The following is a 56,007-nucleotide window of genomic DNA, read 5'->3' as shown; positions in this document are numbered from 1 at the left end:
CGAACTCGACCTGTCGGACGCGTCGGCCGTCGCGACCTGGCTCGCCGGCGACACGCTGCGCCGCTTCGTCGACGGCGCGTCGATCGTGCTGCTCTTCAACAACGCGGGCATCGTCGATCCGATCGGGCCGCTCGACGCACAGGATCCGGCGCTCGTCGCGCGCGCGGTCGGCCTGAACGTCGCGGCGCCGCTGATGCTGTCGGCCGCGCTCGTGCAGGCGGCAGCGGCGCCGACCGAATGCCGGATCCTGCACGTGTCGAGCGGCGCCGCGCGCAACGCGTACGCGGGCTGGAGCGTCTACTGCGCGACCAAGGCCGCGCTCGATCATCACGCGCGCGCCGTCGCGCTCGATGCGAACCGCGCGCTGCGGATCTGCAGCGTCGCGCCGGGCGTCGTCGATACGGGCATGCAGGCGACGATCCGCTCGACCAGCGAAGCGAACTTCCCGATGCGCGAGAAATTCGACGAACTGAAGTCGAGCGGCGCGCTGTCGACACCCGAGGCTGCCGCGCGGCAGCTGATCGGCTATGCGCTGAGCGATGCGTTCGGCACCGAGCCGACGGCCGACGTGCGGAACCTGCCGGCGAGGTAGGCCGCGCGCGGCGCCTCACCCTTCGAGCCGCTTCGTCCAGTCTTCGACCTGGCGCGCCGTGCGGCGCTTGTCGAGCATCGTGCGCCAGCCGGGCGGCAACACCGGGACGTCGCACAGCGCGTCGAGCGCGGCGATGTCGAGCGTGCGCCGGTACAGCACGTCGAGCACCGTCGACAGCGGCCACTGCGGATAGCGGCGCTCGTGCAGCGCCAGCACATCGCCCGGCGCCACCCAGCCTTCGTGCAATGCGCGGTAATACCAGCCGGTGCGGCCGCTATGCTGCACGAGCGCCGCCATGCGCGGATGCTCGAAGCGCGCATTGAGCTTCCAGCACGGCTGCCGCGACTGCGACACCTGCAGCACGGCACCGCCCAGCGTGAACACGTCGCCGAGACACACGTCGTGCTCGGTGATGCCGTGCGTCGACAGGTTCTCGCCGAACGCGCCCGGCTCCGCGAGCACGTCGCGCGCGCCGATCTGCGCAATCCACCACGCATAGTGATCGTGCGCGTAGTGATGGACCGCCTTGTCGGGGCCGCCGTGATGCCGCGCATCGGCCTGCTCGTCGCCTGCGAAGCCGCGCGCGCCGAGCCACAGACGCCCGTCGGCCGGCTGCTTGCCGATCGCACTCACGTGCGGCGTGCCGGCCAGCGGCCGGCGCGTGCCGACCCGCACCGCGGCGATGGCGGCCGCGAGCACCGGCCGGGCGTCGCCGCTCATGCCGGCACACCGTCCGGCAGTGCCGCAAGCAGGCGTTCGAGTTCGCGCGTGCGCGCGTCGCCGAGCGGCAGCAGCGGCCTTCTCGGCTCGCCGGCATCGAAGCCGCGCAGCCGCATCCCGGCCTTCACGGTCACCGGCAGCCCGCCGTCGACGATGAATTGCAGCAGCGGCAACTGCGCATGAAACACCGCCCTCGCACGCGCCAGGTCGCCCGCGCGCACCGCGCCGATCAGCGCAAGCGGCAGCGCGGCGTTCAGGTTCGGTGCGGCCGTGCACCATCCGGCCGCGCCCGCGGCCAGCGCGGCAAGCGCCATCGGGTTGCTGCCGTTGTAGAACGGGATCGTCCCGTCGCTCAGCTGCGCGAGCCGGTGCATCCGCCCGATGTCGCCGGTGCTCTCCTTGACCATCGTCACGTTGTCGACGGCCCTGCAGATCGTCGCGATCAGCTCGGGCGACATGTCGACGCCGCTCGTTGCCGGGTTGTTGTACAGCATGATCGGGATGCCGATGGCGTCGCCGACCGCGCGGTAGTGCGTGACTATCTCGTCGTTGCCGAGCTTCCAGTACGACACGGGCAGCACCATCACCGCATCGGCGCCGGCCTGTTCGGCGAAGCGCGCGCGCCGCACCGCGCCGGCCGTCGTGAGATCGGAGATGCCGACGACGGTCGGCACGCGCCGGCGCACCGCGCGCATCGATGCCGTGGCGACCGATTCCCATTCGGCGTCGGACAGATACGCGCTCTCGCCGGTACTGCCGAGCGGCGCGATTGCATGGACGCCGTCGGCGATCAGCCGCTCGATCAGCGCATCGAGCGCGTTCAGGTCGACACTGCCGTCGGCGGAGAACGGCGTAACCGGGTAGGCAATCACGCCTTGCAACAGAATGGACACGATATGGATTCCTCAATGATGAATGAAAACGGCGGAAACGACGCGCCGGCTCAAGCGATGCAATCTCGATGCGTGCGCAATGCGCGCCGTGCGTAGTAGTCGAACGTCACGGCGTCGCGCTTCGGCTTCGAGATCCAGTCGTGCGCTTCGCGCGCCAGCGCCGGTGGAACGGGCTTGATCTCGCCGGCCGACATCGCCAGCAGCTGCAGCTTCGCGGCCCGCTCGATCAGCAGCGCGAGGATGCAGGCCTCCTCGATCGTTGTGCCGACGACGAGCTGGCCGTGATGCGACAGCAGGATCGCGCGCTTGCTGCCAAGCGCCCTCGAAATGATCTCGCCTTCCTCGTTGCCGACCGGCACGCCGGGCCAGTCCTTCAGGAACGCGCAATCGTCGTACAGCGGGCACGTATCCATGTGCGACACGACGAGCGGCTGCTCGAGCATCGACAGCGCCGCGACGTGCGCCGGATGCGTATGGATGATGCAGTTCACGTCCGGACGCTCGCGATAGATCCACGTATGGAACCGGTTGGCCGGATTCGGAATGCCTTCGCCGTCGACGACGTCGAGATCCTCGTTGACGCGCAGCAGGTTCGCGGCCGAGATCTCGTCGAAGCCGAGCCCGAGCCGCTGCGTGTAATACGTGCCGGCCTCGTCCGCGCGGCAGGTGATCTGCCCGGCCAGCCCCGAATCGTGACCGGCATCGAACAGGATGCGGCACGTGAGCGCGAGTTTTTGCCGCGCGGACCAGCCGCTGTCGCCCACCTCGTTGTCCAGACGCCGCTCCGCCAGCGCGACCAGCGCCTCCTTCGTCAGATTCAGCGTTTCCGCCATGATCGCCTCCTGAATGGGCCGGGTCTGCCGCGCCGTCCGCGGCCGTTTCCCCGGCGCCGTGAGACACACGATACACCATAGGACACTTTGTGTCATGCGTTACAATCGGTTTTTCGAAGGACACCTGGCGCCCCATGACGATTCGCCTGAAGCTGCTCAGAAAACAGAAGGGCTGGACGCTCGACGTGCTGGCCGACGAAACCGGCCTGACCAAGAGCTATCTGTCGAAAGTCGAGCGCGGCCTGAGCGTGCCGTCGATCGCGGTCGCGCTGAAGCTGTCGAAGGCGCTGAGCGTCGACGTCGAGCAGCTGTTCTCGGAAAGCCACAACCGCGAGCTGATCACGGTCACGCGGGCCGGCGAACGCACGCCGATGGGCACGGCGGCCGACGGTCACGCGCACGGCTTCGAGAGCATCGCGGCCGGCGTCGCACCGAAGAAGATGCTGCCATTCGTCGTGCATCCGCCGCACGAATTCGTCGCGTCGACGTTCCGCGAGCACGAAGGCGAGGAATTCCTGTTCGTGCACAAGGGGCGCGTCGAAATCGAATTTCCAAACGAGACGGTGCAACTCAAGACTGGCGATTCAGTCTATTTCAACGCAATCATTCCACACCGCACGCGCAGCCTCGGCACCGCGCAGGCGGAAATCCTGGTCATCGTCAGCCACGACGACTAGATTCGTCACTTTTCGCGCAAGGATCCCCGATGGTCACGAAGACCACCGCACCGTTCCAGCAGATCAAGACACTCGTTCGCCAGAACGTCGATGCGGGCGACTGGCGCCCGGGGGACCGCATTCCGTCCGAACTCGATCTCGCCGCGCAATTCGGCGTCGCGCGCATGACGGTCAACCGCGCGCTGCGCGAGCTGACCGAGGAAGGCGTGCTGAAGCGCATCGCGGGCGTCGGCACCTTCGTCGCCGAGGTGAAGCCGCAGTCGAACCTGCTGATGATCGCGCACATCCGCGACGAGATCCGCGCGCGCGGCCACGAGTATCGCTGCCGCGTGCTCAGCCAGTCGCGCGAGCCCGCGTCGTTCGACGTCGCGGCCGCGTTCGGGCTGGCGGTCAACACGCCGGTGTTTCACGTGGTGTGCGTGCACGAGGAAAACGGCCGCCCGATCCAGCTCGAGGATCGCTACGTGAACCCGGCCGCCGCGCCCGAATTCATCGATCAGGATTTCCAGGCCGAGCCACCGTCCGAATACCTGTTCAACAACGTGTCGCACTACGAACTGGAGATCGAGCACGTCGTCGACGCGTCGCTGCCGTCCGGTGAACAGGCGCGGCTGCTCGACATGCGCGCCGACGAGCCGTGCCTCACGCTCACGCGCCGCACCTGGACGAACGGGCTGCCCGTCACGTTCGTGCACTTCCTGCATCCGGGCAACCGCTACCGGCTCGGCTCGCGCTTCAAGCCGGGCGCCGGACGTCACCAGACCTGAACCTTCTTCAGCGCGGGTAAGAGACCACGCGCGGCGCGCCGCTTCGCGAAGCAACGGCCACCGCGCGCATGGCGTCGCTGAAGGTCGCTTGCCGTCGCTCGATGTCGCTCGATGTCGCGCGATGTCGTCGATCCGCGCCGCTCAGATCGCCCCGACCTGCCCCGCGCCGCGCGACCACACGACCGGAAACAGCGCATGCTCGAGCGGCGCGCCGTCGGGCAGTTCGTCGGCCAGTCCCGGGAAATCGGGCGACGTCTTCCAGCGGCGCGGCGCGTGACGGATATCGTCGCCGACGAAGCGGATCGAGAACGCGCGCCGGCGGTTCTGCGTCCCGCCCGACGCATGCAGCGTCAGCATCCGGAAGCACACCATGTCGCCCGGCTCGAGCGCCCAGTGACGGATCGGGAACGCCGCGCGGTCGGCTTCGATGTCGGGCAGGTCGGCGAGGCTGCCTTCCGGGAACCACTTCGCCTCCTTGTCCATGAACGTGCGCGGCATCAGCCACGGCCCCTGGTGCGAACCCGCGACGAATTCGAGCGTCGATTCGAGCGGCACCGGATCGACCGGAATCCACATGCTGACGTTGTCGTCGCCTTCGATGTTGTAGTACGGCTGGTCCTGGTGCCACGGCGTGCGCTGCCGCGTGCCGGGCTCCTTCACGAGCAGGTGGTCGTGATGCAGCCGCACCGTCTGCGTGCCCATCAGCGCCGCGGCCACCGACGGCGCGGGCGACCGCACGATGAAGTCGCGATACGCGTCGTTGTGCTGCCAGTTGCAGAAGTCCTCGAAGAACCAGCCCGGATCGTCGGGCCGGCTCGCGACCTTCGCGCGCGCGCTCGGCTGCGCGAGGTTCGCGTCGATGCCGGCACGCAGCGCGGCCACTTCGTCGGGCGAGAAGATGCCCTTGATGCATACCGCGCCTTCGTCGCGGAAGGCGGCGATCAGTTCGGGCGTCACGGCTTTCGCGACGCGTTCCTGGATACTCGTCATGGGTTGCCTGTCGATTGATTGAGCCACGGGGTCATGGAATTGCAGGGTCACGGGTTCACGGCGCGGAAGTCAGCTGCTGCTTAGCGCCGTAGATGTCGAAGTCGAAATATTTCGCGGCGATCTTCTGGTACGTGCCGTTCGCGCGGATCGCGACGATCGCGTCGTTCAGCCGCTTCTTCATCTCGGCGTCGCCTTTGCGCACGCCCATCGCGACGCCGTAGCCGGTGATGCGCACGTCGGTCACGTCCGGGCCCGCGAACGCGTAGCCCTTGCCGCGCGGCGTCTTCAGGAACGAATAGCCGGCCTGCGTCTTGTCCTGGAAGGTCGCGTCGAGACGGCCGTTCACCAGATCCTGATACACCTGGTCCTGGTTCTGGTACGACACGATCGTCACGCCCTTGGTCGCCCATTCGGCCTTCGCGTAGGCCTCCTGCGTCGTGCCCTGGTCGATCCCGACGCGCTTGCCCGCGAGCGACGCCGCGGTCGGCAGCAGCTTCGAGCCGGCCGGTGCGACGAGCGCGCCCGGCGACGCATACAGCTTGTTCGAAAAGTCGATCTGCTTGAGCCGCTCGTCGGTGGCCGTCATCGCGGACATGATCACGTCGAACTTGCGCGCGCGCAGCGCCGGAATCATCCCGTCGAAACCCTGCTCGACCCACACGCATTTCGCGCGCAGCTGCTCGCAGATCGCATTGCGCAGGTCGATGTCGAAGCCGGCGAGCGAGCCGTCGGGCTGCTTCGCCTCGAACGGCGGATAGGTGGGATCGATGCCCCAGCGGATCGTCGCCGTGTCCTGCGCGAACGAGACGAGCGGCGCGAACGCCAGCGCGGAAGCGAGAAGCCTTGCAGTGCGGTTCATGGTGTGTCCTTTTGGTCTCGACGTGGCGGGGGAAGGCGCCGGGCGTCCGTTGGGGAGCGTCGTGCCGGCTGGCCCGGCGCGGTACGCGAAAGACGGGGACTTCGATGAAGCTGCAATGCAGTCTAGACCGCTTGATCTTCGAGCGCAAGCGGAAGGAATGGATGTGGGGCGGATTGAGGGAGTCGGGGAAATTAAATCGGGGCAAGGAGCAGGATAGATGAGCAAAAAATGGACATTTACACGATTTTCTCCATATTTTGAGCGTTTACCCGGGGTGATGCTTGACTGCCACAGAACGAGTTTTCACGGATTTCCGTCGAGCGAGTATGTCTATACAGCGTGACCGATCGCCGTCTCTCGCAACATTTTCTTCGCTTGAATAGACCATCCATCCTATACCGCACCCGCGTCCATGCGTGACAATGCATACCATCGAGATGTAAGATATAACTTACATTTTCGTGCGGTGAACCTGCGTCGGGAGGTGAACATGCAACTCTATGAAATCGGTCAGGCCGTTGCCAAACGGCGGGCGGAACTCGATCTCACACAGGCCCAGCTTGCAAAACTCGCCGGATTGTCTCGTCTCACGGTGAACCAGCTCGAAACCGGCAAGGTCAAGGATCTTGGAATCAACAAGCTCATCCCGTTGCTCAGCGTGCTCGGCATCGAACTCCTGGCGCAGCCGCGATCGGCCCAAAGCGGCCTCTACAAGGCCGTCGTGAGCTCGAACGTCAGCTATAAGGGTGAATTGACCGAGCGACTGCTGGCGGACGCGCTGACCACGGGACAAATTCCGGCAGGGTACGAATCGCAGATCTCCGTCATCCTCGACGAGGTACCGTTGCCGGTGGTGGTGAAGGCCGCCGAAGAAGCGGCCGCACGCTCCGGCACGCCGCTTCGCGCCATCTGGAAAAACCTGGCCGCATGGTCGAAGGATCTTCATCTGTACCGGGAGGTATGGGCATGACTGCACCGGCCGAATTGCCCGACGGCCCGTGGCAGGGGCTTTTCCGCAAAACGCTGACGCTAATCGACGAGATACGCCAGTACGGCACATCCGTTCTGGACATTTGGCGGCGGCACCGTCCTCATGCTGCGTCACGGACATCGTGTCAGCAAGGACATCGATATCTTCGTACCCGACCCGCAGTACCTCGGGTACGTGAACCCACGCATCAGCGACGCCGCATCCGACATCACGACCGAGTACGAGGAACACGCCGGTTTCGTGAAACTGGTGTTGCCCGACGGTGAAATCGACTTCGTGGTCTCCCGAAACCTGATGTCTCCCGGTTACGACGAATGGATGCTGATGGACCACATCGTCAAGGTCGAGACTTCAGCGGAAATCGTGGCCAAGAAAATGTGGCATCGCGGAGATCGTCCCACCGCGCGAGACCTGTTCGATCTCTGCCTGGTCATCGAGCGGGAGCCGGAGAGCCTGATGGAGGCAAGCGCATTTCTCGTTCGCCATCGAGATACCTTCCTGCATCTGCTCGACGAACGTCGCACGTTCGTTCAGTCTCGCTTCAACGATATCTCGACACTCGGTTACACGCCGTCGTTCGACTACTGCGTGAATCTGGCCGGCGAGTTCCTCCGCCAGCTTCCCGACACCGGCACCGCGCGCAAATCGCATCCCCGCTGACGCCACTGCCCTTTCGCTGCCCCCGAAATCCGCTCGATCTTCGTATACCTCGGCTGCGCGCATGCCACAGCGGTGTCTCGCCGTTCGAATCGGCCAGGTTCACGTCCGCCTTCGCATCCACCAGCAACTGCACGATCCGCACATGGCGCTCGCCGCCGTCGCCGAGCGCAATCGCTTCCAGCAGCGCGGCCGCGCCGAGCCGGTTCACGTGATCGACCTTCACGCCCGTGTCGATCAACGTGCGCACCGTGTCGCCGTGGCCACGCTCGGCCGCCCCTTCGAGCGCGCCACCGTCGGCGGCGGCACTCGTGAGCTTCATCAACACAAACGCGCCGATGATCGCCATCCGTTTGAAAAACCCCCGGTGCCTCCTTGCAAGTCCGCCCGCACAGCCGCGCCGGGTCCGGCGAAACCGCGATTGCCCGCGGTCTCGGGCCATGTTAAAAGTCGTCGCACGCATTTGAAAATGAAATGCTCGAATCCGCAAAAGTGCAGAAATGAATAGACCTTTGTTCGACCTCGACCTGTTGCGCGCGCTCGTGATGGTCGCCGACTGCGGCAGCTTCACGACCGCGTCCGCGCGCCTGCATTCGACGCAGTCGACGGTCAGCCAGAAGGTGCGGCGGCTGGAGGAGATCGCCGGGCATCGCCTGCTCGATCGCGGTACGCGCGACGTGCGGCCGACCGACGCCGGCGTGACGGTGCTCAGCTACGCGCGGCGCATGATCGCGCTGAACGACGAGATGCTGGAAGCGCTGTCGGGCGCAACCGTCGCACTGACGATCCGGCTCGGCGTGCCCGACGACTTCGCGGCGGGCCGCACGACCCACGCGCTCGCCGCGTTCAAGCGCGATCATCCGCAGGTGAAGCTCGAGGTGACGTGCGGGCTGAGCCGCGACATCTGCGCGGCCTACGATCGCGGCGAGCTCGATCTCGTGCTGATCAAGCAGCGGCGCGACAGCCGCGAGGCGGTGGTGCGCTGGCCGGAGAAACTGCGCTGGATCGACAGCGCGCAGCATCCGACGATCGACCTCGACCCGGTGCCGATCGTCGTGTTCCCGCCGCGCGGGCTTTATCGCGACGACATGATCAAGGCGATCGAGGAACGCGGCCGCCGCTGGCGGATCAGCTTCACGACGTCGAGCCTGAGCGGGATCCAGGCAGCCGTCGCGGACGGGCTTGGCATCAGCGTGCTGCCCGCGCGCGTGGTGACCGACGACCACGTCGTGCTGACCGACGCGCACGGCGGCTTCGCGCCGATCGAGCACATGGACATCGCGATCCTGCATCGGCCGACCGCCGATCCGATGGTCAGCGAACTGACGAAGGCGCTCGCAACGATGCTGGAGCACGAGCAGGAATGAGCGCAGCGATGCGGGCCGGCATCGACCGGGCGGCGGCGCATGTCGAGAAAACCGACCGTCAGAACATCGTGTTCCCGTTCGCCGCCTGCTCCGGCACCGGCTGGTTCACGTCCCAGTGTTCGACGATCTTGCCGTGTTCGAGCCGGAAGATGTCCACGATCGCGCTGCCGCGCGTGCCGGGTTCGCGCACCGCGTGCACGTGCAGGATCACGTAGTCGCCGTCGACGAACGAGCGCTTGATCTCGCTGTGCGACTGCGGATACTTGTCGCGCAGGAACGCGACGAACTTGCGGAAACCGTCGCGGCCGTCGGCCGCGTTCGGGTTGTGCTGCACGTACCGGTCGCCGACGTACGCGAGGGCGGCATTCGCATCCTTCTCGTTCAGGCCTTTCTCGTAGAACGCGAGCACCGTGCGGCGATTCGCTTCCTGCTGCGCGCTGTCCGCGCCCGCCGCCATCGCCTGCGCGGCCGCCGTCGCGAACGTCGCCGCGGCGATCCATCCTGCGGCCCGTGCGGCCATCGTGCGTGTGCGTCGCATCGTCGTCTCCCGGAAGATCAGGCTGAAGGAAGCCCGATCATAACCGGCACGATGCGGCGCCCGGTTCAGACCAGCGCGCCGTCGCGCGCAACGATCTTCCCCGACGACACGACGAGCCGCCGCGTCGGCCGCGCGACGACGGCCTCGGCGAACGTCAGCGCATCGACCAGCACGACGTCCGCGCGCTTGCCTGCTTCCAGGCCATAGTCGGCGAAGCCGCAACCGCGTGCCGCGCCGTGCGTCACGCAGTCGAGCGCGACTTCGAGCGCGTCGTCGCGGCGGAAATCGTTGCGCATGCCGATCAGCATCGCGCGTTCGAGCATGTCGGGCGAGCCGTACGGCGTCCACGTGTCGCGCACGCCGTCGTTGCCGCCGATCACGGTCACGCCGGCCGCGCGGCACGCAACGACCGACGGCACCGGCACCGCGGCCGGCGCGGTCGTGACGATCGCGACGCCGAGCTCGGCCATCCGCGCGAGCAGCGCGTCGCGCTCGCGCTCGGCGATGTCGCCGAGGCAGAAGCCGTGGCTGATCGTGACCTTGCCCTGCATGCCGAGCGCGGCCGTGCGCTGCAGGATCAGATCGAGCGAATACGCGCCCATCGATCCGCGTTCGTGCAGATGCAGGTCGAGGCCGCGGCCATGACGCTCGGCGATCCCGAACAGCACGTCGACCGCTTCGACCGGATCGCCTTCGATCGCGCACGGGTCGAGACCGCCGAGCAGGTCGGCGCCCGCGCCGAGCGCGTCGGACAGCAGCGCGGCCGTGCCGGGCCGCTTGAGCACGCCCGACTGCGGAAACGCGACGATCTGGATCTCCACCTGGCCGCGCAGCGTCTCGCGCGTCGCGAGCACGCCGTGCAGATGCCGCAGCCCGGCTTCGGTGTCGACGTCGACGTGCGTGCGGATGCGCGTCGTGCCGGCCGCGAGGAACGCGCGCGACAGCGCGAGCGACGCGGCGCCCGCGTCATGGCCGCTCGTCGCGCGGTAATTGCGCTCGTTCTCGATGCGGTCGACGAGACGCGGCCCCACCGCGTTGCGATACCACGGCATCCCCCAGTGGGTCTTGTCGAGATGCGTGTGGCCTTCGACGAGGCCGGGCAGCGCGAGCGCGCCCGCGCCGTCCTCGATCGCGCAGCCGGCGGGCGCGTCGAGCGACGGGCCGACGCGCGCGATGCGCTCGCCGTCGATCAGGATGTCGAGCGCTTCGTCGGCGTGCGTGCGGACGTTGCGGATCAGCAGGTTCGTCATGTCGGTTCCGGTGTGGTCGGTCAATCGTTCAGTCGGTCAGTCAGTGCGAAGCAGCCGCGATGCACGCACCGCGACAGCGGTCGGGTCGTCAGCGCGTGAAACGCAGCGCCGGCGCGAACGGCGCGCCGGTGTCGCTTTCGCCGCGCCGGAACACCCAGCGTTCGGCCGGCACGCCGGCGACGGCGGCCGCCGCATTCGGCGCGCGCACCGCGACGAAGCTCGCGTCGCAGCCGACCGCGATGCCGTAGTGCGCGAGGCCGAGCGCGCGCGCGCCGGCGTGCGTCGCCATGTCGAGCGCGACGCCGAGCGCTTCGTCGGTATGGAAGCCCGAGCGGTAGCCGACCATCATCGCGCGCTGCAGCATGTCGCCGTTGCCGTACGGCCACCACGCGTCGCGAATGTTGTCGTTGCCGGCGAACACGTGGACGCCCGCGTTGCGCAGCTGCTGAACCGGCGGGAATGCGCAGTCGCCCGGCGCGTTGGTCAGGATCGACACGCCGGCGTCGGCGAGTGCGGCGGCCGCACGCTCGACGTCGCCATGTTCGACCTGGCCGAGCGCATACGCGTGGCTCACGTTCACGCGGCCGCCGAGGCCGGCCGCGCGCGTGCGCGCCGCGATCCGCAGCAGTTGCGCGATGCCGGTCTCGCCCGGTTCGTGCAGGTGGATGTCGATCTTCGCGCCGCGCTTCTCGGCAATGCCGAACACGATGTCGAGCTGGCCGTCCGCGTCGCCGTCGAGCGTCGTCGGGTCGATCCCGCCGACCACGTCCGCGCCTTCGCGCACGGCCGCATCAAGGAGCGCGGCAGTGCCCGGGCACGTCGCCACGCCGGCCTGCGGAAACGCGACCAGTTCGATGTCGACGATTCCGCGCCACTGTTCGCGCGCGGCCATCACGGCGTGCAGGTTCGACAGGCCGGTCGTCGCGTCGACGTCGACGTGGCTGCGCATCGCGATCGTGCCGAACGCGGCGGCCTGCGCGATCAGCGCATTCGCGCGCTCGACGATCGGCGGCGCGGCCGCGAGCTGGCGCTTCTCGACCACGAGCCGCTCGCGCAGCGAGTCGACCGATTGGTGCGGCACCCAGCGGTCGCCGACGAAACTCTTGTCGAGATGGATGTGGCCGTCGACGAAGCCGGGCAGCACGACGCGGCCGCCGAGGTCGATCGTTTCGGCGCCGGGTGCGGCAGTGCAATCGGTGCCGATCGCGACGAAGCGGCCGTCATGGACGACGAGGTTGACGGGCCGGCCGCCGGCATCGACGGCGTTGGTGAAGAAGCGATCGGTCATGAGTCGGAATGAGTGGGGCGGCCGCTGCGCGACGCCGACACGGACAGGGGAAGGCGCCGCAGCCGGCACGGCGCGACCGTTGGCAGGGATGTGCGGTCACGATATCGGACGGGGCGGCCAGTGGCCAATTAAATGTCGCGATGCCGCGCATTCGATTTCGCGATGTGCGGGCGAGCTGCCCGTCGGGCGTGGCGCGAAGATGGGGTGTGATCACCGGGCGGGCGCCCGCGGGTGCCGATCGTCGCACAATCGGCGCCCTCACGCGGCTGCCGGACGGCGAACCGCATCGTCGAATCTCGGCCGCGCCGCACCGCGATTTGCGCGGCAACAGACTTTACACGTTGTTACCCGGCCGCACCGGACGCGCATCCGCCCTTTCCTTATACTCACGCCGAGTTCGCCACCCGTCCCGGAATTCGTCGGCGAACACGTTGCCGATGCAGGAAACATCATGATGCGCATGCCTTCCACGAAGACCGTTCTGTTCGCCACGCTCGTCGCCGTGGCGGCGCTTCCGCTGACCGCCTGTGTCGCGCCGGGCTACTACGGCGCGCAACCGGGCTATCCGCAGCAACAGTACGCGACGCCCGGCTACGCGCAACCCGCGTATTCGCAACCGGGTTACGTGCAGCCGCAGCAGCCGGCCTATCCGAACCAGGCGCCGCAGTACGACCAGTACGGCAACCCGCAGCCTTACGGCGGCCAGTACGGCAACGGCTACGGCACGCAATACGGCACCGTCGCGAACATCCAGCCGATCAACGGCTCGGTCGGCACGTCGGGCGTCGCCGGCACCGTCGTCGGTGCGCTGGTCGGCGGCCTGGTGGGCAACCAGTTCGGCCGCGGCCACGGCCGCGATGCGGCCACCGTGATCGGCGCGCTCGGCGGCGCCGTCGCCGGCAACCAGATCGGTCAGCAGATGGGCGCGGCCCAACCGCCGAGCAGCTACCGGATCGACGTGCGGGTGAGCGACGGCTCGACGCGCTCGTTCGACGTGCAGTCGCCGGGCGACCTGCGCCCGGGCGATCGCGTGCAGATCAACGGCAATCAGCTGTCGCGGTATTGAGGCGGATCGCATGCGCCTGAGCTGATCGGGCGCATCACATATATCGCGGCCCCCTCACGTCGCGGACGTATTTCGCGTGTCCGGCGGCGCTTCGGCGCAATGGCCGGCACGCGCTTCACTTCATCCCTCTTCCACGAGTCGGCGCGGCATGCCTGTCGCGCACGGCACTGCGTCGTCACGTCCCTCACGTCGCGCGCCACATGCAGTCGCGTTCGCGTCCAACGCAACGGCAGGTGCGTTCGCATCCGGCTCGTTTCCACGCGCATGCGTTCGGCGCCCCGAGCACGATTGCCTGCGGACTTCGCGAACGCGCAGCGATGCTCCACGCGTCATCCCGACCATCACTCGCGCCTCGGTAGCGCGCTTCACGCCTGTCGATGCGGCGTGCCGATCGCACCGGCAAATGCGTGTGTTTTCGATTAGCATCGGTCGATGCCTTGCCGCGCACCGCGCCGCAGATTCCGACCTTCCGGCACACCAACGACAACACCGACCGATGATCACGATCCGCCTGCTCGACGCCGCCGACGCGGCGCAATTCCAGTCCGTCCGCCTGCGCGCGGTCGACTCGTCGCCGACTTCGTTCCTGCCGACCCGCGACGAGGAAGCCGGCGTCCCGGTCGACGAATTCGCGACGCGCATCACGCCCACCCACGAGCGCGCCGTGTTCGGCGCATTCGACGATGCATCGCTCGTCGGCATCACGGGTGTGCGCCGCGACGCGCGCGCCAAGGTCGCGCACAAGGCAACGATCTGGGGCGTGTTCGTCGACCCCGCGTATCGTGGCCGCGGCATTGCGCAATCGCTGCTCGACGGCGCGACCGCGCATGCGGCGCATGCGTGGCAGTGCAGGCAACTGATCCTGTGCGTGAACGAGATCAACGGCACCGCGGAACGCTTGTATGTGTCTCAAGGGTTCGTCCGGTTCGGCACGGAACCGCGTTCGCTGTTCGTCGACGGCCGCTTCTACGATGAACATCACATGGTCAAGACGCTGGCATGACGCGTCGCGTTCGCGCGCATCGGCCGGCCGCACGCGAACGCCCCTCCACCCCGTTGCGCCACCGCTTGCCGGTGCTCGTCGCGTTGCTGCCTGCCCGGCGATCGTCACGTTCGTCAGCGTCATCGCGCTCACGTTGAATGCATGGATCGCCCCCGGCGATGTGACCATCGGCATGCCCGATACACCGGCGTGCCGAAGTCGTAGTTGCCGATCGTCACGCCGGAAATCGGCTGCACGGCGGGCAGCGGCGGCGTGCCGTTGTAGTCGAACGCAACCGGCCCCTGCACGACGATCGCCTGGAAACACGACGCAGTCACGCCGCTCAACGTCACGTCCGAGATCGCCACGTTCCGCGCGACCGGCGGCCGCGTGTGTACCGCATCGTCCGCAGGCCGATCGTCGCGGTCGAACGCGCCCCATTCATATGTCGTCGTACTATACTGTGCAGCCTTTACGCGATCGAGACTAGGGATGAATTGGTTGTTTACTCCGTTTACATTGGTCTAATGCCGTAAATGTGAGTACACACTCACATCTAATTTCGCGCCCCTAGAGATAGGTTGTCGTATGTTTATGCGCAAAAACTTCGACTGAAAGGCCCCGCCCGATACGTCCGACGGGGCCACGGCCTTACTCGCCGACTGCGGAAACCCGCTCCACCGCCGGCTCGCGTCCAGCCGACGCGGCCGGTTCGAACACCAGCACGACACTGGCCGGATTACGGCCGACAGTCGGCTGCCCGGTTCCGCGCACGTCCTGCACGTGCGCGCTGATCTTCACGTCATGAGTTTCGTCGTAGCCGTCGAAACCGTCGTGTCCGCGCTTCGCCAGCCGGACCGGCCGGCCGGCGCCAGGCACCATGCCCCGGTTGCCCGCGTTGTCCGTCAGACCGACCTTCACATCGGCCAGGCCGTCAACGCCGCTCGGCGAACCGGACGGCCGCAACAGTACGACGTTGATATCGGGATTCGTCGCGCGCACGCGAATCGGCAACGTTGCGCCGACGGTCTGCTGCGCGCCGCCCGTCGCGTTCAGTTCGACCACATCGCCCAACGCCGAGTTGTCCGGCCTCGAAACGAACAGACTGTCGCCGATGTTCGCGGTCAGCGTGATCTTCTTGACGACCGCCTGCGGCGATGTCGGCCCGGCGTACGTCAGGCCGGTCAATGCGCAGCAAGCGGCGAGCGCGGCGAGTTGATGGTGGATCTTCATTGTGAGGTCCCGCTTTCAGGATGGTTGAAACCCGGTTGCCGAAATAGCCGGCCCGTTTCGAGCGCCCAATCACCATCGCATGAAAAATCGGCATTCCGTTATCCCGAAATTGGCCTGCAATGCGAGGTGGAATTCGCTTCGCTCAGCCGTATGCGTGTGCGATCGAAGCACCCGCCAGCCATTGCGATCGTGCGTCGGATACGCTGCACAGCCAGCAACGATGGCATCCGGCAGATCGCATGCGCCACGGCTTACCACCACGATAGGTCGCGAAACCTCATACCAGAATCCATGAAAACCTTCATGTTTCTGCCGGGTTTCGATTTACCTGTGCAATCTCGAAATCAAACAGGAATTCGCCGCGAACATGCCGTACTCACTTGCGCATCGGTGTCGGTAATTCTGCGTCTGTTCAGCCCCCGCCCGCCGCGCTATCGTTGCTCCACCTTCACAGCCCAGGAGTTGCCTTTGCCTTCCCGCCACGGAGTCGACCTCATCCGCGCCCGCGCGCTGTTCGATCGCGAGCGCCGTGCATTCACCGAAGCCATGCCGATCTCCCGCGCGTTGTCCGCGGAAGCGTCCGAGCATTTGCTGTTCGGCGTGCCGCTGCACTGGATGCAGGACTGGTCGACCCCGTTCTCGCTGGTCGTGAAGGAGGCGCGCGGCGCGACCTTCACCGACGTCGACGGTCATCGTTACGCGGACTTCTGTCTCGGCGACACGGGCGCGATGTTCGGCCATGCGCCCGCGCCGGTCGCACGCGCGCTCGCCGAACAGGCGACGCGCGGCTACACGACGATGCTGCCGAGCGAGGACGCCGCCTGGGTGTCGCGCGAACTCGCGCGCCGCTTCAGGCTGCCGGTCTGGCAGTTCGCGCTGAGCGCGAGCGACGCGAATCGCTTCGTGCTGCGCTGGGCGCGCGCGGCCACCGGCCGCAACACGATCGTCGTGTTCAACGGCTGCTATCACGGCACGGTCGACGACGTGTTCGTCGATCTCGTCGACGGCCGCCCGGTGCAGCGCGACAGCCTGCTCGGGCAGTCCTACGACCTGCTGGCGAACACGCGCGTGGTCGAGTTCAACGATCTGGCCGCGCTCGAGGCGGCGCTGAAGGATGGCGACGTCGCATGCGTGCTCGCCGAGCCGGCGATGACGAATATCGGCATGGTGCTGCCCGAGCCGGGCTTCTGGGAGGCGGCGCGCGAACTCACGCGCCGCTACGGCACGCTGCTCGTGATCGACGAAACCCACACGATCAGCAGCGGCCCGGGTGGCTACGCGGCCGCGCACGGTCTCGAACCGGACGCGCTGGTGGTCGGCAAGCCGATCGCGGGCGGCGTGCCGTGCGCGGTGTACGGGTTCAGCGCCGAATTCGCGGAACGCGCGAAACAGGCGAAGCTGAGCGCACCGCCCGGCCATTCCGGGATCGGTACGACGCTCACCGCGAACATGCTCGCGATGCATGCGATGCGCGCGACGCTCGCCGACGTCGCGACCGATGCCGCGTATGCGCATATGTTCGAACTGGCCGCGCGGCTTGCGACCGGGCTCGAACAGGCGATCGCGAAGCATCGGCTGCCGTGGTGCGTGACGCGCATCGGCGCACGCACCGAGTTCCAGTTCACGCCGGTGCCGCCACGCAACGGCACGATCGCCGGCGAGCAGCTCGACAGCGAACTCGAGCACATCGTGCATCTGTATCTGCTGAACCGCGGGGTGCTGATCACGCCGTTCCACAACATGATGCTCGTGTGTCCGCAGACGACGGCCGACGATGTCGACACGCTCGTCGCGCAGTTCGACGCGTGCCTGGGTGAACTGGTGTGATGTGAGACACGCGGTGTGTCCGGCCCGCCTGCATCGGGCCGACCGGACACAGGCCAGACGCTGCTTCGGCAGATCCGTCGAATCGACCTGCGCGCCGGGCACGCCCACGGAGCACGCACTCACTTCCCGCTCCACACGCAGCGCCGCACACGTATCGACGCGCCTACTTCGGCAGATCCGTCGGATCGAGCTGCGTGCCGGGCACGCCTGCGGTGCGCGCACTCACTTCGAGTTCGTCGCGCAGCGCCGCAAGCGTATCGCCGGCGCCGCCGCCCTGCCCCGACGCCGCACCGCCATCGAGCGCCGGCAGGATGTAGCCGTTCACCATCCGCCGGAACAGCTTCACGTTCTCCGCGTCGCGCAGGCCGCCGTCCACCGGCAGCACGCCCGTCATCACGATCACCGTATTGCGCTTCGGCAACACCGTGATGAATTGCCCCTTGAAGCCCATCGCGTCGAATTCCGGCTCGCTGTCGACGATGTTGTTGATCCACCAGTAGTAGCCGAAGTGCTGCGACACGCGCGGCGCCGTCATCTGCGCGATCCACGCCCGCGGCACCACCTGCCGCCCCTGCCAGCGCCCGCCGTCGAGCACGAGCATGCCGATCTTCGCCATGTCGACGGCGCGCAGCCGCAGCCCCCAGCCGGCCGACACGAGCCCGGTGCGATCCGCGCGCTCCCATGCCGCGCGCTTCATGTCGAGCGGGCCGAACAGGTGCGTGCGCGCATAGCGCTCGACGGGCTCGCCGGCCGCCGCGCTCAACATCGCCGACGCGAGGATCGGGTTCACGTCGGTGTACTCGAACGCGGTGCCCGGCGCGACCTTCGGCGCGGCCGACGCGGCGAGCTTCAGCCGGTCCGGCGCGGTGTAGTAGATCGGATCGTCCTTCGGGCTGAAGTCGTAATGCAGGCCGCTCGACATCGACAGCACGTGCTTCAATTCGATGCCGCGCTTGTCCGCGAGCGCGCCCCCGAGCTCGGGGCGCCACGCGGCAAGCCGCGCGGCCACCGGCTCGTCGAGCTGCACGGCGCCCTGCTCGACCAGGATGCCCGCGACGAGCGACGTCACGGCCTTCGTCACCGAGTACAGCTCGTAGGTCGAGTCGCGCGACGCGTTCGCGCCGTAGCGCTCGAAGATCAGCTTGCCGTCCTTCACGACGAGCAGGCTGTACACGTCGAGCTTCTGCTCGCGGATCCAGCGCGACAGCGCGACGAGCCTGCGCGAATCGACGCCGACGTCTTCGGGTGCGGCCGCCGCGATGCCGGTTTCATGCAGCGGCAACGCGTCGGCCGCGTGCGCCACGGACAGCATCGGTGCCGATGCCGAGGCCAGCGCCCCGCCGCCGATCAGCAACGCGGCAACCCGTGCGAGCAGCCGGCGCATGAACGGCGCAGCGGGCCGCCGTGCATCGGAACGCCACACGGACGAATGGTCACTGAAATTCGCAATCCTCATCAAATCTCCGGTGCATCGTTGAACGCGGTGGCGGTACCGGGCACCCCCTTCGTCTGCCGGCTGCGCTCGAGTTCGTCGCGCAGCGCCTGCGTGGCTGCCGCGCTTTCGACCGGCGGCCGCGCGGGCGTGAGCGCCGGCAGGATGTAGTCGCCGACCATCCGCCGATAGAGGTTCAGGTAGGTCGCGTCGCGCAACCCGCCGTCGGTCGGCAGCAGGCTCGTCATCACGACGACCGCGCGCTGCGCGGGCAGCACCGTGATGAACTGCCCCTTGAAGCCCATCGCGCCGAATTCCGGCGTGCCGCGCTCGACGACATGGCCGATCCAGCAGTAGTAGCCGTAGTCGGCCGCGGCCGGCGATGGCGTCGTCATCTGCCGGACCCAGCCGGCCGGCACGACCTGCTTGCCGTTCCAGCGGCCATTGTCGAGCAGCAGCATGCCGATCTTCGCCATGTCGACGGCGCGCAGCCGCAGGCCCCAGCCACCCGCCACCGCGCCGGTGCCGTCGGCGCCGCTCCAGCGGTAGTGCGCGAAGCCGAGCGGCTCGAACAGCCGCTCGCGCGCGAAGTCGTCCTCGCGCTCGCCCGCGGCGATCGACACGGCCGTACCGACCAGCACCGGGTTCACGTCGATGTAGTCGAAATGCGTGCCGGGCGGCTGCGCGGCACGGCTCGTCACGGCAACCTGCAGCCGGTCGGGCGCGTCGTAGTACAGCGGATCGGTGCCTTCGCGCGTCGTGTAGCGCAACCCGCTCGACATCGACATCAGGTGCCGCAGCTCGATATCCTGCTTGTCCGCGAGTTCGCCCGCGAGATCGGGCCGCGCGGCCGCGATCAGCGGCGCGACCTTCGTCGACGGGCCGAGCTTGCCCTCGCCGTCGAGAATGCCGGCGAGCAGCGCGGTGATCGTCTTCGTCACCGAATACAGCTCGTAGTTGTTGTCGCGCGTGAGGCCGTCGCCGTAGCGCTCGAACACGATCTTGCCGTCCTTCACGACGACCAGGCTGCGCACGTCCATCCGGTCGCGGCGCAGCCATTCGGACAGCCGCACGAGCGGCGCCGAATCGACGCCGGCCGCTTCGGGCACGACGCTCGGCGGGTCCTGCGGCGCGCCGCCGGCAGCCAGCGCCGGGCCGCCGCCGCATGACCCGGCGACGATCGCCGCGGCCGCGAGGCCGCGCATTGCGAGGGAAACGCTCATCGTAGCTCCTGTTGAAACGGCGCCCGCCGCGTCGCGCGGGCGCTCACATCGCAATCGCATCGCGCGACATCAGTCGAGGCACGGCTTGCCGGCCGGCAGGAACTGCCCGCGCCCCGGCTCCGCCGCGACCAGCCGGCCGTCCTCGACGAGCAGCTCGCCGCGCGACAGGCAATGACGCGGCCAGCCCGTCACCTCGATCCCTTCATAAGGCGTGTAGTCGACCGCATGATGCAGCGACGCATTCGCGATCCGCACGCGCTTGTCCGGATCCCACACGACGATATCCGCGTCGGCGCCGACCGCGATCGTCCCCTTGCGCGGATACAGCCCGTACAGCTTCGCGGGGCGCAGCGACGTCAGCTCGACGAACTGGTGCAGCGACAGGCGCCCGTTGCGCACGCCGTCGAACAGCAGCGGCAGGCGCGTCTCCAGCCCCGGAATGCCGTTCGGGATATGGTCGAACGAGACGGCCTGCCCGCCCGGATGCTTGCCGCACGGATCGTCGTAGTTGAACGGCGCGTGATCGGACGAGAATACCGAGAACACGCCCTGCTTCAGCGCCTTCCACACCGCCTGCTGGTTCGCCGGATCGCGCGGCGGCGGGCTGCATACGCATTTCGCGCCTTCGTAGCCGTCGTGACCGTGATGACCGAGATCGGCGGCCGTCAGATACAGGTACTGCGGGCAGGTTTCAGCGAGAATTGGCAGCCCACGCGACTGCCCCCAGCGAATCTGCTCGATCGCCTCGGCGCCCGATACATGCACGATCAGGATCGGCACGTCGACGAGTTCCGCGAACGCGATCGCGCGATGCGTCGCCTCGCGCTCGACCACGGCCGGCCGCGCGTGCGCATGAAAATGCGGCGCGACGTGGCCGTCGCCGAGCAGCCGCTCGGTCAGCCAGCCGATGCAGTCCGAATTCTCCGCATGCACCATCACGAGCGCGCCGTGCTCGCGCGCGACCGACAGCACGTCGAGCATCTGCCGGTCGTTCAGCTTCAGGTCGTCGTAGGTCATGTACACCTTGAACGACGTGTAGCCGTTCGCGATCAGCCGCGGCAGCTCGTCGGCCAGCACGTGCGGCGTCGGATCGGCGACGATCAGGTGAAAACCGTAGTCGATCAGCGCGCGCCCTTCCGCGCGCCGGTGATAGTCGTCGACGGCCGCCTGCAGCGACTGCCCCTTCGCCTGCGCGGCGAACGGCACGACGGTGGTCGTGCCGCCGCACAGCGCGGAGCGCGTGCCGGACAGGAAATCGTCGGCCATCTTCAGCCCGTCGGGCATCGGCTGGTCGAGGTGGCAGTGCGCATCGACGCCGCCCGGCATCACGAGCATGCCGCTCGCATCGAGCTCGCGCGGCGCGCGCGGCAGCCCGTGGCCGAGCATGGCCACGCGCCCCGCGCGGATGCCGATGTCGCACGAGAACCGGTCCGCCGCCGTCACGACGTCCGCGTGACGGATCACGAAATCGAGATCGTTCGACATGACGCGCGCCTCAGATCACGTCGCTGAAGAGACGCCCCCAGCCCTTCACCTGCCGCGTGTCGTAGTCGGCGAGCTGCAGCGACTTCCACACGACGGTCGAGATCGTGTCGTAGATCGGAATGCCCGTCTCTTCCTCAAGCGCCGGAACCAGGTGCGCGGCGTTCAGGTTCGTGCAGAAGATCGAGATCGCGCGCGGGCCGGCCTTCGCCACTTCGCGCACCATCCCGCCGATCTGGTCGCCCGTCACTTCGGAGAACGAGAAATTGACCTTCAGGTTCAGATGGCGCTCGGCGATGCAGTTCAGCCCCGAGCGGCGATAGTTGTCGACGATCTTCGTCTGCACGTCGTCGAGATACGGCGTGACGAGGCCGAACTCGTGCGCGTTCGTCTTCTTCAGGATCTCGTTGAGCGCGAGCACCGAGGTCGTGGCGGGGATCCCGGTCGCTTCGGTGATGCGCTGGCACAGCCGCTCGTCGGCCTCGAAGCCGAGCCAGCCGGACGACGTGCCGTTCCATGCGATCACGTCGACCTTCGCGTCCGCGAGCAGCATCGCGGCCTGGATGATCTTGTCGTCGTCGAACTGGCCGAGCGCCTGGCCCGTCAGCGAGATTTCGGTGACGGGAAAGCGCGCGAAGTGCGCGGACACGCCCGGCAGGCCGGCGACCATCGCGCTCGTCAGCGGTTCGAGCGACGTGTTGGACGAAGGGGTGAGCATGCCGAGCAGGGTACGTTTCTTCATGATGGGTTTTCTCTCTACCAATGAATGCAGTCGATGCAGTGAAAGGGGTCGGTCAGACGGGGAGCTTGTTTTCGTAGTCGATCGCGCTGGAGCACACGAACAGGCCGACGCCGGCCGCCGCGAACACCATCAGCGCAAGGAAGTAGGAACCGGTGAACTGCACGATCGCGCCGACGAGGATCGGCACGGTGATGCCGCCGATGTTGCCGCCGAGGTTCATGAGGCCGCCGAGGAAGCCGATCTTGTTGCGTGTGCCGAGCGACGACGGGATGCACCAGTACAGCCCGCACCAGCGCAGGAAGAACAGCGTCGTCGACAGCAGCGCGACGCACACGACCGGGCTCTTCACGTAGGCGACGGAAAAGATCGACACGGTCGCGATCACCGCGGCGATGCCGAACAGCGTGCGCATCACGACGTTCGGACGCCCGCCCGCGGCTTTCCACTTGTCGGCGATCCAGCCGCCGAGCAGCTCGCCGACGAAGCCGCAGAAAAAGATGATGAAGGTCGACCCGCCCATCTGCTTGATGTCGAAGCCGTGCACCTTGTGCAGGTAGTTCGGCATCCACGTGAGCAGCCCGTAGAACACGCTGTTGAAGCACATCCAGCCGAAGAACATGCACCACACCGAGCGGTACTTGAAGAAGTCGCGCGAGCGCCCCGATGCACCGGCCGGCTCGGCCGCGAGGTCGCTCGCGTGCGACGCCTCGATGTAGTCGGCCTCGAGATCGTTGACGCCCGGATGCTCGCGCGGCGTGTTGCGGATGTAGTACCACGCGAGGAAACCGGCCAGCACGGTGCCGACGCCGGCCACCGCGAACGCGAGCCGCCACGAGCCGAGCAACGCGATCAGGCCGGCGATCAGCACCGCGCCCAAGGCCGCGCCGAGCGGCGCGCCGCCGTCGAGCAGCGTGGCGCCGCGGCCGCGCTCGGTCTGCGTCATCCAGATCGCGTTGAGCTTGCCGCCGGCCGGATAGATCGGCGCTTCGGATGCGCCGAGGCCGAGGCGCGTGAGCAGCAGCGACGGCGCGTTCGTGCACAGCGCGGCGATCGCCTGGAAGAAGCCCCAGAACACGGTCGCCGTCGCGATCACGATGCGCGGCTTGAACCGGTCGGCCAGCATCCCGCCCGGGATCTGCATCACCGCATAGGTCCAGAAGAACGAGCTGAGGATCAGGCCCTCCATCGCCGGCCCGATCTTGAACTCCTGCGAGATGTAAGGCATGGCGACGGACAGCGACGCGCGATCGACGTAGTTGATCGCGATGAGGCTCAGCATGACGACGAATATCTTCCAGCGGACGGCGGACTTGCCGACCGTCAGGGCGGCGACACCGGAGGTTGAAGACATGGACGGACTCCAGGGATGAACGAGGATGGTCAGGACGTCGCGCAACGTTGAGCCGAGTATAGGATTAGAAATTTATAATTACCGTTAGCGTAAACGCTTGGTTTCATTGAATTTGTTTTATCACTATCGTGGTGCAGGGTAAGCCCCGATATCGTGATAAGCTTGCGCCATCATGAGCCAGACACCCCGCAATCCCCTGCTTCTGCGCACGCGCGGCATGGCCGCGGAGATCGCCGCGCGCCTGCGCGTGATGATCGACGAGGGCGAACTGCCGCCCGGCGCGCGGATCGACGAAAAGGAACTGAGCCTCGCGTTCGACGTGTCGAAGACGCCGCTGCGCGAAGCGCTGAAGGTGCTCGTCGCGGAAGGCGCCGTCACGCATCGCCAGTACATCGGCTATCGCGTCGCGTCGATCGACATCGACGATCTCGTGTCGACGTTCGAGCTGCTGCACGGGCTCGAGGCAATGGCGGGCGAATTGCTGCGCAAGCGGATCGGCACGTCGACGCTCGCCGCGCTGCAGGCGAAGCACCGGCGGATGGTCGAGTGTCACGAGGCCGGCAAGCGGGTCGAGTATTTCCGGCTGAACCAACAGATTCATCAGATGATCATCGACGCGGCCGGCAACCCGGTGCTGTCGGGCATTTATGCGTCGCTGATGTCGAAGGTGCACCGCGCGCGCGGCGCCGCGAACGCGGACACGCTGCGCTGGGCCGAATCGCTGCACGAGCACGAAGCGATCATGGCTGCGCTCGCCGATCCCGACCACGCACGGCTGCCGCAGGTGCTGCGCAGCCATTCGGAGAACACCGCGCGCGAAGTGCTGGCGATCCTCGATCGCACCGGCACGGCCGACGTGTCGGCCAAGCGGGCGGCCGAAGCGTAACGGCCTGCCGGCGAACCGAACGCGTAGCGGGGCCCTGCGAACAGACCGCCGACGGCCTGCTACGCCGCCTTCAACGCCCGTCGCGCCACCTCCGCGAAATACCGCGCGCCGACCGGCAGAATCTCGTCGTTGAAATCGTACGCCGCGTTGTGCAGCGGCACCCCGCCGCGCTCGGCCGCGTCGCCGTTGCCGATGAACACGAAGTTGCCCGGCACCGCCTGCAGGAACGCGCCGAAGTCCTCCGAGATCATCATCGGCTGCACGTCGGCGTTCACCGCGTCGGCGCCCGCGACGTGCGCCGCGGCCTCGACGGCCATGTCGACCCATTCCGGGGAATTCACCGTCGGCGCGAACTCGTGCGTGTATTCGAACGTGCAGGTCGCACCGTGCGCGCGGCAGATCCCTTCGCTGATCTCGCGCATCCGTGTTTCGAGCAGCGTTTGCACGTCGCGCGCATAGCTACGCGTGTCGCCCTTGATCGTCACCGTCGACGGCAGCACGTTGCGCAGCCCGTCGGTGATGAACTCGGTGCACGAGATCACCGCCTGCAGGCCCGGATCGAGATTGCGCGACACGATCGTCTGCAGCGCGAGCACGATCTGCGAGCCGATCACGATCGGATCGATGCCCATGTGGGGGCGCGCCGCATGCGTGCCGCGCCCGTCGATCCGGATCACGAAGTTGTCCTCGCTCGCCATGATGCCGCCCGCGCGCGTCGCGAACGTGCCGGCGCGCATGCCCGGCATGTTGTGCGCGCCGAAGATCGCGTCGACCGGGAAGCGCTCGAACAGCCCGTCGGCCATCATCGCCTTCGCGCCGCGGCCATGTTCCTCGGCCGGCTGGAAGATGAAGCGCACGGTGCCGTCGAAGTCCTTGCGCTCGGCCAGCAGTTGCGCGGCGCCGAGCACCATCGACATGTGTCCGTCGTGCCCGCACGCGTGCATCTTGCCCGGCGTGCGCGACGCATGTTCGCGGCCCGGCGCGTGCTCGGCGATGTTCAGGCCGTCCATGTCCGCGCGGATGCCGATCGCGCGCGTGCCGGTGCCGGCCGTCAGGTTCGCGACCAGCCCCGTGCCGCCGATCCCGCGCTGCACGTCGAGCCCGAGTGTCGTCAGGATCCGCGCGACGTAGTCCGACGTGTTTACTTCCTCGAAACCCGTCTCCGGGTGCTGGTGCAGATGCCGGCGCCAGGTTTTCAGCCGGCCCTGAAGCGTGCTTCCTGCCGTTGCGTCCAGTGCGTCCATCGTGCTTGCCTCGTCGGTCGTCAGGTCGTTCGGGTCGCTCAGGCTTCCGCGGCCGCGCGGGTCCGCGTCAGCCAGTCGCGCTGGCGCGCCAGCACCGCGTCGGCCGTCTCGCCGACACACCGTCGGTAGACGCTCGGCGCGGTCGCGCCTTCCGTGTTGATCGCCAGCACGCGCGCGTTCGCATCGAGCCCCGCCTGCCGCGCCAGCGCCGGATCGCGCATCAGCACGGTCAGCCCCGCGATGCCCGCCGCGCCCGACTCGCCGGACACGAACGGCACGTCGCGTTCGCTGCCGGCGGCCAGCGCGCGCATCGCCTGCACCGCGTCGTCGTCGTCGATCAGCATGAAGTGATCGATGCCCGGCTCGAGAAAGTCCCATGCGAGCGGCGACGCCTCGCCGCACGCGAGCCCCGCCATCACCGAGTCGACGCTGCCGGTCGCGTTCGTCGCGCGCCCGGCGAGCGCGCTCTGGTACAGGCAATCGGCCTGGCGCGGCTCGACGACGATGAAATGCGGCCGCCGTGCGCCGGCATGCTCCCACAGATAGCTCGCGACACCGGCCGCAAGGCCGCCGACGCCGCCCTGCAGGAACACGTGCGTGAACGGCCGGTTATCGCCGCTGCCATCGCCGCTGCCATCGCCGTCGCCGTCGCCATCGCCATCGCCATCGCCATCGCCATCGCCATCGCCGAGGTTGCCCTCTCCCGCCGCCTGCGCGAGCGCCTCGGCCGCGATCACGCCGTAGCCCTGCATCACGTCGCGCGGAATCGCCTCGTAGCCGTCGTACGACGTATCCGACACCACGTGCCAGCCGTTCGCGTCCGCGAGCTGCGCGGCGTGCACGACCGATTCGTCGTAGTTGCCGGCGATCCGCACGATCCGTGCGCCATGCGCGGCGATCGCATGCTCGCGCTCCGCGTCGACGTGCGCGTGCAGCACGATCACGCAGCGGCAGCCGATCGCGCTCGCGGCGGCGGCCAGCGCTCGGCCGTGATTGCCGTCGGTTGCGCTGATCACCGTCAGGTCGGCCAGCGACGCCGCGTAGCGGCCCGTGACGAGCCCCTGCGGATCGAGCGCCTCGTTGCGCCGCAACCGCTTCACGAGCCGCATCAGCGCGATCGGCGCGCCGAGCGCCTTGAAGCTGCCGAGCGGCGAACGGCACGCTTCGTCCTTCACGCTGACGCTCGCGACGCCGAGCCGCGCGGCCAGATCGGGCAGCGCGCGCAACGGCGTGCGGGCCGCGCCGACGAGCGGCCAGTGCGCGAGCCACGCGCCGCTCTCGTCGGCCGCGGCGATGTTCATGATGCGGCGCAGCGTGTCGGGATAGTCGGTGCGCGACGCGCGGGGATTGGCGATCAGCATGGCTGGAAGGGCTCCGGAAATTGGCCGCGCGGGCGGCCCGGCGGTGAATGCGGTGCGGGCGCATACGGGTTGCGCACGCCGTCGGTCCGAAAAATAATATTGCGCATCCCGGTCAATAAAATCGCCAAATCGGCGTTCCGGACGCAAAAATTTCTCATTCTTTCGAGGCTGCCGCACCATCATGCCCACCCCACTCGATGCGTTCGATCGCAAGCTGCTGATGGAAGTCCAGCGCGACGCGAACACGCCGCAGACCGAACTCGGCGCCCGCGTGAACCTGTCGACCGCCGCCGTGAACCGCCGCCTGCGGCGGCTCGCGGAAGACGGCGTCATCGTGCGCTACACGGCGGTCGTCGCGCCGGAGAAGGTCGATCATCCGCTGACGATCGTCGTGAACGTCGAGGTCGAGCGCGAGCAGATCGACCAGCTCGACGCGATGAAGCGGACCTTCGAGCGCTGCCCGCAGATCCAGCAGTGCTACTACGTGACCGGGGAATGGGATTTCGTGCTGATCCTCGCCGTGCGCAACATGGATCAGTACAACGCGCTCACGCGCGAGCTGTTCTTCGCGAACAACAACGTGAAGCGCTTCAAGACGCTCGTGAGCATGAGCCGCGTGAAGGTCGGGCTCGAGGTGCCGATGGATCCCGGCGAGTGACGCTCGAACGTCAGCGCCTGTCGGCAGCCAATGAACCGAAAAACGTCGCGACCTTCGCCTTGCTCGTCGTCTGCAATCGCGACATCAGCCCGTGATCGACCTGCCGCAACCCGTAAGTCTCCCCGATGTCGCGCTGCATCCGGCACCACAGATGGCTCGCGATCTCCGCGTCGACCATCGCGCGGTGGGCACGGCCCGTCTGCGGCAAGCGCAGCATGGTCGCGAGGTTCGACAGCCGGTGACTCTGCGCGTGCGGGTAGAGGCGCCGCGCGACGAGCATCGTGCATGCGAACGCATGCTCGGCCGCCATCCCGAGCATCCCGAGTTCGGCCTGCCAGAACCGCTTGTCGAACCCGGCGTTGTGCGCGACGACGGGATGGCTGCCGACGAACGCGGCGGCTTCCTTCATGACCTTCGCCACCGGCGGCGCCGACGCGATCATGTCGTTCGTGATCCCCGTGAGCGCGACGACGTCGGACGGAATGCGGCGGCCGGCGTTCATCAGGCTCTGGTAGCGGTCGACGATCTCGCCGTCGCGCAGCAGGATCACGGCGATCTCGGTCGCCCTGTCGCCCATGTTCGGAGAAAGCCCGGTTGTTTCGAAGTCGAGTACCGCTACGGTTTGCATGGTCGAATCGGAGGAAGGATAGCTGGCGGCGCACGTCGGCCGGGACGTGTCTCGCCGACGCGAAAGCGCCACAGTGTATCCCCGGATGCCGCGTCGGGCGGCAAACTCGATCGTCATGCGCGGCGCACCGCCGTTTCCATCCGGACGGACCGGCACGCTCGCGCCATCCGCCGCCGAACAGCGGCGAATGTACCGAAGCTTCCGCGCGTCGGTACATCCCCCTTCCCTACATCATCGACAACTGAAGCTCGCCGCCGAATTCACGTCGCCCGAGCCGTTGTAACGCGCGACCTGCGGATACGGGCACAACGGCCGCGTGCGTCCCGCGCCCCACGACGTCGGCACGTCCGCGTTCGGCACCGCGTTCGTCGTGTCGCGCGCCGTGGCGACGATCGCCGCGGGCGCCTGCCCCTGCTCGACCCACGCGACGAGCGGCGTCAGCATGTCGAACTGGTCGGCCGCCGGCCCGCCCGAGCAGTGGTTCATGCCCGGCACCGGATAGAAGCGCGCGAAGCCCGACGCGTCGCCGCCGTTCGCCTGCGCGAGCCGCCCGTACCAGTCGCTCGTGTCGTTGAACGAGAACACCGGGTCACCGGTGCCGTGATAGACGAGCAGCTTCGCGCCGCGCGATTTCAGCGCGGACAGGTTGGTCTCGTCGGGCGGCGTCATGAACGACCACGACGATTGCGTGTACACGCCGTTCGTCGCGAAGATCGCCGGCGCGTCGTTGTCCATGTCGAAGCCGAGCGCGAAGCCGGTGAGGTTCGCGAGCGTCGCGGCGGTTTTCGGCGGCGTCATGAACGTGAACGCCATCGCGGCCGGGTCGAGCGTGACCGAATTCGACTGCTTCCACGCGGCCCAGCCGCCGCTGGCCATGCCGGGATCGTACGGAAAGCTCGCATAGAGCGCCGTGCCCGCGCTGTTGCGCGCGCCCGCGAACACGTTCTCGAGCGCGCTCTTCTGCGCGGTCGTGAGGCACGCGCCGGTGCGCGTGCCGTTCGCGCAGGTCGGGATGTCCGTCTCGACGCTGAAATGCGCCTGGCACGCGGCGACGTCCTGCACCATCCCGTCGGCCACGCCATCGAGCGCATCGCACTTGTCGAGAATCTTCGCACCGACGAACCGGCGTTCCGCATCGGTGAAGCCGCTGCGGATGTCGGGCAGCCCGTTCGTCCCGGTCGCCGACGCGATCTTCGCGAACTGCTGCGCGCCGTACATCTCGCCGATCGCCGCCTTCGGCAGATGGAAGCCCGGATCGCCCGCGATGATCCCGTCGTAGTCGCCCGCGTTGCGCACGGCCGTGACCATCGCGTGCCGGCCGCCGTTCGAGCAGCCGCCGAAATAGCTGCGGTCGGGCGTCTTCCCGTATGCGAGCCGGATCACCTGCTTCGCCATCGGCGTGAGCGCGTCGACCGCGCCGTAGCCGTAATCGATGCGCGCCTGCGGATCGAGGCCGAACAGCGGGTTCTGCGCGGCGCTGTGCCCGGAATCCGAGCTGATCACCGCGAAGCCCTGGTTCAGCGCATCGGTCAGCGGCCCGCCGCCGCCGACCTCGCCGGTCGCGGTCACGATATTGCCGTCGAGCCCGCCGTTCGCCTGGTAGAAGAAGCGGCCGTTCCACGCTTTCGGCAAGCGCATCTCGAAGCCGATCGCATAGGTCTTGCCGTCCACCGCGCTCACGCGCTCGTTCATCTTCCCGTCGATCACGCAGTGCTCGGCGATCGGCTTGCCGGCCACCGTCAGCGCGCCGGCGGCCGCGGTCGTCACCGACGTGAACGACGTGTTCGCATACGCGAGCTTCGCGGCGAGCGCGTCGCACGTCTGCGCCATCGCGGCCGGCGTCGCGGCGCTCAGGTGCGTCGGCGTGGCGCTGACCGAATCGTCGCCGCCGCAGCCGGCGAGCATGGCCGCCGCGGACAGCGGCGCAATACAGAGGAATGCAGATTTCCTGTTCAAGATAGCTCCCGTTCGTCTGGCTGCCGGATCAGAACATGTGCCGCACGCCGACCATCGCGCCGAGCTGCCCCATCCCTGCGCCGGGCGTCGTGCCGGGCCCGCCGCCGCTGACCGCGTAGCGTGCATGCGCGCTGTTCCACAGATACGACGACTGTGCGTAGACGGCCGTGCGCTTGCTCAGCAGATAGGTCGCGCGCAGCGTGGCCATCGTCGCGCGCGTGTCGTGCGCGCTGTTGACGATCCGGTAGCCTTCGCCGTCGACGACGAAATCGGGCTTCACCGCATACGACGCGCCAAGGAAGAACAGGTCCGAATGCGCGCCCGGCGCGGCCGGCGAACCGGTCGACACGCGCCGCCCGATCCAGCCCGCGCCGATCCGCGCGCCCGCCGCCTGCGCATACGCGCTCACGTGCGTGCGCGCGTCCTTGCCGCCGCTGCTGGTAAAGGCGACCGGCGCGACGCCGTCGAAGAAGTTCGCGGCCGCGCCGGTGCCGCCGCGCTGCTCCTCGTACGACGCCGCCGCACCGAAATACGCGCTGTCGTACTTGAGCATCACCGACCAGTTGCGGCACTGGACGGCATCGCCCGGCACCTGCCCCGCGCAGGTGCCCTGCCCCGGCGAGTTGCCGGTGCCCGCGCCGTCGCGGCCGAACGAATACGCGGCGCCGAGCGTCACGCCGCGATAGGTGCCGACGTAGGTCACCGCGTTGTCGGCGCGGCCGTTAGGCACGTATGCGTCGAACGAGCCGAGCCCGTAGATGTCGGGGCCGATGATGTCCGCGCCCTGCAGCGCGAGATAGGTCATCGTGTACTGGCGGCCGAACGCGAGCGTGCCGAAGCCGCTCTTCAGCCCGACGAACGCCTGCCGCCCGAACAGCCGGCCGCCCTGGCCGAGATCGCCGCCGCGCACGTTGAAGCCGCTTTCGAGCGTGAATACCGCCTGGTAGCCGCCGCCGAGATCCTCGGTGCCGCGCAGGCCCCAGCGCGACGGCAGCTCGCCCGTCACGCCCGGCATGCGCACGACGTGGTCGCCGGCCGCGTTCGCGTGCGACACGAACTCGACGCCCGTATCGATGATCCCGTACAGCGTCACGCTCGACTGCGCGTGCGCGCCGGTCGCGGCGAGCGCGCATGCGCCGGCCGCCAGCAAGGCTTTGGTGTGCTTCATGGGGTTCGTCTCCAGACCTGTGTCGTAATCGCGCTCTACCGGCGCTCGTGGTTGAAATGGGAAGAAATCAGTCGTGCGCCTGCGGGCGCCGGATCAGCACCAGCGCAGCGACGGCGGCGACGAGCGTGACGGGAATGCTCGCGCCGATCACGACCGACGCGCTGCGGCCCATTGCGAGCAGTTCGGCGGCGGCGAGCGGCCCGACCACCGAGCCGAGGCGGCCGACGGCAACGGCGGAGCCGACGCCGGTGCCGCGCATCGCGGTCGGGTAATAGATCGCGGCCAGCGCATACAGCACCGACTGGCCGCCGACGACGAACATCCCGGCCGCGAACGCGGCGGCGGACAGCCACAGGAGTCCAGGTGCGATCGCCAGCGCGGCAAGCGACAGCACGATCCCCGCGTACATGCCACCGACCACGCGCGATGGACGCAAGCGGTCCATCGACACGCCGATGCCGAGCACGCCGAGGCCGCTGCCAATGTTGAAGAAGATCTGCACGATACCGGCCTGGCTGCGAGCGAGCCCCTTCGCGGCCATCAGCGACGGCAGCCAGTTCAGCAGGAAATACAGCACGATCAGCGTGCAGAAGTAGCTGAGCCACAACGCCAGTGTCGTGCCGGTGCGCGAGCCGCCGAACAGCGTCTGTCCGACGCTGGGGCGCGCCGCGCCCGATGCGCTGACGTCGAGGAACGCACGCGATTCGGGCAGCAGTGCGAGCAGCAGCGGCGCGAGCAGCAGCGGGCCGACGCCCCCGACATAGAAAATGTGCCGCCATTCGGTGTCGCCCGCGAGCAGCACGCCGATCAGCGACGCGATCACGCCGCCGAACGGAATCCCGCAGTACATCACGGCCACCGCGCTGCTGCGCGAGCGTGCGTCGACCGCTTCCGACGACAATGCAATGAGGTTCGGCATCGCGCCGCCGAGGCCGAGGCCGGTCAGCGCACGAACGGCGACCAGCATCGCGAAGCTCGACACCTGCGCGGTCGCGATCGACAGCAGCCCGAACAGGCAGACCGACGCGATCAGCACGTGCTTGCGGCCAACCCGGTCGGCCAGCCAGCCGCCGAGCATCGCGCCCGGCAGCAGGCCGAACGTGCCCGCGCTGAACGCGAGCCCCATCTGTGAAACCGAGAGCCCGAATTCGTGGGCCATGCGCGGTGCCGCGACGCCGACCGACTGCAGGTCGAGCCCCTCGAGCAATGCGATCGCGAAACATAGGCCGAGCGTCGTCGCGACGGCCGGCCTTGCGGCAACGGAAGTGTCCATGTCGTCTCCTAACCGTGACTCGCGCGGCATACGCGGAACGCATGCGCGGTGTCCTTGCTTTATCGTGATCGGGTCTCGTCAATTTATCAGGTAACCTGATTAAGAACCCGAAAGAAAATCCCGTCGAGGGACGGGATGATTTAATAACAGGTAACCTGATATTTCAAGTGTCGCGAGCGCGGTGTTAACCCGCAACCCGTTCGCAACCCGGGCCACGCTGCGGCGTGGCCCGGCGCGGCCGGCGAAACCGGAACGAAAGACGCGGCGGCGTGCTCAGTCGCGCAGGTTGCGCACGAACAGTTCGAGCGTACGGTGAACCTGCGCGACGTCGTCGGCGCTCACGTCGTCGCCGAGCATCCGGCGTTCGAGCGGCCGCAGCACCTGCTCGCATTCGCGCAGGATTGCCGAGCCCTCGTCGGTCAGACGCAGCAGGATCACGCGGCCATGGCTGGGATCGGCCTCGCGCGTCACGAAGCCGCGGGCGGCCATCGCAACCATCACTTCGTTCGCGGATTGCGGCGTGATGAACGAGCGCACCGCGAGTTGCGCATTGGACAGCGCGCCGCGCGCCTCGAGCACCGACAGCGCCGTGTACTGCGCGAGCGTCACACCGAGCGGCGCGAGCGCATCGCTCATCTGGCGGCGCAGCAGCCGGTCGAGATTGCCGATCAGGTAGGTAAGCCGCTGCTGCGAACGCATGCGCGGCCTGGCTTCGCTGGCGCGGGCCGTGCGTTTCGTGCCGGCCGGTTTGACGGGTGTCGAACTCATGAACGTGTCGGAAGGAGGATCGCGGGCCATCTTACCTCACGCGGTCCGTATATCGGCCCGCACGGCGGCTCGTGCCGGCCGGCGAGCCGCCCCGGGCCGTCCACGCCCGGCTCGGACGAACCTTATGCCGCGGCAGCCGGCAACGCCGCGCGGCAGCCCGCGTCCACCAGCGCGAGCCGGTGTGCGAATGCCGCGAGCGGATAGTCGAAGAAGTAGGTGCCGACCGCGCGCTTGCCCGCACGGAACGAATCGTCTCCCGGCGCATCGCCGACGATGCGCAGCGTGCGCGCCCACGCGAACGCGAGCAGCAGCCAGCCGACCAGCGCGAGATAGTCGTCCGCGACCCGGTAGGGCAGATCCGGATCGTGCTCGCTCGCGCGGATCACGCCGGCCGTCACGCGCTCGAGCTCCGCGCACAGCGTGGCGACGCGCGCCCCGGCGTCCCTCGCCCGCTCGTCCGCCGCCTGGACGCTCTGCGCGGCTTCCGCGCGAATCAACTCGAGCAGCGCATGCAGCGCCTCGCCGCGATCCCCCAGCACCTTGCGCACCAGCAGATCGATCGCCTGGATCTCGTTGGTCCCTTCGTACAGCATCGACACGCGGCAATCGCGCACCGTCTGTTCGATCCCGTATTCGTGAACGTAGCCGTAGCCGCCGAATACCTGCAGCGCGTTCGACGCGGCCGCGAAGCCGTTCGCGGTGAAGAACGCCTTGGCAATCGGAGTGAGCAACGATGCCAGCCGCGACGCCGCGAGCCGTGCCGGCGGCTGCGGATCGTGCGCGGCGACGTCGAGCCAGTGCGCGATCCAGTAGCCGATCGCGCGCTCGCCTTCGACGATCGCCTGCGCATCGAGCAGGATGCGGCGGATCGCGGCATGTTGCGCGATCGGCGCCGCCCTGCCCTGCACGCGTTCGCGCGCATAGGCCGACGCGGCCTGCCACGCGCTCTGCGCATGCCCGACACCCTGCATGGCGACCTGCAGGCGCGCCGCGTTCATCATCACGAACATCGATGCGAGCCCGCGATGCGGCTCGCCGACGAGCCAGCCCGCGGCCGCGTCGAAACGCATCGTGCAGGTCGGGCTTGCCTTCAGCCCCATCTTCTTCTCGATGCCGTCGCACCAGACGCCGTTGCGCACACGGCCGCCCGGCGCGTCGAGCCACTTCGGCACGACGAACAGCGACAGCCCCTTCGTTCCCGCCGGCGCATCGGGCAGGCGCGCGAGCACGAGGTGCACGATATTGTCGGTCAGGTCGTGCTCGCCGCCGGTGATGAACAGCTTGCTGCCGCTGATTCGGTAGCCGTCGGCGGCCGGGTCCGGCACTGCCTGCGTGCGCAGCAGGCCGAGATCGCTGCCCGCCTGTGGCTCGGTGATGCACATCGTCGTCAGCCACTCGCCGCTCGCGATCTTCGGCAGCACGTCGCGCTTCAGGCGCTCGCCGCCGTGCGCGCGCAGGCACGCCACCGCGCCGTGCGTGAGCCCCGGCGACATCAGCCACGCGTGGTTCGCCCCCGCGAGCATCTCCTGCAGCGCGACGTCGAGCAGATGCGGCAGCCCCTGGCCGCCGCAATCGGCGTCGAGCGCCAGCGTCGGCCAGCCGGCGTCGACGTAGTCGCGGTACGCATCGCGAAAGCCCGCCGGCATCGTCACTCCGGCACCGTCGAACCGGCAGCCCTCGAGATCGCCGGTCGAATCGAGCGGCGCGATGCGTTCGACCACGAAGCGGGCGGCTTCGTCGAGCACTTGCCCGGCAGTCGACAGGTCGAGCTCCGCCCAGTCGGGCACGCGGCGCCACAGCGCCGGCGCATCGAGCCATTCGCCGATCACGAACAGCATGTCGCGCAATGGCGCGCAATACGCGTTGCTCATCGCGCGCACCTCATGCCCGGCGCGCCGTGCCGGCGACGATCACGCCCGTGTCGGCCGCGCCCGGTTCGTACATCGCGTCGACCACTGCCGCACGGTGCATGAGCACCGCACGCTGGTTGATCGAGCCCTTGTCGGTGACTTCGCCGAGATCGAGCGAAGGCGGCGTATCGAGCACGCACAGCCGCGTGACGAACGTCGCGCTGCCGGTCGCATCGCGGTTCAGGCGCTCGAGCAGGTCCGCGAAGAACGCCCGCACCGCGGGCGCCTGCAGGACGGTGCGCACGTCGGCATCCGGTGCCACGCCGGCCAGGCGACGGCAATCGTCGACGCGCGGGAAGATCATCACGCCGACGTCGTCGCGGTTCATCCCCGTGACGACCGCGTCCTGCACGTACGGCGCGCCGTTCGATACGATCCGCGCGCGCATGGGCCCGACGCTCACGAAGGTGCCGGACGATAGCTTGAAATCCTCCGCGATGCGCCCGTCGAACATCAAGCCGATCTCCGGCCGCGCGGGATCGACGAAACGCACTGCATCGCCGCTGCGGTAGTAGCCCTCCTCGTCGAATACCTCGCGCGCGTCGTCGCCGCTCGCGCGCCAATAACCGGCCATCACGTTCGGCCCGCGAAAGCGCGCCTCGAACTTGCCGTCGACCGGCACCAGCTTCGCGTCGCAGCCGGGCGCGGGCAGGCCGATGTAGCCGGCCCCCGACACCGGCCCGGTGGTGAACATGCACGATGGTGCGGCCTCGGTCATCCCGAGGCCCGCCATGATCCGGATGCGCTCGCCGCAATGCGCGAGCGTCACGCGCTCGAGCCGGTCCCACGCGGCCTGCGACAGTCCGGCGCCCGCGAAGAAATACATCCTCACGCGCGAGAAGAAGGTTTCGCGCAGCGCGGCATCCGTTTCGAGCGCCGCGGTCAGCTCTTCCCAGCCCTTCGGCACGTTGAAATACACGGTGGGCGCGATCTCGCGCAGGTTGCGCAGCGTCTCGCCGAACTTGCCGGCGACCGGCTTGCCGTCGTCGATGTACAGCGTGCCGCCGTTGTACAGCGCGATGCCGACGTTATGGCTGCCGCCGAACGTGTGATTCCACGGCAGCCAGTCGACCAGCACCGGCGGCTCCAGACCGAACTGCGGAAACGTCTCGAGCAGCATCTGCTGGTTGCTGCACAGCATCCGGTGCGTGGTCGGCACCGCCTTGGGCAGCCGTGTCGATCCCGACGTAAACAGGAATTTCGCGATCGTGTCGCCGGTGATCGCTTCGTGCGCGGCATCGACGCTGCCCGGTGTCGTGTCGAGCAGCGACGAGAAACGCGTGACGCCGTCCATCCCGTCGGGTGCCGACACGACCACGCGCTCGACATCAGGCGGCACCGACGCGTCGAGCGCGGCACGAAACGCCGCGCCGTCCGACGCGAAGACCAGCCCCGGCGTGAGCAGGGCGAGCGCGTGGCGCAGCTTGCCGTAATCGCTCGACACGAGCGAATACGCGGGCGACAGCGACGCATGCGGAATGCCGGCCCACATCGCGCCGAACGCGAGTTGCAGATGTTCGAGGTCGTTGCCCGACAGGATCGCGACGGGCCGCTCGGCCGACAGCCCGCGATCGAGCAGCGCCTGGCCGATCGCGCGGGCGCGCTCGAGCATCTGCGCATACGTGATGCCGATCCACGTACCGTCGGGCCCGCGCCGCGCGACCAGCCAGCGGTCCGGATGCGCGCGCGCGCCGCTCGCGAGCCGGTCGGTCAGCCGGCGTGGGTACGCGCCGAGCGGGGTCGTCGCGCGCAAGGTCCAGCAGCCGTCACGTTGCACGATCTCCGGCGGCGCCGTGCCGATCGCCACGGGGCGATAGCCGGCGGGAACGCGCTGTGCGGCAGCCGCGTCGCGCAGTTGGGTCGGATCCGCATCCAAGTTCTGTCTCCGGTCGGTTCCGCCCCGAGCGCGTGCGCGCGCCGGGCGGAGACTTCATTGTGTCGTTGTCTTAACTGGGGCGCCGCGGCGCCCGGGACTGCTCAGATCGGGTAGTGACGCGGCGTGGTCTGGACCGTGATCCAGCGCAGGTCGGTAAACTCGGCGATCGACGCCTTGCTGCCGAACCGGCCGTAGCCGCTTGCCTTCACGCCGCCGAACGGCATCTGCGCCTCGTCGTGCACCGTCGGCCCGTTGATGTGGCAGATGCCCGATTCGATCTGCTTCGCGACCTGCATCGCGCGCGCGATATCGCGGCTGAACACCGCCGCCGACAGCCCGTACTCGCTGTCGTTCGCGGCCGCGAGCGCGGCGGCGTCGCCGTCGACGCGCTGCACGGTCACCACCGGCCCGAACGATTCGTCCGCATACAGCCGCATGTCGCGCGTGACACCGTCGACGATCGTCGGCTGCATCACCGCGCCGCTGACTTCACAGCCGAGCGGCAGCGCGGCGCCGTGCTCGCGCGCGTCGTCCACCATTGCCGCGATCCGCTGCGCGGCGGCCGCGCTTTCGAGCGTGCCCAGCACGGCGCCCGGCGCGGCCGGGTTGCCGGCCTTCAGCGTGCGTGCCTTCGCGACGAGCCGTTCGACGAACGCATCGGCGACCTTGCGATCGACGATCACGCGCTCGGTCGACATGCAGATCTGCCCCTGGTTGAAGAACGCGCCGAATGCGACTGCCTCGACCGCCGCGTCGAGATCGGCGTCGTCGAGCACGAGCACCGGCGCCTTGCCGCCGAGTTCAAGCAGCGCCGGCTTCAGGTGCTGCGCGGCGAGCGTCGCGACGATGCGGCCGACGCGTGTCGAACCGGTGAAGTTCACGCGGCGCACCGCCGGGTTCGCGATCAGCCGCTCGACGATCGCCGGCGCATCCTGCGGCGCATGCGTGATCACGTTGACCACGCCGTCGCCGAGCCCTGCGTCGTGCAGCACGCTGCCGATCAGCCGGTGCACGCCCGGGCAACCCTCGGACGCCTTCAGCACCACCGTGTTGCCGCATGCGAGCGGCATCGCGAGCGCACGGGTCGCGAGAATCACCGGCGCATTCCACGGCGCGATCCCGAGCACGACACCGCACGGCTGGCGCACGGCCATCGCGAGGCTGCCGGGCACGTCCGATGGGATCACCGCGCCGTCGATCTGCGTGGTCATCGCGGCCGCCTCGCGCAGCATGTTCGCCGCGAGCATCACGTTGAAGCCGTACCAGTTCGCCATCGCACCGGTTTCCGCGCGGCCGGTTTCGATGAATTCGCCCGCGCGCGCGTCCATCCGGTCGGCCGCCGCGAGCAGCCGCCGACGGCGCTCGGTCGGCGCGAGCGCGGCCCACGCGGGGAATGCGCGCGCCGCTGCCGCGACTGCGGCGTCCGCGTCGGCAAGCGTCGCCGCGGCGGCGCGCGACGCCACCTGTCCCGTCGCCGGATCGATCCGGTCGAAGGTCCCGCCGTCCGACGCGCCGCGCGACACGCCGTCGATCAACAAACTCACTTCGTGCATTTCCGTGTCTCCACTCGGATCCGGTTGCGTGCGGCGGCGCGCGTCAGCGCTTGTACGCCTGCAGGCCCGGCTTGATGCTCTTGTCGTCGAGGAACTGCTTGAGGCCCTGCTCGCGCCCGCCTTCCGGATCGCGGTAGTTCGCCTGGTCGAGCTTCGCGTACAGGTAGTCCTCGTTCTGCTCCCAGGTCAGTTCGCGGCAACGCTTGAAGCCGTGCTTCGCGTTACGGATCACGACCGGGTTCTTGTCGAGCAGCTTCGCGGCCAGCGCGCGCACCTCGTCGCGCAGCTGCGCGCGCGGCACGCTCTTGTTGACGAGCCCCATCTGCGCGGCCTGCGGGCCGGTGAAGGTGTCGCCGGTCATGATGTAGTAGAGCGCCTGGCGATGTCCCACGGTGTCGGCCATCGCCTTGCTGACGAGGTTGCCCGGCGGGATGCCCCAGTTGATTTCCGACAGGCCGAACACCGCTTCGTCGGCCGCGATCGCGAGGTCGCACGCGACGAGCGGCGAGAAGCCGCCACCGAAGCACCAGCCGTTGACCATCGCGATCGTCGGCTTCGCATACATGCGCAGCAATTGCCACTGCCAGCGGCTCGCGTCGCGGCGAATCTTTTCCTGCAGGATTTCCGGGCCCGCGTCGACTTCGCGGAAATACTCCTTCAGGTCCATCCCGGCCGTCCAGGCGTCGCCCTCGCCGGTCAGCACGAGCACCTGCGCCTCGGCATCGAGTTCGATCGCCTCCAGCACGTCGATCATCTCCGCGTTCAGCGTCGGGCTCATCGCGTTGCGCTTGTCCGGACGGTTCAGCGTCACCCATGCGATCCCGCCCTCGACCTCGACCTTCACCGTTTTCCAGCGCCCTTCATAACCCATTTTCGTTCTCCAATGACGATGCCGCCCTGTGCGACTCGCGACCAATTTACTATCAGGTAACCTGATATGTAAAGTAGAATGGAAGCGGCTCCGGACAAACCCCTAAACGGGCCCGGACAGCCGATTTCGCGCCGTGCCGGCCGACGAATCACGACATGAGGAGACACGCTTGGACATCGACAACCTGATCGCCATCGACACGCACGTGCACGCCGAAGTGTCGTGCTGCCAGCCGCCGGACCTGTTCGCGAAGGCATTCGACGACGCGGCCGACAAGTACTTCGGCACCGTGCTGAAGCAGGGCCGTCGGCCGACCATTCCGGAGACGATCGCGTATTACCGCGAGCGCCGGATCGGCTTCGTGATGTTCACCGTCGACTGCGAGACGAACATCGGCCGGCGGCGCACTCCGAACGAGGAAATCGCGCAATTCGCGCAGGACAACGCCGACGTGATGATCGCGTTCGCGAGCATCGACCCGCACAAGGGCCGCTTCGGCGCGCGCGAGGCGCGCCGCCTGATCGACGAGCATGGCGTGAAGGGCTTCAAGTTCCACCCGACGATGCAGGGATGCTTCCCGAACGACAGGCTCGCATATCCGATCTACGAGGTGATCGCGGAATACGGGTTGCCGGCCGTATTCCACAGCGGGCATTCGGGGATGGGATCGGGGATGCGCGGCGGCGGCGGGCTGCGTCTGAAGTATTCCGAACCGATTCACCTCGACGACGTCGCGGCCGACTTCCCGGACATGAAGATCGTGATCGCGCACCCTTCATGGCCGTGGCAGGAGCAGGCGCTGTCGATCGCGCTGCACAAGCCGAACGTCTACATCGACCTGTCGGGATGGTCGCCGAAGTACTTCTCGCCGGAGCTGGTGAAATACGCGAACACGCTGCTCAGGCACAAGGTGCTGTTCGCGTCCGATTTTCCGCTGATCCGGCCGGACCGCTGGCTCGAGGATTTTCAGGGCGCCGGGTTCCGGCCCGACGTGCATTCGCTGATTCTGAAAGACAACGCAGTCGCGTTGCTGGGGCTGCAGGCCGCGCAGCAGTCGTGACCCGTCCGGCCGTGACGGCGCCGGCAGCGCGCGGCGGCGCGACCGACCGCGCTGCCGCCCGCACCGGCGCGCTCAGTTCGCGGGCTTGCCCGCGAATCGCGCGGTCGGCAACCCCGCGTAGCGCGTCCGCGCGACGAACACGCCGCCGGCATCGGCATCGCTCGCCAGCGCGTCGTCGCTCAAGCCGACACGCGCGCTCGTCACGTACAAGCGGCCTTCGCCGTCGATTGCCACGCAGCTGGGCTGCGCGGTCGGCACGGCCACGCGATCCGTCTCGACGCCATCGGGCCCATAACGCACCACCCGCCGGCCGCCCCACTGCGCGTTCCACAGCCCGCCGTCGCGATCCATCGTCGAGCCGTCCGGGTCGCCGTCGGCATCGGTCAGTCGCGCGAACGGCCGCACGTTGGCCACGTCGCCGCCCGCGCGGTAATCGCAGACGAGAATCTCGCGCACCATCGAATCGCAGAAATGCATCTTCGCGCCGTCCGGCGAGAACGCGATGCTGTTCGCGATCGCGGCCGCCGGCAATGCAAGCCGTTCGAGCGTGAGGTCCGGATTGAGGCGGTAGAAGCCGCCGACCGCGCGCGGCGGATCGCCGCCTTCGTCCTTCATCCCGAACACGAACGCGCCGAACGGATCGCAGCGGCCGTCGTTCAGCCGCGTCGGCAGGTCGGGTTCGACGTCGACGATCCGCGTGAATTCGCCGCTGCGCAGATCGAAGAACGCGAGATGCGTCGCAAGCCCGACCAGCAGCACGTCGGGATCATGCGTGAGCGCGAAGCACGCGAGCCGTTCGGGCATCGGCCACTGCGCGAGGTCCGAGCCGTCCGCGCGGCAGCGCCACAGCCGCGCGCCTTCGATGTCCGTCCAGTACAGCGCGTGCGTCGCGTCGCACCACGTCGCGCCTTCGCCGAGCGTGTTGCGGCTGTCGACCAGCAGCGCCGCCGCCGTGCCCGGATGAGTCTGTTGCATGCCGTCTCCCGATGTCTTTCGCATTCGCAGGCGGCCGCGCGTTCGTCAGGGTCAGATCTTCATCGCGCGCCGCTGGTTGCGACGATACTGGTCGAACAGCACCGCGAGCAACAGAATTCCGCCGCGTATCAGATATTGGTAAAAGGTCGGCACGTTCAAGAGGCTCATCGCGTCCTGCACGGAGCCCATGATCAGCACGCCGACCAGCACGCCGGAGATCGTCGCGACGCCGCCCGTCAGCGACACGCCGCCGAGCACGCACGCGGAGATCACGCCGAGTTCGAGACCGACCGACGTCTTCGGGTCGCCGAGGCTCATCCGCGATGCCAGCATCACGCCGGCGAAGCCGGTCACGAGGCCCTGCAGCACGAACACCGCGATCTTGATGCGCATCACCGGCAGCCCCGCGAGCAGCGCGGCCTCGCCGTTGCCGCCGACCGCCAGCACGTTCTTGCCGAACACGGTCCGGCGCAAGAGGAAGCCGAACACGACGAAGCCGACGATGTTGCTCCAGATCGGATACGAGATGCCGAGGAACGACCCGCCGCCGAGATCGAAGAAGCGCTCTTCGGAGATCATCACCGCGTCGCCGTTCGACGTGATGAACGCGAGCCCGCGCACGACTTCCATCATCGCGAGCGTGACGATCAGCGAGTTGATCCGCCAGCGCGCGATCAGCACGCCGTTCACGAGCCCGACCGCGCCGCCCGCGAGCACGCCGGCGGCGATGCCGAGCACGACGCTGTGCGTCGCGGTGATCAGCGTCGACGCGACGACGCCCGAGAACGCGACGATCGACGCGACCGACAGGTCGACTTCGCCGAGCGCGAGCACGAACATCATCGTCACCGCGATCGAGCCGATCAGCGTGACCGACAGCAGCAGGCCCTGGATGTTGCGCGGCGTGAGGAAGTCCGGCACGGTCAGCGACAGCGTCGCGAACAGCACGAGAAACACCATCACGATGCCGGAGCGGTTGATCAGTTGCCACACGCCGCCGCGCGCTCGCGCGGGCGCGGCTGCGGCATCGGGGGACGGGGAAGTGCGTTGGGGTTGCATTGCCTGGCTCATAACGTTTGCTTTCCGGTTGACTGCAGGCCGCTAGCGCGGCAGCGCGAGCTTGATCAGCGCGTCGGGTGTCGCCTGCGCCTTCGCGACCTCGCCCGCGATCCGTCCTTCCTTCATCACGATGATGCGGTCCGCCACGCCGATCACCTCGGCCAGATCGCTCGACACGATGATCACCGTGCGGCCCGCTTCCGCGAGTTCGTAGAACAGGTTGTAGATTTCCGCACGCGCGCCGACGTCGATGCCGCGCGTCGGCTCGTCCATCAGGAACACGTCGATGCGCTCGGCCAGCCAGCGCGCGAGCACGACCTTCTGCTGGTTGCCGCCCGACAACGCTCCGATCGGCGTCTCGCCGTCGCGGGTCTTGATCGCGAGCCGCTCGATGTATTGCTGCGCCAGCTCGCGTTCGCGCCGCGCGTCGAGCAGCACGCGCGCCGGGCTGAAATGACGGCGCGCGCTGATGTTCAGGTTGTCGGCCACCGACGCGATCGCGACGATGCCTTCCTGCTTGCGGTCCTCGGGGCACAGCGCGATGCCGGCGCGCACCGCGTGCCGCGGGCTCGCGAACGCCACGCGCTTGCCGCCCAGCTCGACATGCCCGCCCGTGGGCCGTGCCGCGCCGTACAGCAGCTTCATCAACTCCGAGCGGCCCGCGCCGACGAGCCCGAAGAAGCCGACGATCTCGCCGCGCCGCGCGGCGAACGACACCGGCTCGGACAGGCCGGGCCCGACGAGCCCCTTCGCCTCGATCAGCACGTCGCCGGCCGTGCGCGGCCGGTAGCCGTATACGTCCTCGATCGAGCGGCCGACCATGCAGCCGATCAGCCGGTCGCGGTCGAGCTCGGCGACCGATTCGAACGTCTCGATCCGGCGGCCGTCGCGGAACACCGTCACGCGATCGCACAGCGCGTCGACTTCCTCCATCCGGTGCGTGACGTAGATGATCGCGCGGCCCTCGGCGCGCAGCGAACGGATGATGCGGAACAGCTGCGTCGTCTCGCGCGCGGACAGCGAGCTCGTCGGTTCATCGAACGCGATCACGCGTGCGTCGCGCATCAGCGCCTTGCCGATCTCGATCATCTGGCGCTGGCCGATCGACAAATACTTCACCGGGATGTCCGGATCGATGTGCTCGCCGAGCCGCTCCAGCGCATCGAGCGCGCGCACGGCAAGCGCGCGCTCGTCGACCACGCCGAGCCGGCTCGGCAGCTGGCCGAGCATCAGGTTCTCGGCGACCGTCAGCTCGGGTACCAGATGCAGCTCCTGGTAGATGATCGCGATGCCGGCCTCGAGCGCGGCGCGCGTCGACGCGAAGCGCTGCACCGCGCCGTTCAGCGTCAGCGTGCCGGCCTGCGGCTGATTTACGCCGGACAGCACCTTCAGCAGCGTCGACTTGCCCGCGCCGTTCTCGCCCATCAGCCCGTGCACCTCGCCCGCGCGCACCGACAGCGACACGCCGTCGAGCGCGCGCACGCCCGGGAACGTCACCGTGATGCCGTCGAGCGCGAGCAGCGCGCCGCCGGGCGGCGGCGGCGCGGTACCGGGCGTGGCCACGTCGTCGTGGCGCGAACTGGCCGTCATCATCTGCATCGTCATCGCGTCGTCGCCCCGCACGTTCAGATGCCGAGCTCGGCGCGCACGGCTTGCCAGTTCGCGCGCGTCATCAGCTTGCCGCTCGTCTGCGTGTCGGCCGGCGGCGTCTTGCCGTTGCGGATCCAGTCGACGAGGTTCTGCGTGCTGTCCTTGCCGTGGTTCGTCGAGCTGACCGCGATCGTCCCGTAGAAGCCGGTCGGCTCCTTCTTCTGGAACTCGGCGAACGCCTCGCCCGCGCCATTGATGCCGACGCCGATCACGTCCGCGGCCGGGATGTGCAGCTGTTCGGTCGCGCGTACCGCGCCGAGCACGGTTTCCTCGTTGAGCGCGTAGACCACCCACTTCTTGATGTTCGGATGGCGCGCGAGCACGGGCGCCGCCGCGCTGAAGCCGCCTTCGTCGTCGGTCGTCTTCTGCGGGGCGTCGAAGATGTTTTCCTTGCGGAAGCCGTTCGCGAGCAGCGCCTGCGTCGCGCCGTCGGTGCGCAGCTTCGCGGTCGGCAGCTCGTAGTTGGTGACGCGCAGCGCGCCGACTTCCTCCGGCTTCCAGCCGCGCCGCTTCATCTCGTCGGCGATCGCCTGGCCGACCTGGTTGCCGATCTTGGTCGCCGACATCCCGAGGTGCGGCACGTTCGGCAGCGGCTTGCCGGTCGAGTCGACGAGCTGGTCGTCGACCGTCACGAACTTCATGTTGTAGCGCTTCGCGCGCGACGCGATCGCCGGCCCGAGGCGCACGTCGGGTGCGCAGATCACGAAGCCCTGCGCGCCTTGCGAGCCGAGGTTGTCGATCGCGGCGAGCACCTTCTCGCCGTCCGGCGTGCCGATCTTCACGACCGAGAAGTTCTCCTTCTGGCCGAGCGCGGACGCCGCGTTCTGCTCGTTGATGAACCATGCCTGCTCGGGCATCTTCACCAGGAAGCCGATCTTCAGCGGCGCGTCGGCGTGCGCGGCGCCCTGCATCCCGAGCGGCGCGAGGCAAAGCGCGGCCAGCAGCGCGCGCAGCGTGTGGCGGCGGATCGTGTGGGTCGTGCGGTTCATGCGGTGTCTCCTTGTCTGTTGGCTTGGGTCTTCAACTCTCGTCGTGCGCGTTTCGTCGTGCGCGGTCGCGCTCGCGGCGGCACGGTGTCAGCGGCCGAACGCGTCGGTCCCGACGCGCCGGCCGAACAGGAATGCGTCGGCGACGAGCCTCAACGGCCGCACGTCGACGTCGCTTGCGCCGCGCGCGATCAGCGCGCGGAACTGCGCATACAGCGCCGGGTACTCGCGCTGCGGCCCGAGCTCGACCGGCTCGCCCGCAATCGACAATTGCGCGCCGCCGCGGCTGATCGCGAGCACGCCGTCCGAGGTGTCGACCGCGATCTCCCATTGCTCGACGGGGCCGTGCCGCCAGTCGAATTCCGCGCGCACGGGCACGCCGTGCGTATCGGCGCATTCGAGGTCGGCCGCAATCGGCATCTGCGCGTCGCTCGGCACGTAGAGCGTCGCCTCGCGCAGCACGAGCTCGCGCGGCAGGATCCGCGTGACGATCGACAGCGCGTTGATGCCGGGATCGAACACGCCGAGGCCGCCGGGCTCCCAGATCCACTGCTGGCCCGGATGCCAGCGCCGCACGTCTTCCTTCCAGCGCACCTGCACCGCACGGATCGTGCGCGTCGCGAGCCACGCGCGCGCCGGTTCCACCGCGCTCGCGCAGCGCGAATGCCAGGTCGCGAACAGCGTGAGGCCGCGTTCGCGCGCGAGCGCGTCCAGCGCGGCCACTTCGCCGAGCGTCGCACCCGGCGGCTTCTCGAGCATCACGTGCTTGCCGGCCTCGAGCGCGGCACGTGCCTGCGCGTAGCGCACCTGCGGCGGCGCGCACAGCGACACGGCGTCGAGCTCGGGCTCGGCGGCCAGCAGCGCGCCCAGGTCCTGGTAGTTGCGCACGCCGTCGACTTCCGCATGACGGCTCGCGCACGCGGTCAGCACGAAACCCGGTTCGGCGGCGATCGCCGGCAAATGCTGGTCGCGCGCGATCTTGCCGATCCCGATCACGCCCAGTGAAATCACGTCGCTCATCTGCGTTTCTCCTTCGCCACTTGCTCAGTGCGCCCAGCGCAGCACGAGCGGATCGAGCCGGCGCGCGATCGCGAGCAGCTCCGCGCGCGTGTCCGGGTGCAGTTCCGGCATCGGGTGCCGTGGCCGCTCGCACGCGATCACACCGCCGGCGCGCATCAGCGCCTTCGCGGTGAGGATCCCGGACTGGCGGTTCTCGTGATTGATCAGCGGCAGCCACGTCTGATAGCGCGCGAACGCCTCGTCGTGCCGCCCTTCGCGGAATGCTTCGAGGATCGGCCGGATGCCGTCCGGAAAGCCGCCGCCCGTCATCGCACCGGTCGCGCCGGCATGCAGGTCGGCGAGCAGCGTGATCGCCTCCTCGCCGTCCCACGGCCCTTCGATCGCGTCGCCGCCGAGCCGGATCAGCTCGCGCAGCTTGTTCGCCGCACCCGGCGTCTCGATCTTGAAGTACGCGACCTGCTCGATCTCGCGCGCCATGCGCGCGAGGAACGGCGCGGACAGCGCGGTGCCGCTCGCGGGCGCATCCTGGATCATGATCGGGATGTCGATCGCGTCCGACACGCGTGCGAAGAACTCGAAGATCTGCGCTTCGGGCACGCGGAACGTCGCGCCGTGATACGGCGGCATCGCCATCACCATCGCCGCGCCGAGTTGCTGCGCGCGCAGGCTGCGCGCCGCGCACACCTGCGTGCCGTAGTGCGACGTCGTGACGATCACCGGCACGCGGCCGGCGACGTGTTCGAGGATCGTGCGCGTGAGCACGTCGCGTTCGTCGTCGGTGATCGCGAACTGCTCGGAGAAGTTCGCGAGGATGCACAGCCCGTCCGAGCCCGCGTCGATCATGAAGTCGACCGCGCGCTTCTGGCTTGCGAGGTCGAGCTCGCCGGTCTCGGAAAACGTCGTCGGGACGACGGGGAAGATGCCGCGATAGCGCGGCGTGCTGCTCGATGTCATGGTTCGGTCCTGCGTCGGTCGAAGCGGCGTTCAGCCGGAAAACACGGGGTTCAGGATTCGCCGGCGAATGTGCCCGCGGCCGGCTCGGGCGCGCGCAGCGCGGCGCGCACCACGAACGTCATCAGCACCGCGAACAGCAACGTCGCCGCGAGGAAGTACAGGCCGGCCGCGAGGCTGCCGGTCGACGCCTTGATCAGGCCGATGCCGTACGGCCCCAGGTAGCCGCCGAGATTCGCGAGCGAATTGATCGCGGCGATGCCGACCGCCGCGCTCGTGCCGGTGAGGAATTCGCCGGGCAGCGCCCATACGACGGCCTGGATCGAATACAGCGAGAACGCGGTCAGGCAGATGAACAGGAACTGCAGCGCCGGTTCGCGCACCCACGCGCTCGCGCCCATCGTCACGGCGGCGGCCGCCGACACGACGACGATGTGCCAGTAACGCTCGCGCTTGCGATCCGAATGACGCGGCACGACGAGCAGGCCGACCACCGCGAACAGGTACGGCACCGCGGACAGCATCCCCGTCGCCGCATCGCCGGTGCCGAACGCGTGGATGATCGTCGGCAGCCACAGCGACAGCCCGTAGATGCACAGCGGAAACGGCAGGAACAGCGCGGCGAGCAGCAGTACGCGGCGGTCGCGCAATGCGGCGAGCGGATTGCCGTGCGAATCGGGGCGATACGTGTCGCGATCGGCGGCGAGCTGCCGCGCGATCCAGCGGCGCTCATCGTCGTTCAGCCAGCGCGCATGCGCGGGCGATTCGGGCAGCAGCCGCAGCGTGGGCCACGCGAGCAGCACGGCCGGCAGGCCGCTGACGACGAACAGCGTCTGCCAGTCCGACAGGCCGAACAGCCCGTGCGTCGACAGCAGCCAACCGGCGAGCGGGCCCGTCACGATGCCGGCGAGCGGTTGCGCAAGGACGAGCAGGCCGATCACGCGGGCACGGTCGCGCATCGGGAACCATTGCGTGAGGAAGTACAGGATGCCGGGATAGAGGCCGGCTTCCGCCGCGCCGAGCAGGAAGCGCAGCACGTAGAAGCTGGCCGGCCCCTGTACCAGCGCCATCGCCATCGTGATCACGCCCCACGTCGCGAGGATGCGTGCGAACCAGACGCGCGCGCCGAAGCGTCCGAGCGCGAGGTTGCTCGGCACCTCGCACAGGAAGTAGCCGATGAAGAACAGTCCGGCGCCGAGTCCGTACGCGGCATCGCCGAGGCCGATCGCCGCGTTCATGTGCAACTTCGCGAAGCCGACGACGGTACGGTCGACGTAGGCGACCACGTAGATCAGCGCGAGGAACGGCACGAGCTTGCGCGTGAGCAGGCGCGTCAGTTGCCGTTCGTCGACGGCTGCCGGCGAATCGGACTGGTCCGCCACGGCGTGCGCGGGGGGGTACTGCGTCGTCATCTTGTCTCCTGTCGGCCACCGTTAGCGCTTTAGCGCTTACGGGGGCCCCATGCTTCGCGGTCGGCGTACGTTGGCGCTTTAGCGCTTACGTACGCCCCATGCTTCGCGGTCGGTCACCGTTGGCGCTTTAGCGCTTACGGGGGTCCCATGCTTCGCGGTCGGCGTACGTTGGCGCCTTAACGCTTGCGTACGCCCCATGCTTTGCGGTCGGCCCGCATTAGCGCTTTAGTGCTTGCGTGCCCCCCATGCTTCGCGCTCGACCACGGCCGGCGCGTCACTCGTTTCCCTCAGGCCCCGCCGCGGTCCGCGTCCCTGCACGGCTATGCGCCGCTCAATGCGAATGGCTCGGCACGTCCGCGCCGCGCGTGCCGACCAGGAAGTCGAGGTCGCACCCCTCGTCCGCCTGCAGCACGTGATCGATATACAGCCGCGCATAGCCGCCCTTGCCGAGCTGCCCGGCCACGCCCGGCGCCGCGGTCGGATCGACGTCCGACAGGCGCCGTTGCAGTTCGTCGTCCGAAATGTCCAGATGCAGCGTGCCGGCCTCGCAGTCGAGCTCAATCCAGTCGCCGTTGCGCACGGCGGCCAGCGGGCCACCCGCGGCCGCTTCCGGCGCGACGTGCAGCACGACCGTGCCGTACGCGGTGCCGCTCATCCGCGCATCCGAGATCCGCACCATGTCCTTCACGCCCTGGCGCAGCAGCTTCGGCGGCAGCCCCATGTTGCCGACCTCGGCCATCCCCGGATAACCGCGCGGCCCGCAGTTCTTCAGCACCAGCACCGAGCTCGCGTCGACGTCGAGTGCTTCGTCGTTGATCGTCGCCTTGTAGTGATCGAGATTCTCGAACACCACCGCGCGGCCGCGATGCTTCAGCAGCTCGGGGCTCGCCGCCGACGGCTTCAGCACCGCGCCGCGCGGCGCGAGATTACCGCGCAGGATGCAGATTCCGCCGTCGGCGATCAGCGGCCGGTCGAGCGGGCGGATCACCTCGTCGTCGTAGTTCGGCGCTTCGCGCACGTTGTCCCACAGCGACTTGCCGTTGACCGTCAGCGCGTCCGGGTGCGGCAGCAGCCCGCCTTCGCCGAGCCGGCGCAGCACGGCCGGCAGCCCGCCCGCGTAATAGAACTCCTCCATCAGGAAGCGCCCCGACGGCATCAGGTCGACGATCGTCGGCGTGTCGCGGCCGATGCGCATCCAGTCCTCGAGTTCGAGCGGCACGCCGATGCGGCCCGCGATCGCCTTCAGGTGGATCACCGCGTTGGTCGAGCCGCCGATCGCCGCGTTCGCACGGATCGCGTTCTCGAATGCGGCACGCGTCAGGACCTTCGACAGCACGAGCCCTTCGAGCGCCATCTCGACGATGCGGATGCCCGACATGTGCGCGAGCACATAGCGGCGCGAATCGACCGCCGGAATCGCCGCGTTGTGCGGCAGCGCGACGCCGAGCGCCTCGGCCATGCACGCCATCGTCGACGCGGTGCCCATCGTGTTGCAGGTGCCGGCCGAGCGCGACATGCCGGCCTCGGCCGACAGGAAGTGGTGCAGGTCGATCTCGCCCGCCTTTAGCGCTTCATGCAGCTGCCACACGGCCGTGCCCGAGCCGATGTTCTTGCCTTCGAGCTTGCCGTTCAGCATCGGCCCGCCCGACACAACGATCGCCGGCACGTCGCAGCTCGCCGCGCCCATCAGCAGCGCGGGGGTCGTCTTGTCGCAACCGGCGAGCAGCACGACCGCGTCGATCGGGTTGCCGCGGATCGCTTCCTCGACGTCCATCGACGCCAGGTTGCGCGTGAGCATCGCCGACGGCCGCAGGTTCGATTCGCCGTTCGAGAACACCGGGAACTCGACCGGGAACCCGCCCGCCTCGGAGATCCCGCGCTTCACGTGCTCCGCGAGCTTGCGGAAGTGCGCGTTGCACGGCGTCAGTTCGGACCACGTGTTGCAGATGCCGATGATCGGCCGGCCGTCGAACTCGTGATCGGGGATGCCCTGGTTCTTCATCCAGCTCCGGTACATGAAGCCGTTCTTGTCGTTGGTGCCGAACCATTGGGTGGAGCGCAGCCTGGGTTTCGTTGCCGACATCGTCAGTCCTGTGGTGACGGGATACCGGCGCAGTCTAGGCAGAATTTTGATAACTGGCTAATGACGTTTTAGGCGATTACGATATCGATTCCGATATCGATATAAACCCGTACGATGCCCGAAGCCAGCCCGTGGGGAAACCGCAGCCGCCTGAAGACGCGCCAGCTCCTGCTGGTCGTCGCGCTCGCCGACGAAGGCAGCATCCACCGCGCGGCGGCCGCGCTGAGCATGACGCAGCCGGCCGCGTCGAAGCTGCTGCGCGAGCTCGAGGAATCGATCGGCGCGGTGCTGTTCGAGCGGCTGCCGCGCGGGATGCGGCCGACGCTGTACGGCGACGCGCTGATCCGCCACGCGCGCGCGGCGCTCGGCAGCCTCGACCAGGCGCGCGAGGAGCTGGCCGCGCTGAAGGCCGGCCATCTCGGGCACGCGGCGGTGGGCGCGATCACGTCGCCAGGGCTGCGGCTCGTGCCGCCGGCCGTCGCGGCCGTCAAGGGAACGCATGCGAACGTGCGCGTGTCGGTGACGATCGACACGAGCAACGCGCTGCTCGAACACCTCGCGCAGGACAAGCTCGACATCGTGCTCGGCCGGCTGTCCGTCGAACACGACAAGCTGCACCTGCGCTACGAGCCGCTGACCGGCGAGCCGGTCGCCGCGGTTGTGCGGCCGGGCCATCCGCTGCTCGCGCAGGCGCCACTGTCGCTCGCCGATGTGCAGCGCGCCGCGTGGGTCATGCCGCCGGCCGGCAGCGTGCTGCGTCACCGCTTCGAGCTCGTGTTCCAGCGCGCGAGCCTAGCGCCGCCCGCGAACGTGGTCGAGACGGCGGCGCTGCTGTTCATCACGCAGCTGATCGAGCAGAGCGACATGATCGCGGTGCTCGCGGAGGACGTCGCGCTGTACTACGCGCGCCACGGGATCGTCACGGTGCTGCCGCTGGAGATGGATTGCCGGATGGACGATTTCGGGATCATCACACGCACGGACCGGCTGCCTTCGCCGGCTGTCGAGGTGATGGCCGATGCGATTCGGGCGGCGGCGCGGGAGGTGTACGGGGTCGTGTTGTAACGCGACGCGGCCCGGTTTCGTCGAGCCTGCTCGCCTGTCGAAAGACACGCGTGCGCTCGCGTCCCGCGTTTCGGTTACGCCCGGTACGCAGCGAACCCCGCCCGTTCCACGGCATGCATCACGCTTCCGCGACCTCGATCACCGGCTCGCACCGGATCGGGAAGTTCACGGAGTTCGCCACATAGCACTTCGCATGCGCGTCATGATGCAGCCGCTCGGCGAGCGCACGATCGTCGCCCGCCTGGATCGTCACGCGCGGATGCAGCACGATTTCGGTGAAGCGCCCCGGCCCGGGGCTGTCGAGCATCGTCCCTTCCGCGTCATCCACATACGCCAGCACGCGGATCCCCGCATCGGAACACAGATGCAGATACCAGAGCTTGTGACACGCCGAGGCCGACGCGAGCAGCAAGTCTTCCGGATTCCAGCGCGCCGCGTCGCCGCGGAACGCCGCGTCCGACGAGCCCGGAATGTCCGGCTTCGAACCCGCGCGGATCACATGGTCACGGCCGTATTCGCGATACCCCGACGTGCCGGTTCCCCGGTTGCCGGTCCACTCCACTGCCACGCGGTACTTGTGTTCGCCATGCGCCATCTCGCTCTCCTTCGATATCGGAACGTGAGGCCGTCATTGTGGCACCGGAATGCCATTTGGTATACCATTATTCCAAATTGAGGAGCACGGGAACATGGAAGCCAGACTCGATTCGACGGCGGACGCGGTGGCTGCATCGTTGCGGGAGATGATCATCAACGGCGAGTTGCAGGCAGGCGAGCGGCTCGTCGAGCGCGACCTCGCCGACCGCTTCGGCATCAGCCGGATTCCGATGCGCGAGGCGATCCAGCGCCTCGAACGCGAAGGATTGCTGGATATCTTCAGGAATCGCGGCGCGGTCGTGCGGATGCTGAGCGCATCCGACGTGCAGGAGATCTACGACATGCGCGCGCTGCTCGAAGGCGACGCGATCTACCGCAGCGTGAAGCGGCTCGACGACGAAACACTCGCGCGCGCCGAACTCGTGCACAGGCTGCTCGGCGAATCGAACGTGCCGCGCCGGCAAGGCGAGCTGAACCGCGAATTCCATGCGCTGCTGTATTCATGCTGCGGCAACGAGCGGCAGTTGAAGGCGATCGCGGAGCTGCGCAGCCAGGTCGAGCGCTACGAGCGACTTCAGGCAACGTTGCTCGCGGATACGCCGTCATTCCAGGTCGAGCATGAAGAAATCCTGCACGCGTGCCGCGAACGCAACGCACGTGGCGCGCGCGCGATGACGGTCGCGCACCTCGATTCGGCCCGACGCATCGTGATGCGGCTCGTCGAGGACGATCTGCGCCTTGGGGCGTGATCGAGCCACTCGTGTGATTCCATCTACCGGCCCGCGGCCGGCCTCTACTCAGGCTTAGCCCGTCGGCTTCGGCTTCGGCTTCGGCTTCGGCTTCGGCTTCGGCTTCGGCTTCGGCAAGCATGACACTACGCGACGCGCCCCGCGTGGCCGCCTTCTCCCGCTAAGCCATCGCGCACCGCCCCCGTCGTCCCGCGAACCACCAGCCGCGGCACCGACGCCGTCCGCACGCGCGACGCATCGTCGACCTGACCGCCCGCCTCGCGCAATGCGTTGAGCAGTTCGACCGCGAGCCCCGCCGCCTCGGCCGTCGGGATCGCAACCGTCGTCAACGTAGGGCGCGTATCGCTCGCCAGATGAATATCGGTGATGCCGACGATCGACAGATCGTCGGGCACACGCCGGCCGCGATCGGCGGCCGCATGCAGCGCGCCGATCGCGGGCAGGTCGTTGGTCGCGACCAGCGCGGTCAGCCCGGGATGCGCGTCGAGCAGCCGGCCCGCCGCACGCACGCCGCCTTCGATCGAATCGGGCTCGGCCGCGACGATCGACGCGTCGAGCCCCGCTTCGCGCATCACGTCGACGAAGCCGTCGTAGCGCGCCGCCTGCACACCGCTCGCCGAGCCGCCGACGATCACGCCGATCGTCTTGTGCCCGAGCTCGACCAGATGCCGCGTCGCAATCCGCCCCGCCTCGCGAAAATCCACCGCGACGCACGGCAATCCCTCGGGCGGCGCATCGGGCCGCTCCCACAGACACAGCACGACCGGCACGCCGCGCCGCGCGACGTCGACCAGATCCGGCAGGTGCAGGTTCGCGTTGGTCACGAGAATCCCCTCGGAAATCGTGCCGGCGATCTGGTCGAGATACGCGCGCCCCTGTAACGGATCTTCGTTCGTATTGCAGACGATCAGGAATTGCCCGTTGCGCCGCACCGCGCGCTCGGCCGCGAGCGCGAACTCCGGATAGAACGGGTTCGCGATGCTCGACACCATCAGCGCGACCGTCGGCGCGCGCCCTTCAGCCAGCGCCCGCGCGGCCAGATGCGGCCGGTAGCCGAGCGCCTGCACCGCTTCGAGCACCCGCGCGCGGGTGGCTTCGCCGACCCGGCCGCGGTTGCGCAGCACGTTCGAGACCGTCGCGGCCGTCACGCCGGCGCGACGGGCCACTTCATCCAGTGTCGCCATGATTTGCCCACTATATGAGACGTCGATCCAGTATTTGCTTCGCTCACCGAAGCGGCGCACTATCGCCGCACACCCTGCCGCCCGACCGACGGGCGCGACTCGGCCGCGATCGCGATCGGCTCTTTTTTTGATCGCGATGCTTAAGCGCTTAAGCATCGACGAAAGCGCATTAGAACATGGAGCGGAGACAATGGCGAGCATCTCGATGCGACGCGTGCAGAAAGCCTATGGCGAGCACGCGCCGGTCATTCGCGACGTCGATCTGGAGATCGGCGCGCACGAGTTCTGCGTGTTCCTCGGCCCGTCCGGCTGCGGCAAGTCGACCCTGCTGCGGATGATCGCGGGCCTCGAGGACCTGAGCGACGGCGAGCTGTCGATCGACGGCCGCCGCGTCGACGACGTGCCGGCCGCCGAGCGCGGCGTCGCGATGGTGTTCCAGAGCTACGCGCTGTTTCCGCACATGACGGTCTACGAGAACATGGCGTTCGGGCTGAAGCTCGCGCGCGTGCCGAAGGCCGAGATCGACCGGAAGGTGCGCGACGCCGCGCGGATCCTGCAGCTCGACACGCTGCTCGAGCGCAAGCCGAAGGCGCTGTCCGGCGGCCAGCGGCAGCGCGTCGCGATCGGCCGCGCGATCGTGCGCGAGCCCGGCGTGTTCCTGTTCGACGAGCCGCTGTCGAACCTCGACGCGGCGCTGCGCGGCCAGACCCGCATCGAGATCGCGAAACTGCACCGGCAGTTCGAGCGCGCGAGCGTCGTCTACGTGACGCACGACCAGACCGAAGCGATGACGCTCGCCGACAAGATCGTGCTGCTGCACGCCGGCGCGGACACCGCGCGACACGGCAGCATCGCGCAGGTCGGCGCGCCGCTCGACCTCTATCACCATCCGGCGAGCCGCTTCGTCGCCGGCTTCATCGGCTCTCCGCGGATGAACTTCCTGCCGGCCGTCGTCACCGCCTGCGACGCGCGGCGCACGATCGTCACCGTCGTGTTGTCCGGCGAAACCTTCACGCTGCCGCGCGACGGTTCCGCGCTCGCGGTCGGCGCGGCCGTCACGCTCGGTATCCGCCCCGAACACCTGACGCTCGACGCCGCGCACGACGCGACGACGCTCGCGCGCGACGTCGCGCTCGTCGAACGCCTCGGCGAGCAGACCTACGTGCACCTCGACCAGCCCGGCGGCACGCCGCTGATCGCGAAGGTGCCCGGCGACGCCCCGCTGCGCCGCGGCGAACGCGTGCACGCGCATGCGCCGGCCGCCGCCTGCCACCTCTTCACCGAAGACGGCCGCGCGGTGCCCG

Annotated in this window: 52 protein-coding genes and 1 pseudogene (2 of these 53 running past the window's edge); 16 read left to right on the top strand and 37 right to left on the bottom strand. The window is 68.3% G+C overall.

All coding sequences use genetic code 11. The features are described 5' to 3' along the window. Positions 1-592, top strand: the 3' portion of a protein-coding gene (locus tag DID99_RS06015) for an SDR family oxidoreductase (RefSeq protein WP_124666314.1). The gene continues 173 nt to the left of window position 1, outside the view; only the last 592 of its 765 coding nucleotides appear in the window; its start codon lies off the left edge, out of view; its stop codon occupies positions 590-592. A gap of 15 nt (positions 593-607) precedes the next feature. Here the strand turns inward: DID99_RS06015 and DID99_RS06010 are convergent, their stop codons facing one another. From DID99_RS06010 to DID99_RS06000, 3 genes are read right to left on the bottom strand one after another with little or no spacing between them, the layout of a single operon-like run. Then, the gene (locus tag DID99_RS06010; protein WP_124666313.1) at positions 608-1,312 is read right to left on the bottom strand and encodes an MOSC domain-containing protein; all 705 of its coding nucleotides are present in this window, start codon (positions 1,310-1,312) and stop codon (positions 608-610) included. Then, positions 1,309-2,205 (bottom strand): dihydrodipicolinate synthase family protein, encoded by an 897-nt coding sequence (locus tag DID99_RS06005; protein WP_124666312.1) that lies wholly within the window; start codon positions 2,203-2,205, stop codon positions 1,309-1,311. The genes DID99_RS06010 and DID99_RS06005 overlap by 4 nt, the downstream gene beginning before the upstream one ends. A gap of 50 nt (positions 2,206-2,255) precedes the next feature. After that, positions 2,256-3,038, bottom strand: coding sequence for an aldolase (locus DID99_RS06000; RefSeq protein WP_124666311.1), 783 nt, complete (start codon positions 3,036-3,038; stop codon positions 2,256-2,258). Between the two features lie 134 nt (positions 3,039-3,172). On the opposite strand from DID99_RS06000, the gene DID99_RS05995 reads away from it, so the two are divergent. Both DID99_RS05995 and hutC read left to right on the top strand, forming a co-directional pair. Next, positions 3,173-3,715 (top strand): helix-turn-helix domain-containing protein, encoded by a 543-nt coding sequence (locus DID99_RS05995; protein WP_124666310.1) that lies wholly within the window; start codon positions 3,173-3,175, stop codon positions 3,713-3,715. A 29-nt stretch (positions 3,716-3,744) separates the two neighbouring features. Then, the gene (gene hutC, locus DID99_RS05990) at positions 3,745-4,482 is read left to right on the top strand and encodes a histidine utilization repressor (protein WP_044844967.1); all 738 of its coding nucleotides are present in this window, start codon (positions 3,745-3,747) and stop codon (positions 4,480-4,482) included. 141 nt (positions 4,483-4,623) lie between these two features. Here hutC and DID99_RS05985 read toward each other — a convergent pair whose 3' ends face one another. Together DID99_RS05985 and DID99_RS05980 are read right to left on the bottom strand one after the other, a co-directional pair. After that, complete coding sequence (locus DID99_RS05985) at positions 4,624-5,472, bottom strand: phytanoyl-CoA dioxygenase family protein (RefSeq protein WP_044844966.1); 849 nt, start codon at positions 5,470-5,472, stop codon at positions 4,624-4,626. A 55-nt stretch (positions 5,473-5,527) separates the two neighbouring features. After that, complete coding sequence (locus DID99_RS05980; protein WP_124486032.1) at positions 5,528-6,331, bottom strand: ABC transporter substrate-binding protein; 804 nt, start codon at positions 6,329-6,331, stop codon at positions 5,528-5,530. Positions 6,332-6,821: 490 nt separating this feature from the next. Between DID99_RS05980 and DID99_RS05975 the strand changes: the two genes are divergently transcribed. Both DID99_RS05975 and DID99_RS05970 read left to right on the top strand, forming a co-directional pair. Beyond that, a complete protein-coding gene (locus DID99_RS05975; RefSeq protein ID WP_124486031.1) occupies positions 6,822-7,301 on the top strand; it encodes a helix-turn-helix domain-containing protein in 480 nt (159 codons plus the stop codon). 123 nt (positions 7,302-7,424) lie between these two features. Beyond that, on the top strand, positions 7,425-7,982 hold the full coding sequence (locus tag DID99_RS05970; RefSeq protein WP_260444556.1) for a nucleotidyl transferase AbiEii/AbiGii toxin family protein: 558 nt from the start codon (positions 7,425-7,427) through the stop codon (positions 7,980-7,982). Here the strand turns inward: DID99_RS05970 and DID99_RS38455 are convergent. Further along, a complete protein-coding gene (locus tag DID99_RS38455; protein WP_409333438.1) occupies positions 7,864-8,205 on the bottom strand; it encodes a hypothetical protein in 342 nt (113 codons plus the stop codon). The genes DID99_RS05970 and DID99_RS38455 overlap by 119 nt on opposite strands. Here DID99_RS38455 and DID99_RS38450 point away from each other — a divergent pair. Beyond that, a complete protein-coding gene (locus DID99_RS38450; protein WP_185733738.1) occupies positions 8,125-8,487 on the top strand; it encodes a hypothetical protein in 363 nt (120 codons plus the stop codon). The genes DID99_RS38455 and DID99_RS38450 overlap by 81 nt on opposite strands. Next, positions 8,480-9,346 (top strand): LysR family transcriptional regulator, encoded by an 867-nt coding sequence (locus tag DID99_RS05960; RefSeq protein WP_044844964.1) that lies wholly within the window; start codon positions 8,480-8,482, stop codon positions 9,344-9,346. Before DID99_RS38450 ends, DID99_RS05960 begins: the two co-directional genes overlap by 8 nt. A 58-nt stretch (positions 9,347-9,404) precedes the next feature. On the opposite strand, the gene DID99_RS05955 is transcribed toward DID99_RS05960, so the two are convergent. The 3 genes from DID99_RS05955 to DID99_RS05945 form a co-directional block, all read right to left on the bottom strand. Next, positions 9,405-9,884: a nuclear transport factor 2 family protein gene (locus tag DID99_RS05955; RefSeq protein WP_124666309.1), complete on the bottom strand. Its 480-nt coding sequence runs from the start codon at positions 9,882-9,884 to the stop codon at positions 9,405-9,407. Positions 9,885-9,949: 65 nt separating this feature from the next. Continuing rightward, positions 9,950-11,134: an amidohydrolase family protein gene (locus DID99_RS05950; RefSeq protein ID WP_124520114.1), complete on the bottom strand. Its 1,185-nt coding sequence runs from the start codon at positions 11,132-11,134 to the stop codon at positions 9,950-9,952. Positions 11,135-11,222: 88 nt separating this feature from the next. Then, positions 11,223-12,422: an amidohydrolase family protein gene (locus DID99_RS05945; protein ID WP_124666308.1), complete on the bottom strand. Its 1,200-nt coding sequence runs from the start codon at positions 12,420-12,422 to the stop codon at positions 11,223-11,225. A gap of 451 nt (positions 12,423-12,873) precedes the next feature. Here DID99_RS05945 and DID99_RS05935 point away from each other — a divergent pair, with 451 nt between their 5' ends. Beyond that, a complete protein-coding gene (locus DID99_RS05935; protein WP_044844961.1) occupies positions 12,874-13,488 on the top strand; it encodes a glycine zipper 2TM domain-containing protein in 615 nt (204 codons plus the stop codon). Positions 13,489-13,984: 496 nt separating this feature from the next. After that, entirely contained in the window at positions 13,985-14,491 is a 507-nt protein-coding gene (locus tag DID99_RS05930) for a GNAT family N-acetyltransferase (RefSeq protein ID WP_124666306.1), read from the top strand. A gap of 90 nt (positions 14,492-14,581) precedes the next feature. Here the strand turns inward: DID99_RS05930 and DID99_RS37765 are convergent. Continuing rightward, positions 14,582-14,901, bottom strand: a pseudogene (locus tag DID99_RS37765) (endopolygalacturonase); the annotation flags it as partial. A 220-nt stretch (positions 14,902-15,121) separates the two neighbouring features. Then, the gene (locus DID99_RS05920; protein ID WP_260444555.1) at positions 15,122-15,658 is read right to left on the bottom strand and encodes a fimbrial protein; all 537 of its coding nucleotides are present in this window, start codon (positions 15,656-15,658) and stop codon (positions 15,122-15,124) included. Between the two features lie 513 nt (positions 15,659-16,171). Here DID99_RS05920 and DID99_RS05915 point away from each other — a divergent pair. Then, positions 16,172-17,530, top strand: coding sequence for an aspartate aminotransferase family protein (locus tag DID99_RS05915; protein ID WP_124666304.1), 1,359 nt, complete (start codon positions 16,172-16,174; stop codon positions 17,528-17,530). Positions 17,531-17,693: 163 nt separating this feature from the next. On the opposite strand, the gene DID99_RS05910 is transcribed toward DID99_RS05915, so the two are convergent. The 5 genes from DID99_RS05910 to DID99_RS05890 all read right to left on the bottom strand — a co-directional run bounded on the left by DID99_RS05910 (position 17,694) and on the right by DID99_RS05890 (position 23,760). After that, entirely contained in the window at positions 17,694-18,986 is a 1,293-nt protein-coding gene (locus tag DID99_RS05910) for a serine hydrolase (RefSeq protein ID WP_185733737.1), read from the bottom strand. Continuing rightward, a complete protein-coding gene (locus DID99_RS05905; protein ID WP_124529124.1) occupies positions 18,986-20,185 on the bottom strand; it encodes a serine hydrolase in 1,200 nt (399 codons plus the stop codon). The genes DID99_RS05910 and DID99_RS05905 overlap by 1 nt, the downstream gene beginning before the upstream one ends. 69 nt (positions 20,186-20,254) lie before the next feature. Next, a complete protein-coding gene (hydA, locus tag DID99_RS05900; RefSeq protein ID WP_124666303.1) occupies positions 20,255-21,670 on the bottom strand; it encodes a dihydropyrimidinase in 1,416 nt (471 codons plus the stop codon). 10 nt (positions 21,671-21,680) lie between these two features. Then, positions 21,681-22,409, bottom strand: coding sequence for an aspartate/glutamate racemase family protein (locus DID99_RS05895; protein WP_124486018.1), 729 nt, complete (start codon positions 22,407-22,409; stop codon positions 21,681-21,683). A gap of 52 nt (positions 22,410-22,461) precedes the next feature. After that, a complete protein-coding gene (locus DID99_RS05890; RefSeq protein ID WP_124486017.1) occupies positions 22,462-23,760 on the bottom strand; it encodes an MFS transporter in 1,299 nt (432 codons plus the stop codon). A gap of 172 nt (positions 23,761-23,932) precedes the next feature. On the opposite strand from DID99_RS05890, the gene DID99_RS05885 reads away from it, so the two are divergent. After that, positions 23,933-24,646 carry a GntR family transcriptional regulator gene (locus DID99_RS05885; protein WP_124666302.1) on the top strand — a complete coding sequence of 238 codons (714 nt, stop codon included), beginning with the start codon at positions 23,933-23,935 and terminating at the stop codon, positions 24,644-24,646. A gap of 59 nt (positions 24,647-24,705) precedes the next feature. Here DID99_RS05885 and DID99_RS05880 read toward each other — a convergent pair whose 3' ends face one another. Next, positions 24,706-25,890 carry a M20 aminoacylase family protein gene (locus DID99_RS05880; RefSeq protein WP_124666301.1) on the bottom strand — a complete coding sequence of 395 codons (1,185 nt, stop codon included), beginning with the start codon at positions 25,888-25,890 and terminating at the stop codon, positions 24,706-24,708. A 38-nt stretch (positions 25,891-25,928) separates the two neighbouring features. Further along, positions 25,929-27,251 (bottom strand): PLP-dependent lyase/thiolase, encoded by a 1,323-nt coding sequence (locus tag DID99_RS05875; RefSeq protein WP_124666300.1) that lies wholly within the window; start codon positions 27,249-27,251, stop codon positions 25,929-25,931. Positions 27,252-27,432: 181 nt separating this feature from the next. Between DID99_RS05875 and DID99_RS05870 the strand changes: the two genes are divergently transcribed. After that, complete coding sequence (locus DID99_RS05870; RefSeq protein WP_124520132.1) at positions 27,433-27,909, top strand: Lrp/AsnC family transcriptional regulator; 477 nt, start codon at positions 27,433-27,435, stop codon at positions 27,907-27,909. Between the two features lie 10 nt (positions 27,910-27,919). Here the strand turns inward: DID99_RS05870 and DID99_RS05865 are convergent, their stop codons facing one another. From DID99_RS05865 to DID99_RS05825, 9 genes are all read right to left on the bottom strand, one after another. Next, positions 27,920-28,537 (bottom strand): PolC-type DNA polymerase III, encoded by a 618-nt coding sequence (locus DID99_RS05865; protein ID WP_124666299.1) that lies wholly within the window; start codon positions 28,535-28,537, stop codon positions 27,920-27,922. A gap of 231 nt (positions 28,538-28,768) precedes the next feature. Continuing rightward, complete coding sequence (locus tag DID99_RS05860; RefSeq protein ID WP_124666298.1) at positions 28,769-30,493, bottom strand: tannase/feruloyl esterase family alpha/beta hydrolase; 1,725 nt, start codon at positions 30,491-30,493, stop codon at positions 28,769-28,771. Positions 30,494-30,521: 28 nt separating this feature from the next. Then, positions 30,522-31,661: a porin gene (locus DID99_RS05855; RefSeq protein ID WP_124520138.1), complete on the bottom strand. Its 1,140-nt coding sequence runs from the start codon at positions 31,659-31,661 to the stop codon at positions 30,522-30,524. A gap of 67 nt (positions 31,662-31,728) precedes the next feature. Next, positions 31,729-32,934 carry a 3-(3-hydroxy-phenyl)propionate transporter MhpT gene (gene mhpT / locus DID99_RS05850; protein WP_124666297.1) on the bottom strand — a complete coding sequence of 402 codons (1,206 nt, stop codon included), beginning with the start codon at positions 32,932-32,934 and terminating at the stop codon, positions 31,729-31,731. Positions 32,935-33,207: 273 nt separating this feature from the next. Beyond that, positions 33,208-33,702, bottom strand: coding sequence for a MarR family winged helix-turn-helix transcriptional regulator (locus DID99_RS05845; protein WP_027790251.1), 495 nt, complete (start codon positions 33,700-33,702; stop codon positions 33,208-33,210). A 122-nt stretch (positions 33,703-33,824) separates the two neighbouring features. Further along, positions 33,825-35,573, bottom strand: coding sequence for an acyl-CoA dehydrogenase (locus tag DID99_RS05840; RefSeq protein WP_124520140.1), 1,749 nt, complete (start codon positions 35,571-35,573; stop codon positions 33,825-33,827). A gap of 10 nt (positions 35,574-35,583) precedes the next feature. Next, complete coding sequence (locus DID99_RS05835; protein ID WP_124666296.1) at positions 35,584-37,488, bottom strand: feruloyl-CoA synthase; 1,905 nt, start codon at positions 37,486-37,488, stop codon at positions 35,584-35,586. Between the two features lie 101 nt (positions 37,489-37,589). Next, a complete protein-coding gene (locus DID99_RS05830) occupies positions 37,590-39,041 on the bottom strand; it encodes an aldehyde dehydrogenase (RefSeq protein WP_124666295.1) in 1,452 nt (483 codons plus the stop codon). Positions 39,042-39,084: 43 nt separating this feature from the next. Continuing rightward, positions 39,085-39,912, bottom strand: a complete 828-nt coding sequence (locus DID99_RS05825) for a p-hydroxycinnamoyl CoA hydratase/lyase (RefSeq protein WP_021163522.1) — start codon at positions 39,910-39,912, stop codon at positions 39,085-39,087. A 169-nt stretch (positions 39,913-40,081) separates the two neighbouring features. Here DID99_RS05825 and DID99_RS05820 point away from each other — a divergent pair, with 169 nt between their 5' ends. Continuing rightward, entirely contained in the window at positions 40,082-40,972 is an 891-nt protein-coding gene (locus tag DID99_RS05820) for an amidohydrolase family protein (protein ID WP_124666294.1), read from the top strand. A 72-nt stretch (positions 40,973-41,044) separates the two neighbouring features. Here DID99_RS05820 and DID99_RS05815 read toward each other — a convergent pair whose 3' ends face one another. From DID99_RS05815 to DID99_RS05780, 8 genes are all read right to left on the bottom strand, one after another. After that, positions 41,045-41,947 (bottom strand): SMP-30/gluconolactonase/LRE family protein, encoded by a 903-nt coding sequence (locus DID99_RS05815; RefSeq protein WP_124666293.1) that lies wholly within the window; start codon positions 41,945-41,947, stop codon positions 41,045-41,047. A 51-nt stretch (positions 41,948-41,998) separates the two neighbouring features. Further along, positions 41,999-43,018, bottom strand: coding sequence for an L-arabinose ABC transporter permease AraH (gene araH, locus DID99_RS05810; protein WP_124666292.1), 1,020 nt, complete (start codon positions 43,016-43,018; stop codon positions 41,999-42,001). A 30-nt stretch (positions 43,019-43,048) separates the two neighbouring features. Then, positions 43,049-44,611 (bottom strand): L-arabinose ABC transporter ATP-binding protein AraG, encoded by a 1,563-nt coding sequence (araG, locus tag DID99_RS05805; protein ID WP_124666393.1) that lies wholly within the window; start codon positions 44,609-44,611, stop codon positions 43,049-43,051. 20 nt (positions 44,612-44,631) lie between these two features. Beyond that, complete coding sequence (locus tag DID99_RS05800; protein WP_124486002.1) at positions 44,632-45,645, bottom strand: arabinose ABC transporter substrate-binding protein; 1,014 nt, start codon at positions 45,643-45,645, stop codon at positions 44,632-44,634. An 87-nt stretch (positions 45,646-45,732) separates the two neighbouring features. Beyond that, entirely contained in the window at positions 45,733-46,662 is a 930-nt protein-coding gene (locus DID99_RS05795; RefSeq protein WP_044847380.1) for a Gfo/Idh/MocA family protein, read from the bottom strand. Between the two features lie 24 nt (positions 46,663-46,686). After that, entirely contained in the window at positions 46,687-47,616 is a 930-nt protein-coding gene (locus tag DID99_RS05790; RefSeq protein WP_044847381.1) for a dihydrodipicolinate synthase family protein, read from the bottom strand. Between the two features lie 50 nt (positions 47,617-47,666). Then, a complete protein-coding gene (locus tag DID99_RS05785; protein WP_124666291.1) occupies positions 47,667-49,025 on the bottom strand; it encodes an MFS transporter in 1,359 nt (452 codons plus the stop codon). A 331-nt stretch (positions 49,026-49,356) separates the two neighbouring features. Beyond that, positions 49,357-51,108: an IlvD/Edd family dehydratase gene (locus DID99_RS05780; RefSeq protein WP_124485999.1), complete on the bottom strand. Its 1,752-nt coding sequence runs from the start codon at positions 51,106-51,108 to the stop codon at positions 49,357-49,359. A gap of 114 nt (positions 51,109-51,222) precedes the next feature. On the opposite strand from DID99_RS05780, the gene DID99_RS05775 reads away from it, so the two are divergent. After that, the gene (locus DID99_RS05775; RefSeq protein WP_124666290.1) at positions 51,223-52,173 is read left to right on the top strand and encodes a LysR substrate-binding domain-containing protein; all 951 of its coding nucleotides are present in this window, start codon (positions 51,223-51,225) and stop codon (positions 52,171-52,173) included. Positions 52,174-52,291: 118 nt separating this feature from the next. Here the strand turns inward: DID99_RS05775 and DID99_RS05770 are convergent, their stop codons facing one another. Next, complete coding sequence (locus tag DID99_RS05770) at positions 52,292-52,768, bottom strand: OsmC family protein (protein ID WP_124485997.1); 477 nt, start codon at positions 52,766-52,768, stop codon at positions 52,292-52,294. 94 nt (positions 52,769-52,862) lie between these two features. On the opposite strand from DID99_RS05770, the gene DID99_RS05765 reads away from it, so the two are divergent. After that, positions 52,863-53,519 carry a GntR family transcriptional regulator gene (locus DID99_RS05765; RefSeq protein WP_039318646.1) on the top strand — a complete coding sequence of 219 codons (657 nt, stop codon included), beginning with the start codon at positions 52,863-52,865 and terminating at the stop codon, positions 53,517-53,519. 125 nt (positions 53,520-53,644) lie between these two features. Here DID99_RS05765 and DID99_RS05755 read toward each other — a convergent pair whose 3' ends face one another. Beyond that, complete coding sequence (locus DID99_RS05755) at positions 53,645-54,703, bottom strand: LacI family DNA-binding transcriptional regulator (protein ID WP_124666289.1); 1,059 nt, start codon at positions 54,701-54,703, stop codon at positions 53,645-53,647. 190 nt (positions 54,704-54,893) lie between these two features. On the opposite strand from DID99_RS05755, the gene DID99_RS05750 reads away from it, so the two are divergent. After that, on the top strand, positions 54,894-56,007 hold the 5' portion of the coding sequence (locus DID99_RS05750) for an ABC transporter ATP-binding protein (protein ID WP_124520153.1). It continues 35 nt past the right edge of the window; 1,114 of the gene's 1,149 nt are visible here — the first part of the coding sequence; its start codon is at positions 54,894-54,896; its stop codon lies off the right edge, out of view.

Source organism: Burkholderia sp. Bp8986, assembly GCF_003854225.1.
Classification (GTDB): Bacteria; Pseudomonadota; Gammaproteobacteria; order Burkholderiales; family Burkholderiaceae; genus Burkholderia.
Note: the sequence above shows the minus strand (reverse complement) of the source record. Positions and strands in the feature narration are given on the sequence as shown.

What these genes read in the sequence shown, in the direction of transcription:
- DID99_RS05780 (WP_124485999.1), bottom strand. Translation starts at nt 51,108, where the DNA reads ATGTCGGCAACGAAACCCAGGCTGCGCTCCACCCAATGGTTCGGCACC.
- DID99_RS05970 (WP_260444556.1), top strand. Translation starts at nt 7,425, where the DNA reads ATGCTGCGTCACGGACATCGTGTCAGCAAGGACATCGATATCTTCGTA.
- DID99_RS05975 (WP_124486031.1), top strand. Translation starts at nt 6,822, where the DNA reads ATGCAACTCTATGAAATCGGTCAGGCCGTTGCCAAACGGCGGGCGGAA.
- DID99_RS05885 (WP_124666302.1), top strand. Translation starts at nt 23,933, where the DNA reads ATGAGCCAGACACCCCGCAATCCCCTGCTTCTGCGCACGCGCGGCATG.
- hydA (WP_124666303.1), bottom strand. Translation starts at nt 21,670, where the DNA reads ATGTCGAACGATCTCGATTTCGTGATCCGTCACGCGGACGTCGTGACG.
- DID99_RS38450 (WP_185733738.1), top strand. Translation starts at nt 8,125, where the DNA reads ATGGCGCTCGCCGCCGTCGCCGAGCGCAATCGCTTCCAGCAGCGCGGC.
- DID99_RS05980 (WP_124486032.1), bottom strand. Translation starts at nt 6,331, where the DNA reads ATGAACCGCACTGCAAGGCTTCTCGCTTCCGCGCTGGCGTTCGCGCCG.
- DID99_RS05960 (WP_044844964.1), top strand. Translation starts at nt 8,480, where the DNA reads ATGAATAGACCTTTGTTCGACCTCGACCTGTTGCGCGCGCTCGTGATG.
- DID99_RS05985 (WP_044844966.1), bottom strand. Translation starts at nt 5,472, where the DNA reads ATGACGAGTATCCAGGAACGCGTCGCGAAAGCCGTGACGCCCGAACTG.
- DID99_RS05840 (WP_124520140.1), bottom strand. Translation starts at nt 35,573, where the DNA reads ATGAGCAACGCGTATTGCGCGCCATTGCGCGACATGCTGTTCGTGATC.
- DID99_RS05955 (WP_124666309.1), bottom strand. Translation starts at nt 9,884, where the DNA reads ATGCGACGCACACGCACGATGGCCGCACGGGCCGCAGGATGGATCGCC.
- mhpT (WP_124666297.1), bottom strand. Translation starts at nt 32,934, where the DNA reads ATGGACACTTCCGTTGCCGCAAGGCCGGCCGTCGCGACGACGCTCGGC.
- araG (WP_124666393.1), bottom strand. Translation starts at nt 44,611, where the DNA reads ATGACGATGCAGATGATGACGGCCAGTTCGCGCCACGACGACGTGGCC.
- DID99_RS05830 (WP_124666295.1), bottom strand. Translation starts at nt 39,041, where the DNA reads ATGCACGAAGTGAGTTTGTTGATCGACGGCGTGTCGCGCGGCGCGTCG.
- DID99_RS05795 (WP_044847380.1), bottom strand. Translation starts at nt 46,662, where the DNA reads ATGAGCGACGTGATTTCACTGGGCGTGATCGGGATCGGCAAGATCGCG.
- DID99_RS05935 (WP_044844961.1), top strand. Translation starts at nt 12,874, where the DNA reads ATGATGCGCATGCCTTCCACGAAGACCGTTCTGTTCGCCACGCTCGTC.
- DID99_RS05770 (WP_124485997.1), bottom strand. Translation starts at nt 52,768, where the DNA reads ATGGCGCATGGCGAACACAAGTACCGCGTGGCAGTGGAGTGGACCGGC.
- DID99_RS05930 (WP_124666306.1), top strand. Translation starts at nt 13,985, where the DNA reads ATGATCACGATCCGCCTGCTCGACGCCGCCGACGCGGCGCAATTCCAG.
- DID99_RS05905 (WP_124529124.1), bottom strand. Translation starts at nt 20,185, where the DNA reads ATGAGCGTTTCCCTCGCAATGCGCGGCCTCGCGGCCGCGGCGATCGTC.
- araH (WP_124666292.1), bottom strand. Translation starts at nt 43,018, where the DNA reads ATGAGCCAGGCAATGCAACCCCAACGCACTTCCCCGTCCCCCGATGCC.
- DID99_RS05815 (WP_124666293.1), bottom strand. Translation starts at nt 41,947, where the DNA reads ATGCAACAGACTCATCCGGGCACGGCGGCGGCGCTGCTGGTCGACAGC.
- DID99_RS06010 (WP_124666313.1), bottom strand. Translation starts at nt 1,312, where the DNA reads ATGAGCGGCGACGCCCGGCCGGTGCTCGCGGCCGCCATCGCCGCGGTG.
- DID99_RS05870 (WP_124520132.1), top strand. Translation starts at nt 27,433, where the DNA reads ATGCCCACCCCACTCGATGCGTTCGATCGCAAGCTGCTGATGGAAGTC.
- hutC (WP_044844967.1), top strand. Translation starts at nt 3,745, where the DNA reads ATGGTCACGAAGACCACCGCACCGTTCCAGCAGATCAAGACACTCGTT.
- DID99_RS05825 (WP_021163522.1), bottom strand. Translation starts at nt 39,912, where the DNA reads ATGGGTTATGAAGGGCGCTGGAAAACGGTGAAGGTCGAGGTCGAGGGC.
- DID99_RS05845 (WP_027790251.1), bottom strand. Translation starts at nt 33,702, where the DNA reads ATGAGTTCGACACCCGTCAAACCGGCCGGCACGAAACGCACGGCCCGC.
- DID99_RS05950 (WP_124520114.1), bottom strand. Translation starts at nt 11,134, where the DNA reads ATGACGAACCTGCTGATCCGCAACGTCCGCACGCACGCCGACGAAGCG.
- DID99_RS05895 (WP_124486018.1), bottom strand. Translation starts at nt 22,409, where the DNA reads ATGAAGAAACGTACCCTGCTCGGCATGCTCACCCCTTCGTCCAACACG.
- DID99_RS05765 (WP_039318646.1), top strand. Translation starts at nt 52,863, where the DNA reads ATGGAAGCCAGACTCGATTCGACGGCGGACGCGGTGGCTGCATCGTTG.
- DID99_RS05865 (WP_124666299.1), bottom strand. Translation starts at nt 28,537, where the DNA reads ATGCAAACCGTAGCGGTACTCGACTTCGAAACAACCGGGCTTTCTCCG.
- DID99_RS06000 (WP_124666311.1), bottom strand. Translation starts at nt 3,038, where the DNA reads ATGGCGGAAACGCTGAATCTGACGAAGGAGGCGCTGGTCGCGCTGGCG.
- DID99_RS05785 (WP_124666291.1), bottom strand. Translation starts at nt 49,025, where the DNA reads ATGACGACGCAGTACCCCCCCGCGCACGCCGTGGCGGACCAGTCCGAT.
- DID99_RS05775 (WP_124666290.1), top strand. Translation starts at nt 51,223, where the DNA reads ATGCCCGAAGCCAGCCCGTGGGGAAACCGCAGCCGCCTGAAGACGCGC.
- DID99_RS05855 (WP_124520138.1), bottom strand. Translation starts at nt 31,661, where the DNA reads ATGAAGCACACCAAAGCCTTGCTGGCGGCCGGCGCATGCGCGCTCGCC.
- DID99_RS05755 (WP_124666289.1), bottom strand. Translation starts at nt 54,703, where the DNA reads ATGGCGACACTGGATGAAGTGGCCCGTCGCGCCGGCGTGACGGCCGCG.
- DID99_RS05800 (WP_124486002.1), bottom strand. Translation starts at nt 45,645, where the DNA reads ATGAACCGCACGACCCACACGATCCGCCGCCACACGCTGCGCGCGCTG.
- DID99_RS05890 (WP_124486017.1), bottom strand. Translation starts at nt 23,760, where the DNA reads ATGTCTTCAACCTCCGGTGTCGCCGCCCTGACGGTCGGCAAGTCCGCC.
- DID99_RS05910 (WP_185733737.1), bottom strand. Translation starts at nt 18,986, where the DNA reads ATGAGGATTGCGAATTTCAGTGACCATTCGTCCGTGTGGCGTTCCGAT.
- DID99_RS05880 (WP_124666301.1), bottom strand. Translation starts at nt 25,890, where the DNA reads ATGGACGCACTGGACGCAACGGCAGGAAGCACGCTTCAGGGCCGGCTG.
- DID99_RS05875 (WP_124666300.1), bottom strand. Translation starts at nt 27,251, where the DNA reads ATGCTGATCGCCAATCCCCGCGCGTCGCGCACCGACTATCCCGACACG.
- DID99_RS05790 (WP_044847381.1), bottom strand. Translation starts at nt 47,616, where the DNA reads ATGACATCGAGCAGCACGCCGCGCTATCGCGGCATCTTCCCCGTCGTC.
- DID99_RS05995 (WP_124666310.1), top strand. Translation starts at nt 3,173, where the DNA reads ATGACGATTCGCCTGAAGCTGCTCAGAAAACAGAAGGGCTGGACGCTC.
- DID99_RS05945 (WP_124666308.1), bottom strand. Translation starts at nt 12,422, where the DNA reads ATGACCGATCGCTTCTTCACCAACGCCGTCGATGCCGGCGGCCGGCCC.